This is a genomic window from Brevundimonas sp. UBA7506 (genome assembly GCF_002479495.1).
Classification (GTDB): Bacteria; Pseudomonadota; Alphaproteobacteria; order Caulobacterales; family Caulobacteraceae; genus Brevundimonas.
Genome location: NZ_DLNQ01000005.1, coordinates 584,887 through 639,212, shown reverse-complemented (window position 1 = coordinate 639,212; position 54,326 = coordinate 584,887). Strand labels below are relative to the sequence as shown.

56 protein-coding genes and 2 tRNA genes (2 of these 58 only partly in view) are annotated in these 54,326 nt (G+C 67.7%); 37 read left to right on the top strand and 21 right to left on the bottom strand.

The window, feature by feature from the left end; all coding sequences use genetic code 11:
* Window positions 1-346, top strand: the end of a protein-coding gene (locus tag B3K53_RS04950) for a Kelch repeat-containing protein (RefSeq protein ID WP_292082992.1). It extends 674 nt beyond the left edge of the window; the window shows 346 of its 1,020 coding nt (coding positions 675-1,020); its start codon lies beyond the left edge, outside the window; it ends in the stop codon at window positions 344-346.
* Here the strand turns inward: B3K53_RS04950 and B3K53_RS04945 are convergent.
* Entirely contained in the window at window positions 336-806 is a 471-nt protein-coding gene (locus B3K53_RS04945) for a low molecular weight protein-tyrosine-phosphatase (protein ID WP_292082990.1), read from the bottom strand. The genes B3K53_RS04950 and B3K53_RS04945 overlap by 11 nt on opposite strands.
* Window positions 807-959: 153 nt before the next feature.
* The gene (mutL, locus tag B3K53_RS04940) at window positions 960-2,873 is read right to left on the bottom strand and encodes a DNA mismatch repair endonuclease MutL (RefSeq protein WP_292082989.1); all 1,914 of its coding nucleotides are present in this window, start codon (window positions 2,871-2,873) and stop codon (window positions 960-962) included.
* 181 nt (window positions 2,874-3,054) lie between these two features.
* On the opposite strand from mutL, the gene B3K53_RS04935 reads away from it, so the two are divergent.
* The 11 genes from B3K53_RS04935 to B3K53_RS04885 all read left to right on the top strand — a co-directional run bounded on the left by B3K53_RS04935 (window position 3,055) and on the right by B3K53_RS04885 (window position 13,851).
* Window positions 3,055-3,759: a YceI family protein gene (locus B3K53_RS04935; protein ID WP_292082988.1), complete on the top strand. Its 705-nt coding sequence runs from the start codon at window positions 3,055-3,057 to the stop codon at window positions 3,757-3,759.
* Between the two features lie 160 nt (window positions 3,760-3,919).
* Window positions 3,920-5,209, top strand: a complete 1,290-nt coding sequence (locus B3K53_RS04930) for a YceI family protein (protein WP_292082987.1) — start codon at window positions 3,920-3,922, stop codon at window positions 5,207-5,209.
* A gap of 240 nt (window positions 5,210-5,449) precedes the next feature.
* On the top strand, window positions 5,450-6,745 hold the full coding sequence (gene serS / locus B3K53_RS04925) for a serine--tRNA ligase (protein WP_292082986.1): 1,296 nt from the start codon (window positions 5,450-5,452) through the stop codon (window positions 6,743-6,745).
* A complete protein-coding gene (gene surE, locus B3K53_RS04920) occupies window positions 6,745-7,536 on the top strand; it encodes a 5'/3'-nucleotidase SurE (RefSeq protein ID WP_292082985.1) in 792 nt (263 codons plus the stop codon). Before serS ends, surE begins: the two co-directional genes overlap by 1 nt.
* Window positions 7,533-8,177, top strand: a complete 645-nt coding sequence (locus B3K53_RS04915) for a protein-L-isoaspartate(D-aspartate) O-methyltransferase (protein WP_292082984.1) — start codon at window positions 7,533-7,535, stop codon at window positions 8,175-8,177. Before surE ends, B3K53_RS04915 begins: the two co-directional genes overlap by 4 nt.
* 126 nt (window positions 8,178-8,303) lie before the next feature.
* Entirely contained in the window at window positions 8,304-9,395 is a 1,092-nt protein-coding gene (locus B3K53_RS04910) for a peptidoglycan DD-metalloendopeptidase family protein (protein WP_292082983.1), read from the top strand.
* A gap of 148 nt (window positions 9,396-9,543) precedes the next feature.
* Window positions 9,544-9,858: a preprotein translocase subunit YajC gene (gene yajC, locus B3K53_RS04905; protein ID WP_292082982.1), complete on the top strand. Its 315-nt coding sequence runs from the start codon at window positions 9,544-9,546 to the stop codon at window positions 9,856-9,858.
* Between the two features lie 43 nt (window positions 9,859-9,901).
* Entirely contained in the window at window positions 9,902-11,500 is a 1,599-nt protein-coding gene (secD, locus tag B3K53_RS04900; protein ID WP_292082981.1) for a protein translocase subunit SecD, read from the top strand.
* Window positions 11,500-12,471: a protein translocase subunit SecF gene (gene secF / locus B3K53_RS04895; protein ID WP_292082980.1), complete on the top strand. Its 972-nt coding sequence runs from the start codon at window positions 11,500-11,502 to the stop codon at window positions 12,469-12,471. Before secD ends, secF begins: the two co-directional genes overlap by 1 nt.
* A 92-nt stretch (window positions 12,472-12,563) precedes the next feature.
* Complete coding sequence (locus B3K53_RS04890) at window positions 12,564-13,184, top strand: hypothetical protein (protein WP_292082979.1); 621 nt, start codon at window positions 12,564-12,566, stop codon at window positions 13,182-13,184.
* A 40-nt stretch (window positions 13,185-13,224) separates the two neighbouring features.
* Complete coding sequence (locus tag B3K53_RS04885; protein ID WP_292082977.1) at window positions 13,225-13,851, top strand: squalene/phytoene synthase family protein; 627 nt, start codon at window positions 13,225-13,227, stop codon at window positions 13,849-13,851.
* Here B3K53_RS04885 and B3K53_RS04880 read toward each other — a convergent pair.
* On the bottom strand, window positions 13,848-14,339 hold the full coding sequence (locus B3K53_RS04880) for a MarR family winged helix-turn-helix transcriptional regulator (protein ID WP_292082976.1): 492 nt from the start codon (window positions 14,337-14,339) through the stop codon (window positions 13,848-13,850). The genes B3K53_RS04885 and B3K53_RS04880 overlap by 4 nt on opposite strands.
* A gap of 68 nt (window positions 14,340-14,407) precedes the next feature.
* Between B3K53_RS04880 and B3K53_RS04875 the strand changes: the two genes are divergently transcribed.
* Window positions 14,408-15,613, top strand: coding sequence for an MFS transporter (locus B3K53_RS04875; protein WP_292082975.1), 1,206 nt, complete (start codon window positions 14,408-14,410; stop codon window positions 15,611-15,613).
* Window positions 15,614-15,627: 14 nt separating this feature from the next.
* On the opposite strand, the gene trmFO is transcribed toward B3K53_RS04875, so the two are convergent.
* Window positions 15,628-17,022 carry a methylenetetrahydrofolate--tRNA-(uracil(54)-C(5))-methyltransferase (FADH(2)-oxidizing) TrmFO gene (trmFO, locus tag B3K53_RS04870; protein WP_292082974.1) on the bottom strand — a complete coding sequence of 465 codons (1,395 nt, stop codon included), beginning with the start codon at window positions 17,020-17,022 and terminating at the stop codon, window positions 15,628-15,630.
* 104 nt (window positions 17,023-17,126) lie between these two features.
* Here trmFO and B3K53_RS04865 point away from each other — a divergent pair, with 104 nt between their 5' ends.
* Window positions 17,127-18,053 (top strand): hypothetical protein, encoded by a 927-nt coding sequence (locus B3K53_RS04865; RefSeq protein WP_292082973.1) that lies wholly within the window; start codon window positions 17,127-17,129, stop codon window positions 18,051-18,053.
* A gap of 21 nt (window positions 18,054-18,074) precedes the next feature.
* Entirely contained in the window at window positions 18,075-18,962 is an 888-nt protein-coding gene (locus tag B3K53_RS04860) for a hypothetical protein (RefSeq protein ID WP_292082972.1), read from the top strand.
* A gap of 30 nt (window positions 18,963-18,992) precedes the next feature.
* Here B3K53_RS04860 and uvrA read toward each other — a convergent pair whose 3' ends face one another.
* Window positions 18,993-21,932, bottom strand: coding sequence for an excinuclease ABC subunit UvrA (gene uvrA / locus B3K53_RS04855; RefSeq protein WP_292082971.1), 2,940 nt, complete (start codon window positions 21,930-21,932; stop codon window positions 18,993-18,995).
* Window positions 21,933-22,094: 162 nt separating this feature from the next.
* Here uvrA and B3K53_RS04850 point away from each other — a divergent pair, with 162 nt between their 5' ends.
* Window positions 22,095-22,991, top strand: coding sequence for a hypothetical protein (locus B3K53_RS04850; RefSeq protein WP_292082970.1), 897 nt, complete (start codon window positions 22,095-22,097; stop codon window positions 22,989-22,991).
* On the opposite strand, the gene B3K53_RS04845 is transcribed toward B3K53_RS04850, so the two are convergent.
* Complete coding sequence (locus B3K53_RS04845; protein WP_292082969.1) at window positions 22,952-23,476, bottom strand: group III truncated hemoglobin; 525 nt, start codon at window positions 23,474-23,476, stop codon at window positions 22,952-22,954. The two genes, B3K53_RS04850 and B3K53_RS04845, sit on opposite strands and share 40 nt — an antisense overlap.
* Before the next feature lie 125 nt (window positions 23,477-23,601).
* Between B3K53_RS04845 and B3K53_RS04840 the strand changes: the two genes are divergently transcribed.
* Window positions 23,602-23,739, top strand: coding sequence for a hypothetical protein (locus tag B3K53_RS04840; RefSeq protein ID WP_292082968.1), 138 nt, complete (start codon window positions 23,602-23,604; stop codon window positions 23,737-23,739).
* The gene (locus tag B3K53_RS04835; RefSeq protein WP_292082967.1) at window positions 23,705-25,288 is read left to right on the top strand and encodes an ABC-F family ATP-binding cassette domain-containing protein; all 1,584 of its coding nucleotides are present in this window, start codon (window positions 23,705-23,707) and stop codon (window positions 25,286-25,288) included. The genes B3K53_RS04840 and B3K53_RS04835 overlap by 35 nt, the downstream gene beginning before the upstream one ends.
* A 119-nt stretch (window positions 25,289-25,407) precedes the next feature.
* Here B3K53_RS04835 and B3K53_RS04830 read toward each other — a convergent pair whose 3' ends face one another.
* The 4 genes from B3K53_RS04830 to B3K53_RS04815 all read right to left on the bottom strand — a co-directional run bounded on the left by B3K53_RS04830 (window position 25,408) and on the right by B3K53_RS04815 (window position 28,915).
* Window positions 25,408-26,994 (bottom strand): EAL domain-containing protein, encoded by a 1,587-nt coding sequence (locus tag B3K53_RS04830; protein WP_292082965.1) that lies wholly within the window; start codon window positions 26,992-26,994, stop codon window positions 25,408-25,410.
* A gap of 63 nt (window positions 26,995-27,057) precedes the next feature.
* Window positions 27,058-27,498, bottom strand: coding sequence for a flagellar basal-body protein FlbY (locus B3K53_RS04825; RefSeq protein WP_292082964.1), 441 nt, complete (start codon window positions 27,496-27,498; stop codon window positions 27,058-27,060).
* Window positions 27,495-27,797, bottom strand: coding sequence for a rod-binding protein (locus B3K53_RS04820; RefSeq protein ID WP_292082963.1), 303 nt, complete (start codon window positions 27,795-27,797; stop codon window positions 27,495-27,497). Before B3K53_RS04820 ends, B3K53_RS04825 begins: the two co-directional genes overlap by 4 nt.
* Window positions 27,797-28,915 carry a flagellar basal body P-ring protein FlgI gene (locus B3K53_RS04815; protein WP_292082962.1) on the bottom strand — a complete coding sequence of 373 codons (1,119 nt, stop codon included), beginning with the start codon at window positions 28,913-28,915 and terminating at the stop codon, window positions 27,797-27,799. Before B3K53_RS04815 ends, B3K53_RS04820 begins: the two co-directional genes overlap by 1 nt.
* A 181-nt stretch (window positions 28,916-29,096) precedes the next feature.
* Between B3K53_RS04815 and B3K53_RS04810 the strand changes: the two genes are divergently transcribed.
* The 3 genes from B3K53_RS04810 to gltX all read left to right on the top strand — a co-directional run bounded on the left by B3K53_RS04810 (window position 29,097) and on the right by gltX (window position 31,571).
* The gene (locus B3K53_RS04810; RefSeq protein WP_292082961.1) at window positions 29,097-29,522 is read left to right on the top strand and encodes a flagellar assembly protein FliX; all 426 of its coding nucleotides are present in this window, start codon (window positions 29,097-29,099) and stop codon (window positions 29,520-29,522) included.
* 185 nt (window positions 29,523-29,707) lie between these two features.
* On the top strand, window positions 29,708-30,142 hold the full coding sequence (dksA, locus tag B3K53_RS04805; RefSeq protein ID WP_292082960.1) for an RNA polymerase-binding protein DksA: 435 nt from the start codon (window positions 29,708-29,710) through the stop codon (window positions 30,140-30,142).
* Between the two features lie 94 nt (window positions 30,143-30,236).
* Entirely contained in the window at window positions 30,237-31,571 is a 1,335-nt protein-coding gene (gene gltX / locus B3K53_RS04800) for a glutamate--tRNA ligase (protein ID WP_292082959.1), read from the top strand.
* Window positions 31,572-31,649: 78 nt separating this feature from the next.
* Here the strand turns inward: gltX and B3K53_RS04795 are convergent, their stop codons facing one another.
* Together B3K53_RS04795 and B3K53_RS04790 are read right to left on the bottom strand one after the other, a co-directional pair.
* Entirely contained in the window at window positions 31,650-31,946 is a 297-nt protein-coding gene (locus tag B3K53_RS04795; RefSeq protein WP_292082958.1) for a CC_3452 family protein, read from the bottom strand.
* A gap of 116 nt (window positions 31,947-32,062) precedes the next feature.
* Window positions 32,063-32,668 (bottom strand): TIGR00730 family Rossman fold protein, encoded by a 606-nt coding sequence (locus tag B3K53_RS04790; RefSeq protein WP_292082957.1) that lies wholly within the window; start codon window positions 32,666-32,668, stop codon window positions 32,063-32,065.
* Window positions 32,669-32,750: 82 nt separating this feature from the next.
* On the opposite strand from B3K53_RS04790, the gene B3K53_RS04785 reads away from it, so the two are divergent.
* Entirely contained in the window at window positions 32,751-33,503 is a 753-nt protein-coding gene (locus B3K53_RS04785; protein ID WP_292082956.1) for a hypothetical protein, read from the top strand.
* A 290-nt stretch (window positions 33,504-33,793) separates the two neighbouring features.
* On the opposite strand, the gene B3K53_RS04780 is transcribed toward B3K53_RS04785, so the two are convergent.
* On the bottom strand, window positions 33,794-34,483 hold the full coding sequence (locus B3K53_RS04780; protein ID WP_292082955.1) for a VIT1/CCC1 transporter family protein: 690 nt from the start codon (window positions 34,481-34,483) through the stop codon (window positions 33,794-33,796).
* Between the two features lie 387 nt (window positions 34,484-34,870).
* Here B3K53_RS04780 and B3K53_RS04775 point away from each other — a divergent pair, with 387 nt between their 5' ends.
* The 3 genes from B3K53_RS04775 to B3K53_RS04765 all read left to right on the top strand — a co-directional run bounded on the left by B3K53_RS04775 (window position 34,871) and on the right by B3K53_RS04765 (window position 37,628).
* Window positions 34,871-36,466, top strand: coding sequence for an MBL fold metallo-hydrolase RNA specificity domain-containing protein (locus tag B3K53_RS04775; RefSeq protein ID WP_292082954.1), 1,596 nt, complete (start codon window positions 34,871-34,873; stop codon window positions 36,464-36,466).
* Window positions 36,467-36,514: 48 nt separating this feature from the next.
* Complete coding sequence (locus B3K53_RS04770; RefSeq protein WP_292082953.1) at window positions 36,515-37,114, top strand: NAD(P)H-dependent oxidoreductase; 600 nt, start codon at window positions 36,515-36,517, stop codon at window positions 37,112-37,114.
* Window positions 37,115-37,382: 268 nt separating this feature from the next.
* Window positions 37,383-37,628: a hypothetical protein gene (locus tag B3K53_RS04765; protein WP_292082952.1), complete on the top strand. Its 246-nt coding sequence runs from the start codon at window positions 37,383-37,385 to the stop codon at window positions 37,626-37,628.
* Window positions 37,629-37,663: 35 nt separating this feature from the next.
* Here B3K53_RS04765 and B3K53_RS04760 read toward each other — a convergent pair whose 3' ends face one another.
* Window positions 37,664-38,299 carry a helix-turn-helix domain-containing protein gene (locus tag B3K53_RS04760; protein WP_292082951.1) on the bottom strand — a complete coding sequence of 212 codons (636 nt, stop codon included), beginning with the start codon at window positions 38,297-38,299 and terminating at the stop codon, window positions 37,664-37,666.
* 318 nt (window positions 38,300-38,617) lie between these two features.
* Window positions 38,618-38,692: transfer RNA gene (locus B3K53_RS04755), tRNA-Asn, on the bottom strand.
* Window positions 38,693-38,803: 111 nt separating this feature from the next.
* Here B3K53_RS04755 and B3K53_RS04750 point away from each other — a divergent pair.
* Together B3K53_RS04750 and B3K53_RS04745 are read left to right on the top strand one after the other, a co-directional pair.
* Complete coding sequence (locus B3K53_RS04750) at window positions 38,804-39,613, top strand: TrmH family RNA methyltransferase (protein ID WP_292082950.1); 810 nt, start codon at window positions 38,804-38,806, stop codon at window positions 39,611-39,613.
* A gap of 63 nt (window positions 39,614-39,676) precedes the next feature.
* The gene (locus B3K53_RS04745) at window positions 39,677-39,862 is read left to right on the top strand and encodes a hypothetical protein (protein WP_292082949.1); all 186 of its coding nucleotides are present in this window, start codon (window positions 39,677-39,679) and stop codon (window positions 39,860-39,862) included.
* A 50-nt stretch (window positions 39,863-39,912) separates the two neighbouring features.
* Here B3K53_RS04745 and B3K53_RS04740 read toward each other — a convergent pair.
* A tRNA-Cys gene (locus B3K53_RS04740) sits at window positions 39,913-39,986 on the bottom strand.
* A 133-nt stretch (window positions 39,987-40,119) separates the two neighbouring features.
* Between B3K53_RS04740 and B3K53_RS04735 the strand changes: the two genes are divergently transcribed.
* From B3K53_RS04735 to B3K53_RS04715, 5 genes are all read left to right on the top strand, one after another.
* The gene (locus B3K53_RS04735; protein WP_292082948.1) at window positions 40,120-40,749 is read left to right on the top strand and encodes a protein-L-isoaspartate O-methyltransferase family protein; all 630 of its coding nucleotides are present in this window, start codon (window positions 40,120-40,122) and stop codon (window positions 40,747-40,749) included.
* A 134-nt stretch (window positions 40,750-40,883) separates the two neighbouring features.
* Entirely contained in the window at window positions 40,884-42,365 is a 1,482-nt protein-coding gene (locus B3K53_RS04730) for a TolC family outer membrane protein (RefSeq protein ID WP_292082947.1), read from the top strand.
* A gap of 161 nt (window positions 42,366-42,526) precedes the next feature.
* Window positions 42,527-43,102 (top strand): DUF2497 domain-containing protein, encoded by a 576-nt coding sequence (locus tag B3K53_RS04725; RefSeq protein ID WP_292082946.1) that lies wholly within the window; start codon window positions 42,527-42,529, stop codon window positions 43,100-43,102.
* A 128-nt stretch (window positions 43,103-43,230) separates the two neighbouring features.
* Window positions 43,231-45,978: a valine--tRNA ligase gene (locus tag B3K53_RS04720; RefSeq protein ID WP_292082945.1), complete on the top strand. Its 2,748-nt coding sequence runs from the start codon at window positions 43,231-43,233 to the stop codon at window positions 45,976-45,978.
* Window positions 45,975-46,709: a TlyA family RNA methyltransferase gene (locus B3K53_RS04715; protein ID WP_292082944.1), complete on the top strand. Its 735-nt coding sequence runs from the start codon at window positions 45,975-45,977 to the stop codon at window positions 46,707-46,709. The genes B3K53_RS04720 and B3K53_RS04715 overlap by 4 nt, the downstream gene beginning before the upstream one ends.
* A 73-nt stretch (window positions 46,710-46,782) precedes the next feature.
* Here the strand turns inward: B3K53_RS04715 and B3K53_RS04710 are convergent, their stop codons facing one another.
* Window positions 46,783-47,415 (bottom strand): glycine zipper 2TM domain-containing protein, encoded by a 633-nt coding sequence (locus B3K53_RS04710; RefSeq protein WP_292082943.1) that lies wholly within the window; start codon window positions 47,413-47,415, stop codon window positions 46,783-46,785.
* Window positions 47,416-47,571: 156 nt separating this feature from the next.
* On the opposite strand from B3K53_RS04710, the gene B3K53_RS04705 reads away from it, so the two are divergent.
* Window positions 47,572-48,816: a class I SAM-dependent RNA methyltransferase gene (locus tag B3K53_RS04705; protein ID WP_292082942.1), complete on the top strand. Its 1,245-nt coding sequence runs from the start codon at window positions 47,572-47,574 to the stop codon at window positions 48,814-48,816.
* 3 nt (window positions 48,817-48,819) lie between these two features.
* On the opposite strand, the gene B3K53_RS04700 is transcribed toward B3K53_RS04705, so the two are convergent.
* Window positions 48,820-49,896, bottom strand: coding sequence for a PA0069 family radical SAM protein (locus B3K53_RS04700; protein WP_292082941.1), 1,077 nt, complete (start codon window positions 49,894-49,896; stop codon window positions 48,820-48,822).
* 52 nt (window positions 49,897-49,948) lie between these two features.
* Window positions 49,949-50,326: a hypothetical protein gene (locus B3K53_RS04695; RefSeq protein WP_292082940.1), complete on the bottom strand. Its 378-nt coding sequence runs from the start codon at window positions 50,324-50,326 to the stop codon at window positions 49,949-49,951.
* 317 nt (window positions 50,327-50,643) lie between these two features.
* Here B3K53_RS04695 and rplM point away from each other — a divergent pair, with 317 nt between their 5' ends.
* The 4 genes from rplM to msrB all read left to right on the top strand — a co-directional run bounded on the left by rplM (window position 50,644) and on the right by msrB (window position 53,162).
* Entirely contained in the window at window positions 50,644-51,120 is a 477-nt protein-coding gene (gene rplM / locus B3K53_RS04690) for a 50S ribosomal protein L13 (RefSeq protein ID WP_292082939.1), read from the top strand.
* Between the two features lie 2 nt (window positions 51,121-51,122).
* Window positions 51,123-51,611, top strand: coding sequence for a 30S ribosomal protein S9 (gene rpsI, locus B3K53_RS04685; RefSeq protein WP_292082938.1), 489 nt, complete (start codon window positions 51,123-51,125; stop codon window positions 51,609-51,611).
* Window positions 51,612-51,697: 86 nt separating this feature from the next.
* Window positions 51,698-52,633: an N-acetyl-gamma-glutamyl-phosphate reductase gene (gene argC / locus B3K53_RS04680; protein WP_292082937.1), complete on the top strand. Its 936-nt coding sequence runs from the start codon at window positions 51,698-51,700 to the stop codon at window positions 52,631-52,633.
* 31 nt (window positions 52,634-52,664) lie between these two features.
* Window positions 52,665-53,162, top strand: a complete 498-nt coding sequence (gene msrB, locus B3K53_RS04675; protein ID WP_292082936.1) for a peptide-methionine (R)-S-oxide reductase MsrB — start codon at window positions 52,665-52,667, stop codon at window positions 53,160-53,162.
* A 6-nt stretch (window positions 53,163-53,168) separates the two neighbouring features.
* Here the strand turns inward: msrB and B3K53_RS04670 are convergent, their stop codons facing one another.
* Both B3K53_RS04670 and B3K53_RS04665 read right to left on the bottom strand, forming a co-directional pair.
* The gene (locus B3K53_RS04670; RefSeq protein WP_292082935.1) at window positions 53,169-53,978 is read right to left on the bottom strand and encodes a rhamnogalacturonan acetylesterase; all 810 of its coding nucleotides are present in this window, start codon (window positions 53,976-53,978) and stop codon (window positions 53,169-53,171) included.
* On the bottom strand, window positions 53,975-54,326 hold the 3' portion of the coding sequence (locus B3K53_RS04665; RefSeq protein WP_292082934.1) for a hypothetical protein. The gene runs 26 nt beyond the window's last position; only the last 352 of its 378 coding nucleotides appear in the window; the start codon falls outside the window, past its right edge — the gene reads right to left on this strand; the stop codon is at window positions 53,975-53,977. Before B3K53_RS04665 ends, B3K53_RS04670 begins: the two co-directional genes overlap by 4 nt.

Genomic DNA, 54,326 nt, shown 5'->3' with positions numbered 1-54,326 from the left:
ACTGGACCGCTATGATCCGGCCGAGGACCGCTGGGACACGCTGGCCCCGATCCCGGTTTCGCCCGCGACCGGGAAGCAGGTCGGCGGCGGTCTGGCCATGGCCGAGGCCGGCGGCAGGCTGGTCGCCTTTGGCGGCGAATGGTTCGAGGGGCGCGGGGGCGGCGTCTTCGCTGAGACCTGGCTCTATGACCCGACGCGCGACGCCTGGTCGGCGGGGCCGGCGATGCGCACGCCGCGCCACGGTCTGGCGGCGGCTGGCGTGAACGGGACGGTTTACGCCATCGGCGGCGGCGAGGTGGCGTCCGGCGGCAAGGCCAGCGGGGTGGTCGAGGCGCTCAGTCTCTGAGGCGCCGAAGCGCGGCGGCCAGGCCGCGCGCCCCGGCCGTCACGTCCGCCCAGGTGACGTCGAAACCTTCGTCATCGCCGAAATAGGGATCGGCCACCGGCTGCCCCTCGCGGCCCTCGACGTGATCCAGCAGCAGGCTGAGGTCCGCCGTGGCGTCGGCAGGGGCGAGGCGGCGCAGGTTGGCGAGGTTGTCCTCGTCCAGGGCGACGATGTGGGTGAAGCGGCTGAAGTCGGCAGGCTTCACCTGGCGACCGCGCAGGCTTGAGATGTCGACGCCGTTCTTTTGCGCCACGGCCTGGGCGCGCGGATCGGGCGGATCGCCGACGTGCCAGCTGCCGGTGCCGGCGGAATCGATGATGATGTCCAGCTTCAGGCGGCGGGCCTCTTCGCGGAAGGCGGCCTCCGCCAGCGGCGAGCGACAGATGTTGCCAAGGCAGACGAAGAGGACGGAGGGGGTCATGGAGCCTCTTTTCGCTCATCCCGGCGAAGGCCGGGATCCAGATGCAAACGTCGCGGTTGGTGGAAAGGCCTGCTGCGGTAAGATCTATCAGACGTGAGTCTTACAATCTGGGTCCCGGCCTTCGCCGGGATGAGCGGGTTTGTGTGGGCCGGATCACCTACGCCCGAACAGCTTTTCGAGGTCGTTGAGTTTCAGCTCCACATAGGTCGGGCGGCCGTGGTTGCACTGGCCGGAGTGGGGCGTGGCCTCCATCTGGCGAAGCAGGGCGTTCATTTCGGGGGCGGACAGGACGCGGCCGGCGCGGACGCTGCCGTGGCAGGCCATGGTGCCGCAGACCTCGGCCATGCGCTCCTTCAGTGACAGGGCGGCGCCGTGCTCCGACAGGTCGTCGGCGATGTCGCGGATCAGGCCCTGAACATCGGTGTCGCCGAGCAGGGCGGGGGTTTCGCGCACCAGAACCGCGCCGACGCCGAAAGCCTCTACGATCAGACCCATCTCGGCCAGTTCCTCGGCCTTGGCGGCGACGCGGTCGGCCTCGGCGGGGTCCAGTTCGACCACTTCGGGCGTCAGCAGGGCCTGACGGGTGACGGCGCCGGTGGCCATCTGGGTCTTCATCCGCTCATAGACGAGGCGCTCGTGGGCGGCGTGCTGATCGACGACGACCAGGCCGTCGCGGGTCTGGGCGACGATATAGGTGCCGTGAAGCTGGGCGCGGGCGGCGCCGAGAGGGTAGTCGATCAGATCAGGCGGCGTCTGGGTGCCGGGCGCGATCTGGCCCGCGTGCTCGGCCTGGATCTCGCCCAGGGTGCGGAAGCTGGGGGCGGCGGCTTCTCCGCTCCAGGTGTGCTCGACGCGGGCGGAGCGCTCGTTGAGGCCGGGCAGATTCTGGGCGGCGGCGGCCGGTTGTGACCAGCCCTGCCAGCCGCTCCAGCCGGGGGCGGCGGCGCCGAACGACTGGGCCGTGGGCGAGGTCGGGCTGTAGAGGGCCTCTCCGGTGTGCGGACGAAAGCCCGACAGGGCGTCGGCGGCGACCGTGGTCGAGGCCCGGTGACCCGCCGCGTGCAGGGCGTGACGCAGGGCGCCGACGATCAGGCCGCGCACCAGAGCCGGATCGCGGAAGCGGACTTCTGCTTTCGCCGGGTGGACGTTCACATCGACATAGAGCGGGTCGATGTCGAGGAAGAGCGCCGCCGCCGGATGCCGGTCGCGGGCCAGGAAGTCGGCATAGGCGCCGCGCAGGGCGCCCTGCAGCAGGCGGTCGCGCACCGGGCGGCCGTTGACGAACAGGAACTGGTGCGCCGCATTGCCGCGCGAATAGGTGGGCAGGCCCGCATAGCCCGACAGGCGCACGCCGTCGCGCTCCTGGTCGATCAGCAGGGCGTTGGCCTCGAAGTCGCGGCCCAAGAGGGCGCCGAGGCGTTTCAGGCGGCCCTCGAAGCCCGGATGTTCGGCAGGCAGGCGCAGCGTCACCTTGCCGTCCAGCGACAGGGTGAAGGCGACGGCTTCGTGGGCCATGGCCTGACGCTTGATCTCTTCCGAGATGGCCATGGCCTCGGACCGCTCGGACTTCATGAACTTGAGCCGGGCGGGGGTGGCGTAGAAGAGGTCGCGGACCTCGACCCGGGCGCCGTGCGGGCCGGGGAATCCGGCGGGGGCCACAGGGCGCTGGTCGCCGCCGTCCACGGTGACAGCCCAAGCCTCGCCTTCATCGCGGGCGCGGGTGGTGATGGTCAAGCGGGCGACCGAGCCGATGGAGGGCAGGGCCTCGCCGCGGAAGCCGAGGGTGTGGATGCGCAAAAGGTCCACGTCGCCCGCGTCGTCGGGCTCCAGCTTGGATGTGGCGTGGCGCTCGACCGCCAGCGGCAGTTCGTCCTTCGGAATGCCCTTGCCGTCGTCGGCGATCAGGATGCGGGTCAGACCGCCACCGTCCGCCTGGATCTCGACGCGCGATGCGCCCGCGTCCAGCGCGTTCTCGACCAGCTCCTTGATGGCGCTGGCGGGGCGTTCGACCACCTCGCCGGCGGCGATGCGATTGACGGTTTCGGGGGGGAGGCGGCGAATGGGCATGTGAGTCGCAAGATAGGCGGGCGACGCGCGGGACGCACCTCAATCCGCATTTTTGAGCGAACGGGGCTTGAAGCTCCGTAATCGCAACTTATACTGTTGCAGTCCGAGCGGCGCGCCGACGGACAGAGCAACCGTTCTGGGCCTCGTGTCCAGTCCTGAACATCCAACGAGGTCCCTCCCCATGAAGATCAAAGCCGCCATCCTGGCTGTCTCGGCCGCCGCCCTGCTGGCCGCCTGCAGCCCCGCCGCCGACAAGTCGGGCGCGCCCGCCGCTGACGCCGCCTCGACCGCTCCGGTCGATCTGAAGGCCCCGGCCGGCGTCTATGTCATGGACCCGACCCACGCTTCACTGCAGTGGTCGCTGCCACACAATACGATCTCGAACTACACGGCCCGCTTCAACAAGTTCGACGCCAAGATCACGCTGGACCCGGCCAACCTGGCCAACAGCTCGGTCGAGGTCAGCATCGATCCGGCCTCGGTCGACGCCAACTATCCGGGCGACTACACCGGCACCCACGCGGGTTCGGGCTTCAAGACCTGGAGCGAGGACATTGCGAAGAACAAGAACTTCCTGAACGCTGGCGCCTTCCCGCAGATCACCTTCAAGTCGACCAAGGTCGAGCTGACCGGTCCGCGCACCGCCAAGGTGACGGGCGATCTGACCTTCCTGGGCGTGACCAAGCCGGTGACGCTGGACGCCACCTTCAACGGCGAGATCGAGAAGCACCCCTTCATGCAGGTCCCGACCATCGGCTTCGCGGCTGAAGGCAAGTTCAAGCGCACGGACTTTGGCATGGCGCTGGGCCCGGTGGGCGACGAGGTCACCATCCGCTTTGACGCCGAGTTCCTGCAGCAGGTCGCTCCGGCCGCACCGGCCGCCTGATCTCTGACCCCTCTGCCGTCATCCCGGACAGCCGACAGGCTGATCCGGGACCCAGGCGTCGGATAGGAGCTCAGGGCTACGGCGTCTGAGCTCTGCCGTCTGGGGCCCGGATCGCTCTTGCAGAGCGTCCGGGATGACGGATGTATTTTGTGAGTTTGTGATGCCCGCCAGCCGTTACACCCCCGTCGCCATCGCCCTGCATTGGGCCATCGCGATCGCCATCATCGCCATGATCCCGATGGGCTGGTGGATGAGCGATGCGATCAACGAGCCGGGCAGTCAGGCGCTGGCCTATCGGGTTTTCCAGATCCACAAGTCGGTCGGCTTTCTGATCCTGGCGCTGACGGCCTTGCGGCTGGTCTGGCGGCTGACGCACCGGACGCCGGGGATGCCGGCGGAGATGAAGACCTGGGAGACCTTCGCGGCGCGGGCGACCCATGCGGCCTTCTATGGGTTGATGCTGGCCCTGCCTTTGACAGGATGGGTGTATGTCTCGGCGGGCTGGGCCGTGGCGACGGATACGCCGCTGGCCGTGGCGACCAGCTGGTTCGGCCTGTTCACCGTGCCGCACCTGCCCTTGATCGGTGAGGCAGCGGCGGGTCTGCGTCGGGCCGTGGCCTATCAGGCTATGGGGGCGCACAGCCTGATGGCCTGGGGGGCGGTCGTGCTGATCGTCCTGCATGTCGGGGCGGCGCTGAAGCACCAGTTCATCAATCGCGACGGGGTTCTGGCTCACATGATCCCGGCGCTGAAGCACGGCGAGGGCCGCACGGCGCCCGAGCCCAAGCCCCTGCTGCGCCGGACCGAGCGTCTGGCCGGTCTGGGCTTCATCGTCGCACTGGCCGTGGCGGGCGGCATCGCGGCCAAGCCGGCGCCTCTGACGAACGGGGCAGGGGCCCAGGCCCAGGCCGCAGCGGCGCCCGCTCAGGCCGAGGCAGCGGTCACGCCGGGGACGGCGACGGCCTGGACCATCGACCCGGCGGCCTCGAGCATCGAATTCACCGGAACCCACGCGGGCAAGGCCTTCAAGGGGCGGTTCGAGCAGTGGGAGGGCCAGGTCTGGTTCGATCCGGCCGATCTGGCGGGGTCGAAGGCCGTGGTTCTGGTCAAGACCGGCACGGCCAGGACCGGCGACGCGACCCAGGAAGGCAGCCTGAACGGCGCCGAATGGTTCGACCCGAGCGCCTATCCGGCCGCGCGGTTCGAGGCGGCGACGTTCAAGGCTCTGGGCGGAAACCGCTATGAGGCGACGGGGACGCTGCGGATCAAGACGACGACCGTGCCGGTGGTCTTGCCCTTCACCTTTGAAGAGGCGAACGGTGTAGCGACCGTATCCGGCAAGCTGGAGCTGGACCGCACAGCGCTGGACCTCGGCATGATGTCCGACGCGGGCGGCGATTGGGTGTCCAAGGCGATTGGCGTGGAGATCAAGGTGACGGCGAAGCGCTGACCCCTAACCGTCATCCCGGACGCCTCGCAGAGGCGATCCGGGACCGCCCAAGGCGCGGGGGGCGGGGGCTTGGCGATCTGGACGGCGGGGTTTTTGGCGGTCCCGGACAGCGGCTTCGCCGCTTCCGGGATGACGCGGAGAGGCGGCGAAGTGGGCCGGTGCGGCGCTTAGGGGTTTGCCCGACTCCGCTCGGGGCGTTACAGCCTTCGGCTTCTTCTCGAACGTCCGAAGATTGACGCCATGCACGACATCAGAGCCATCCGCGACAACCCCGAAGCCTTCGTCGCCGGCTGGTCGTCCCGCGGGGTGGAGGACGCCGCCGACGTCGTTGCCCGCATCTTGGCGCTGGACGTGGATCTGCGCGCCGCCCAGACGACGGCTCAGGAAGCCCTGGCCAAGCGCAACGCCGCCTCCAAGGCCATCGGCGCCGCCATGGGCAAGAAGGACATGGCCGAGGCCGATCGGCTGAAGGCCGAGGTCGAAACCCTGAAGACCGACATCGCCGAGGCGGGCGAGGCCGAAGCCGCCAAGGGCGCCGAGCTGCGCGACCTGCTGGCGGGCCTCAAGAACCTGGCCGCCGCTGACGTGCCGGACGGCGCGGACGAGAACGACAATGTCGAGGTCCTGAAGTGGGGCGAGCCCCGCACGACGGGTCCGGCCAAGGATCACGCCGACCTGGGCGAGGCCCTGGGCCTGCTGGACTTTGAAGCCGCCGCGAAAATGTCCGGCTCGCGCTTCGCCGTGCTGAAAGGCCAGCTTGCGCGTCTGGAGCGCGCCATCGGCCAGTTCATGCTGGACCTGCAGACCGACACGCACGGTTATCTGGAAGTCGCGCCGCCTTACATGGTCAAGGACGACGCCATGTTCGGCACGGGCCAGCTGCCGAAGTTTGAGGAAGACCTGTTCCGCGCGGGCGAGCATCTTCTGATCCCCACCGCCGAAGTCTCCCTGACCAACCTCGTGCGCGAGCAGATCCTGGGCGAAGACGAGGTGGCGGAGCCCGTGCGTCTGACGGCCCTGACGCCCTGCTTCCGGGCCGAGGCCGGGTCGGCGGGGCGCGATACGCGCGGCCTGATCCGCCAGCACCAGTTCTCCAAGGTCGAGATGGTCTCCATCTGCCGTCCCGAGGACTCGGAGGCCGAGCATGAGCGCATGACTGCTTGCGCCGAGGCGGTGCTACAGGCGCTGGAGCTGCCCTATCGCAAGGTGCTGCTGTGCAAGGGCGACATGGGCTTCTCGGCGCAGAAGACCTATGACCTCGAGGTCTGGCTGCCGTCGCAGAACACCTATCGCGAGATCAGCTCCTGCTCGAACTGCGGCGACTTCCAGGCCCGGCGCATGGACGCCCGGTTCAAGCGCGCGGGCGAGAAGAAGACCGAGTTCCTGCACACCCTGAACGGCTCGGGCCTGGCGGTCGGCCGCACCCTGGTCGCGGTGATGGAGAACTATCAGCAGGAGGACGGCTCGATCGCCGTGCCGGCTGCGCTGCTGCCCTATATGGGCGGCCTGACCACGGTGGGTTCGGTTTCCAGGTAATGCGTATCCTTCTGACCAACGACGACGGCATCGAGGCGGAAGGCCTTGAATGTCTTGAAAAGATCGCGCGCACCCTGTCGGACGACGTCTGGGTCGTCGCGCCCCAGACCGAGCAGTCGGCCAAGGGGCGGGGGATCACCCTGACCGAGCCGCTGCGGGTCAACCAGTTGGGCGACAAGCGCTTCGCCGTGACCGGGACGCCGACCGACTGCGTCATCCTGGCGGTCAACGACCTGATGCCCGAGAAGCCCGATTTGGTGCTGTCGGGGGTCAATCGCGGCCATAACGTCGGCGAGGACGTCAGCTATTCCGGCACGGTGGCCGGCGCGCTTCAGGGCATGGCCTTCGGCATCCGCTCCATCGCCCTGTCGCAGTCGCTGGAACGTTTCCACGACGACGTGACAGCGCATTGGGAGACGGCCGAGGCCTTCGCCCCCGGCATCATCGCCAGGCTGCTGGAGCAGAAGTGGGAGGACGGCGTGGTCATGAACGTCAACTTCCCCAAGCTGCCGCCGGAACTGGTCAAGGCGGTCGAGGTGACGAAGCAGGGCTTCCGCGATATCGGCGAAATGCACGCCATCCGCCGCACTGATCTGCGCGGTCGCGACTACTACTGGATGGCCTTCCGCGGCGCGCCGCAGGAACACGCCGAGGGCACGGACCTGCGCGCCATGGACGAGGGGCGCATCTCTGTCACGCCGCTGCATATCGACCTGACGCACATGCGCAGCGTCAACGATCTCAAGAAGGTGCTGGGCGGCGCGCCCCCCAAGGGACCGCTGGAAAAATGAGCCTGTCGGACGACCGCGCGGGCCGGTTGATCCTGTCGCTGCGGCGACAGGGGGTGACCGACGCGCGGGTGCTGAAGGCGATGGAATCCATCGACCGGTCGCTTTTCGTCCACGAGAAGTTCCTCGACCAGGCCTGGGAAGACCAGGCCTTGCCGATCGACTGCGCCCAGACGATCAGCCAGCCCTATATCGTCGGCCTGATGACCCAGGCGCTGGACGTTCAGCCGCGTCACCGCGTGCTCGAGATCGGCACCGGCAGCGGCTATCAGTGCGCGGTGCTCAGCCGCCTGGCGCGCTTCGTCTATTCGGTGGAACGCTACAAGAGCCTGCTGACCGAGGCTGAGCACAAGCTGAAGCTGCTGGGCGTCGACAACGTCTTCACCCGCCACGGCGACGGCGGGCAAGGGTGGTTGGAACAGGCGCCCTTTGACCGGATCATGGTGACCGCGGCCTCGCCGCACGAGCCGACGGAACTGCTGAAGCAACTTAAGCCGGGCGGGATTCTGGTGGCGCCGGTGGGCCGCAGTTCGGTTCAGATGCTGAACCGATATACCGGTCAGGAAGACGGCAGCTTCCGCCGCGAAAGCCTGTGCGAAGTGCGCTTCGTGCCCTTGGTCGAAGGCACGGCCAAGGAGGGGTAGGGGCGCGCGTTTCGGCGCGCGGTTAACCTTTCCGCCCCACTTTGGCGCTGTTTGGCGGGTTGGCTTGGCCGCGCATCCGGGGCACACCGGGGTCGAAGGCAAATCAAGGTTAAGAAGGAGGGGCGCATGGGCGGCTTCACGGGCTGGATCAGGGCGGCGGTCGTCGTCGGCGGAGCGCTGACGGTCACGGCGTGTTCGACCTATCCGAACGAGCCGCGCTACTCGACGCGTCCCGTGCCGGTCGGCGGTCAGGGCGGCTATCCGGCCCAGCCGCAGCAGCCGGGGGCCTATCCGAACAACAATCCCTACTATGCCCAGCCGTCGCAGCCGCAGACCCCGCCGCCCGCGCGTCCCTATGAGGAGCAGGGCCCGCGCGCCCCGTCGGGCAGCATCGAAGGCGGCGGTCTGCCGCCTGCCGGCGGTCCGGCCTATCCCTCGACCGGAGCACCCATCACTGTGACGCCGCCGGCTGCAGGCGCGACCAGCATGCCGGGCGCGACCTATGTCATTCAGCCGGGCGACACCATTTCGGGCGTGGGGCGTCGCTTCCAGACCCCCGTCCAGACCCTGATCGACCTGAATGGCCTGGGGCCGCGCGGCGCCATCACCTCGGGCCAGCGCATCGTCCTGCCGGATAGCGCCGTGGATACCGGCTCCGACCCCTATGCGACAGGCGCTTCGCCCGTGGGCGTGCGGACCCCCAACAACGGCGTGGCGCCGCCGCCGCCCCCGCCGCCCAGCGGGAATGCGGCCCTGCCGCCGTCGCGCGCGCCTGCGGTTACGTCCTCGACTCCGGCATCGCCGGTGCAGGGCGCGGCCGTAGGGCAGGCCCTGGTGATGCAGTGGCCGGTGCGCGGCGACATCCTGCGTCGCTTCGGCCCGGTCGGCATGGGCGAGCGGAACAACGGCATCAATATCGGCGCCTCGGCCGGGACCGAGGTCAAGGCCGTCGCAGCGGGACGGGTGGCCTATGTGGGCGACGATCTGCCGGGGCAGGGGCTGACGATTTTGATCATTCACCGCGACGGGTGGCGCACGGTCTATGGCCATCTGGGCTCGGCGACGGTGCGTGACGGCGCCGAGGTTCGCGCGGGCCAGGCTATCGGCACGGTGGGCCTGACGGCGGGCGACGGACGGCCCTCGATCCACTTCGAGACGCGCCAGATGCGCGGCGATGATCCGGTCGCTGTCGATCCCTTGATCGTTCTGCCGCGCTGAACATGATCCGCCCGGCGTGTCCGGGCGGCATCGCCTGTGACGCCTCGGCATTAGGCCGCGTTGCAAATCGGCACGGCTCACCCTAGGTTCCGCGCCTCAATTTCTTATGGGGCCCCCGTTCAAGGTCGGCCCGGTTCGGGGAGTTTCCATGCCTACTGGTTCCGAAGGCGGCCTGATGGCCATCGTGGTGCAGATCGCGCCGATCGTCGCGATCTTCATCCTGTTCTACTTCTTGATGATCCGCCCGCAGCAAAAGCGGATGAAGGCTCACCAGGCCCTGATCGCCGGCGTCAAGCGCGGCGACGAGGTCGTCCTGTCGAACGGCATGGTCGGCAAGGTGACCCGCGTTGAAGACGCCGAGGCCATGGTCGAGATCTCGCAGGGCGTGAACGTCCGCGTGGTCAAGGCGATGATCGCCGAGGTGCGCAACCGCACCGCCATCGCCGCCAACGACAAGGGCTGAGCGGCTTCTCGCCGCTGACGCCCGCCCGAAATAGAGCCCTGACATGATTCAGCTAGCGCGCTGGAAAGTCACCCTGGTCGTGCTGTCGCTCGTTGTCGGGCTGCTGCTGGCCTTCCCGAGCGTGCTCAGCCAGGCGCAGCGCGACGCGCTGCCCGGCTGGCTGCCCAAGAACGGCCTGAACCTGGGCCTCGACCTCCAGGGGGGCTCCTACCTCCTGCTCGAGGTCGACGTTCCGGAGATGCGTAACAAGCGCGTCACCAATCTGATGGAAGACGTGCGGGTCGCCCTGCGCGAACAGCAGATCAACATCGGCGCCATGCAGCGCGAAGCTGGCGGCGTCGTGGTCACGATCACCGACCCCGGCCAGTTCGACACGGCCTTCACCGAATTGCGTAACCTGGCGCAGACGGGCGTGGCCGCGACCGGCCAGCCGGACCGCACGGCCACGCGTCTCAGCGGCAACCGTATTCGCTTCGCCTTCACCGACGCCACGCTGAACGGTATGGGCGCGTCGGCGGTGGATCAGTCCATCGAGGTCGTGCGCCGTCGTCTGGACAGCTCGGGCACCAAGGAAATCGCCATCACCCGTCAGGGCGCTGACCGCATAGTGGTCCAGGCGCCGGGCCAGAGCGACCCTGCCGAGCTGGAGCGTCTGGTCGGCCGGACGGCCCAACTGACGTTCCAGATGGTCGACACCTCGACCAATGGCCTGCAGGACGCCATGGCCGGCCGCGTGCCGCCGGACGCCGAACTGCTGACCGACGATCAGGGCACGCCCTATCTGGTCAAGAAACGCATTCTGGTGTCGGGTGAAAACCTGACCCGCGCCGGCGTCGGTTCGGATCAGAACGGCCGCCCGGCCATCGATTTCCGCTTTGACGGGCAGGGCGCGCGCCGCTTCGGCGAAGCCACCGCCCAGAACATCGGCAAACCCTTCGCCATCATCCTGGACGGCAAGGTGATTTCGGCCCCGACGATTCAGGGCGCCATCACCGGCGGCACGGGCCAGATCACCGGAAGCTTCTCGATCCAGTCGGCCGCCGAACTGGTGAACCTGCTGAACGGGGGCGCCCTGCCGGCGCCGCTGAAGGTCGAGGAACGTCGCGTCGTCACCGCCGAACTGGGCGCTGACGCCGTGCAGGCCGGCATGGTTTCGACCATCATCGGCTTCATCCTGATCTGCGTCTTCATGATCGGCGCCTACGGCTTCCTGTTCGGCGGCGTGTCGGTGCTGGGACTGATCCTCAACGGCATCCTGATCATCGCGGCCATGTCGCTGTTCGGCGCGACCCTGACCCTGCCGGGCATCGCCGGTCTGGTGCTGACCTTCGCCGTGGCCGTGGACGCCAACGTGCTGATCTACGAGCGGATGCGTGACGAAGCGCGGGCCGGTCGTTCGGTCATCGCCTCGATGGACGCCGGCTTCAACAAGGCCATGGGCACGATCGTCGACGCCAACCTGACCACCCTTGTGGCGGCGCTGATCATGTTCATGTTCGGCGCGGGGCCCGTGCGCGGCTTCGCCTGGACGCTGACCATCGGCGTCTTCACCTCCATGTTCTCCTCGGTGATGGTCGCCCAGGTGCTGCTCGGGTATTGGCTCAAGATCGCCAAGCCCAAGAAACTGCCGATCGCGGAGTGATGGCGATGCGTGGATGGCCCCTCATCAAACTGCTTCCGCAGAAGACGAACTTCCGGTTCGTCAAATATGCGCCCATCGCGGGCGTGATCTCGGTGATCCTTTGCGTGGCCGCGATCGTCGGCTGTTTCTATCCGGGTCTGAACCTGGGCATCGACTTCCGGGGCGGCGCCTCGATGGAAGTGTCCAAGCCCGCCGGTCAGACGCTTGAACTGGACAAGGTTCGCGGCGCCGTCAGCGAACTCGGTCTTGGCGACGTCCAGGTCCAGGGCATCGACAGCGCCGCCAGCGCCATCGTCCGCTTCCAGATCCCCGAGGACGAAGGCCAGAGCGCCGTCGTCGCTCGGGTCGAGAAGGCGATCGACGAAGCGGTCGGCGAGGTGAAGTACTCGGGCGTCAGCGTCGTCGGCTCCAAGGTCTCGGGCGAGCTGTTCACCAGCGGCCTTCTGGCCCTGGGCGCAGCCATCGTGCTGATGTTTATCTACATCTGGTTCCGGTTCGAGCCGCAGTTCGGCTTCGGCGCCGTGGCCGGCCTGGTGCACGACCTGATCCTGACCTTCGGCCTGATCGTCCTGTTCCGGTTCGAGTTCAGCCTGAACACCGTGGCGGCCATTCTGACCGTCATCGGCTATTCGATGAACGACACCGTCGTGGTGTTCGACCGTCTTCGCGAAAACCTGCGCAAGTACAAGACCATGCCTCTGCGCGAGGTGATCGACCTCTCGCTGAACGAGACCCTGTCCCGGACCATCATCACCGGCGTCACCGCCGTCGGCGTTCTGGCGGTCCTGGCTCTGTATGGCGGCGAGGCCCTGTTCGGCTTCTCCATCGTGCTGATGGTCGGCATCGTCATCGGCACCTATTCGTCGATCTATGTCGGCGCGCCGATCATCCTGCTGTGGGGCGTCAAGCGCGGCGGCTCCATCGACGAGGACGCCAAGCCGGTCAAGTTCGGCATGGCCAGCCGCCCCTAAGGTCGGCTTCTACCTGAAAAGGCTCCTCCTTCCCCCGGACGGGGAGGGAGGAGTAAGGTCACGCTTCCTGATTCCGACCCGGGGAGGGGCGCATGGCCAAACTGCTTTCCAATTTCAGAACGACTTTCCTGCTCAGCATCCTGCTGGCGGGGGTCATGATCTTCGCCTTCGGCCGCATCGCGCCGGGCGGTTTCGATCTCGGCTTCGCCCAGGCGGCCTTCCGCTGGGTGCACGTCGTGGCCGGCATCCTGTGGATCGGCCTGCTCTACTACTTCAACTTCGTGCAGATCCGGGTCATGCCCGCGATCCCGGCCGAGCTGAAGCCCGCCGTCAGCAAACACATCGCCCCCGAGGCCCTGTTCTGGTTCCGCTGGTCGGCGCTGGTGACGGTGCTGGCGGGGATCGCCGTCCTGTTCACGCGTGGCCACGTCTACGCCCATGAGGTGCTGACCTTCGGCTTGGCCGGCGGCCTGAACGCGGGCGACCAGCAGTTCACCCTGATGGGGATCGGCGTCTGGCTGGCCATCATCATGTTCCTGAACGTCTGGGGCGTGATCTGGCCGAACCAGAAGCGGGCCCTGGGCATCGTCGCCGTGGACGACGACAAGAAGGCCAAGGCCGCGCGCATCGCCATGCTGGGCAGCCGCACCAACCTGCTGCTGTCGCTGCCGATGCTGACCTCGATGGCGATGTATCAGACCCTGTTCGGCTGAGGCTTGCACCGTCCGCCGCAATGGCCGATGGCCTTGCGGAATGACTGTTGATCTCGACTCCCAGGTCCGCGCCGCCGACCCCGACCGCTGGCTGTCCAGCCGGTTCGTGGCGGATGTTCAGGCGCGCGCGGACCTGATCGCCCTCTACGCCCTTGAGGCGGAGCTGCTGGCCATTCCCACCCGCGTCACCCAGCCCATGCTGGCAGAGATGCGCTACACATGGTGGGCCGAGCAGATGGAGGGCGTCTTTTCCAATACCCCGCGCGTCGGCCATCCGGTGCTGGAGGCCCTGACCGCTGCGGTTGCTCGCCACGGGCTGGGCCGCGCGCCGTTCGACGCCCTGATCGAGGCCCACATCGGCCGGGTGCATGGCGAGCCGCACGACCTGGACGCCTTCTATGTCGGCCCCATGCAGGTGGCCGCGCATATGCTGGCGGGCGAGGGGCATGAGGCGGCCGTGGCTGAGGCCGGGCGTCTGTGGGCGTTCTCGCAGACGGGACGAGCCGACGAGGCGAGGGCGCTGCGCTCCGCCGCCAACAGGGCGCTGAGACATCTGCCCGCGGCCGCCTTTCCCGCGACCGCCCACGCCGCGCTGGCGGGATTCGATCACCCGGAACCGATGAAGCGGCTGCGCCTGTTGTGGGCGGTGCTGCGTGGCCGGGTCTAGTCGCAGAGTCCGCCGATCAGGCGCGCCAGCAAGCCGTTCAGGGTCTTCTGCTCGTCGAGCGACAGCGGCGCGAGGATATCTCGCGCCGCTTCTTCGTGTTCGGGCATGATGGTTTCGATCAGGTCGAAGCCCTTGTCGGTCAGGCGCACCAGGGTGGCGCGGCGGTCGGTGGGGTGGGGGCGGCGCTCGACCAGTCCGGCCTTCTCCAGTCGGTCGATGCGGGCCGTCATGCCGCCGGACGACATCATCGCCGCCTCGAACAGGGCGGTCGGCGTCAGGCCCTCAGGCGCGCCCGAGCGGCGCAGGGTCGCCAGGGCGTCGAACTCGCCCTGTTGCAGGCCGTAACGGGCGTAAAGCGGCGCCTGGCGCTCGCGTGCCACCAGGATGGAGGCCTCATGCAGGCGGCCCAGCGCCTCCATCGGCAGCATATCCATGTCGGGGCGCTGGACGGCCCATTGGGCGGCGGCGCGAGAGGCTCTGTCGGGCATGGGTTATCTTGACATCGAGATACTTGAGGTCGAGAGACTAGCGCGAAATTCCAGTGGAGTCCCCTCTCATGACCGCACGGTCCGAAGCCGAACCGGCGCGCGGCGCGTCCTTGCTGCTGCTGGCGGCCATCTTCTCCCTGGCGCTGAACCTGCGTCCGGCGATGGCGGCGGTCGGGCCTCTGCTGGACCTGATCGAGGGGGCGACGGGGATGGATTCCACCGCCGCCAGCTTGCTGACGACCCTGCCGGTGGCGATGATTGGTCTCGGGGCCCTGTCGATCCGGCCGCTGCGTCGGCGGCTGGGCGAGCGGCGCGGCATCCTGCTGGGCGCACTGCTGATCGGCGGGGCCTGTCTGGCGCGGGCGGCGCTGAGCGACTCGGCGGGCCTGATCGCCAGCGCGGCGGTCGTCGGCGTGGGCGTGGCCCTGATCCAGGCCCTGGCGCCGGTCGTGATCAAGCGGGCCTTTCCGACACGGTTCGGCACGGTGATGGCCGTCTACACGACCGGGATCATGGGCGGGGCGGCCATTGCGGCTGCCACGGCGGCGGGTTTGGCCGAGGCGGTCGGCTGGGCCTGGACCCTGGCGCTGTGGAGCGCGCCGGCCTTTGTCGCGGCGGTCGTCTGGCTGATGGCCGCGCGTGATCCGGCGGCCGAGGAACCGGACCGGTCAGCCGTGGTCGAGGTGACGCACCCCGAGATCCCCTTCTGGAAGCAGGGCCGGGCGTGGTGCCTGATCCTGATCATGGGGCTGGGGACATCGGCGTACACCCTGGTGTTGGCCTGGCTGCCGCCCTTCTATGTCGACCTGGGGCAGGCGAGAGCGACGGCGGGCTATCTGCTCAGCGGCATGACCGGGGCCGAGGTGGCGGCGGGCGTCATCGTCTCGCTGGTGATCGCTCGCTTCCCTGACCGGCGTGGGCCGATCCTGACGGCGCTGGTCCTGGCCCTGATCGGTCTGGCCGGGCTGGTCGTCGCGCCGGTGACCCTGGCGGTTCCGGTCGTGGTGGTCATGGGGCTGGGCATCGGGGCCATCTTCCCCCTGACCCTGATCCTGGCTATGGATCAGATCGACGACCCGGCCCGATCCGGCGACCTGCTCGCCTTCGTGCAGGGCGGCGGCTACATCATCGCCAGCCTGTCTCCGCTGGCCGCCGGCCTGCTGCGCGACCATATGGCCGACCTGACGGGAGCCTGGGTCCTGATGGGCGTCGGCGTGGTGGGGCTGGGTCTGATGACGTTGCAGTTCCGGCCGGGTCTGCCCAAGCTAAGCTGACCCGGCCGTTTGGTTTAGGCGTCGCGCCAGGCCTTCAGGGCCTCCATGGCGCGGATGCTCTGCAGACGCTTCTTGGCGCGGCCGCGTTCCTTGGGATGGATGCGCTTGCCGTCGTCGTCGACCTTGGGCGCTTCCAGCGGGGGCAGCAGGCCGTAGTTGATGTTCATCGGCTGGAACTTGGAGCCTTCCAGATGGCCGCCGGTGATGTGCTCGACCAGGGCGCCCATGGCGGTTTCCGGCGGCGGGGCCGACAGGTCGCGGCCGAGAGCTTGCGCGGCGGCCAGACGACCGGTCAGCAGGCCCATGGCGGCGCTTTCGACATAGCCCTCGACCCCCGTCACCTGACCGGCGAAGCGCAGGCGCGGCATGGCCTTCATGCGCAGTTGCTTGTCCAGAAGTTGCGGGCTGTTGAGGTAGGTGTTGCGGTGCAGGCCGCCGAGGCGCGCGAATTGGGCGTTCTGCAGCCCCGGGATCATGCGGAAGGTCTCGGCCTGCGCGCCGTGCTTCAGCTTGGTCTGGAAGCCGACCATGTTGAACAGGGTGCCCAGCGCATTGTCCTGACGCAGCTGGACGATGGCGTGGGCCTTGACCGTCGGGTTGCGCGGATTGGTCAGGCCGACCGGTTTCATCGGGCCGTGGCGCAGGGTCTCGCGGCCGCGCTCAGCCATGACCTCGATCGGCAGGCAGCCGTCGAAGTAGGGGACGTTTTCCCAGTCCTTGAACTCGGCCTTGGGACCGCCCAGCAGGGCGTCGATGAAGGCGTCGTACTGCTCCTTGTCCATCGGGCAGTTGACGTAGGCGGCGGCGTCGCCGCCCGGGCCTTCCTTGTCGTAGCGCGACTGACGCCAGGCGATGTCGAAGTCGATGCTGTCGGCGTGGATGATCGGGGCGATGGCGTCAAAGAAGCTGAGGCTTTCCTCGCCCGTCATCTTCAGGATGGCGTCGGCCAGTGCGGGCGAGGTCAGCGGGCCGGTGGCGACGATGACATTGTCCCAGTCCTCCGGCGGCAGGCCGGCGATTTCCTCGCGCACGATGGTCACCAGCGGGTGGGCTTCCAGTTTGGCCGTCACGGCCTGGGAGAACCCGTCGCGATCGACGGCCAGGGCGCCGCCCGCCGGGACCTGATGGGCGTCGCCGCATTCCATGATGATGGAGTCCAGCGCCCGCATCTCGGCGTGCAGCAGGCCGACGGCGTTGTACTCCCAGTCGTCCGAACGGAAGGAGTTGGAGCAGACCAGCTCGGCCAGACCGTCTGTCTGGTGGGCGTCGGTCTTGATGCCCGGCACGCCGCGCATTTCATGCAGGATGACGGGCACACCTGCCTGGGCGATCTGCCAGGCGGCTTCGGAGCCGGCGAGGCCGCCGCCGATGACGTGGACGAGTTTGGGAGTGGAAGCTGCGTTCGACATGGCGGCCTTCTAGCGGTCTGCGAGCCTTCCGTCAGCCTGTCATTGCGGCGGGGTGGCGAAGCGGGCGCTGTCTGGCGTATGACGAAGCTTAAGAGGAGCCCACAATGACCACGGCGTTTTCCATTGGCGAGGCCCTGGCCTCCGGTTTCAGGCTGACGCGACGGCGCCCCTTGCGGGTCTGGATGTGGGGCGTGGCGTCGGTGGCGCCGTCGCTGCTGATGGGCGCGCTGATGCTGCGCCTGTTCGGCGCCATGGCCCTGACGGACATGGCGTCGGAAGAGCCCTCCGCCGCTTTTGTAGAGCAGATGGTGCAGTTCCAGGCCCTGTCGGGGCTGGCGAATATTCTGCAAATGCTGATCTGGGTGGTGGTGACCGCCGCCATCTTCCGGACCGTGCTGTTCCCCGAGCGTGCAGATCGTTTCGCCGGCCTCAAGATCGGCATGGACGAGGTGCGGGTCGCCGTGGTCGGCCTGGCCATGATCATCGGCTTCTACGCCGCCGCCATCGTGATCGCCCTGATCGCCTTCGCCGTCGGGGCCGGGCTGTGGTTCGTGTCGGAGGCGGCGGCGGTCGCCGTGGGGCTGCTGGTTGCGGTTGCGGCCGGGCTGGCGGTCTGGGGCGTCATCCTGCGGGCCTGTCTGATCATGCCGGCCAGCGTGGCTCTGGGCGACTTTGCCTTTGTTCAGGGCTGGAAGCTGTCGAAGGGGCAGGTGCTGCGGTTGCTGGGGCTGAGCCTGGCTATCGTTGTCGTCGTGCTCGCCATCGAATTGGCCCTGCTTGTGATCGTCGCCGTGGTCCTGTTCCTGCTGGCCGGGATCAATGTCTTCAGCCTGGCCGCCATGCTGGAGCAGGGCGCGCCGCCGACGGTCGACTGGGGTGTGCTGATCCCCTGGGCCCTGGCGGCCTTCGTACCCCTGTCGTGGCTGCAGGGCTTCCTGAACACGGTGATCATGGCGCCCTATGCCGAGGCCTGCCGATCGCTGCTGGCGCAAGCGCCGCAGGACGAAGCGCGTCCGGTTGCGCTAGGCTGATCGGGAATCGAGGACGACCGCATGATCTTTTCCGCCACCGACTGCGCCTTTGAGGGCTTCCGCCTGACGCGGCGCGCGCCCGTCGCCGTCCTGCTGTGGGCCGTGGCCTACGCCGTGTTCTTCGGCCTGCTCTTCCTGCTGGTGGGGTCGCATTTCGTCACCATCATGTCTCTGATCTCCCAGTTGGAGGGACAGACCGAGCCGTCGATCGAGGACATGCAGCCGCTGATGCAGGCCTATGGCGTCATCGTCGCCTGGGCCGTGCCTCTGGGCCTGTTCTTCAGCGCCGTGATCAGCACGGCCATCGCCCGATCGGTCATCCGGCCCGAGGATCGCAAGTTCGGCTACATGCGCCTTGGCAAGGACGAGCTGCGGGTGCTGGGCGCCAGCCTGATCGTCACCCTGATCATGTTCGGCGCGACCTTCGTCGGCTTCATGATCATCAGCCTGGTCGCCGCCCTGGCGGTGGCCGCGCCGGCGCTGTGGCTGGCTGTGGTCCTGTTGTCGCTGGCTGTGCTGGCGGTCGTGATCTGGCTGTCGGTGCGGCTCAGCCTGGTCGTACCGGCGACCTTCGCCGAGGGGCGGATTGCTGTGAAGTCGGCCTTCGCCATGACGGACAAGAAAATTTTCTGGCCCCTGCTGGGCATGGCGGTCATCGCCTGGGTCATGGCCATGCTGGTCGGCCTGCTGGGATCGGCCGTGGCCGCGCCGCTCAGCCTGATGGTCGGCGGGGCCGAGCGCATGGTCGGCATGGAGGGCGCCAGCGTCCCCAGCCTGCTCAGCGCCTTGGGGCCCATGCTGGCCGTGTCGCTGGTCGTCAACGCCGTCATGACGGCGGCTCAGATCGTCATCATGTACGCACCCTTCTCGGCCGCCTATCTGCAGCTCAAGGGCGCGCCGCGCCCCTGACCTGACGGCGAGGACGCCTGACCGGGCCGGTCAGGCGCTCTTGCGGGCGCGAGGCTTCTTCTCGGCCTTCTGAACCTCCGGCAGGGCGGCCACGCGCGCCTTGCGGCGCTCCTCGTGGCGGTCCAACACCTCCTTGAGGTACTTGCCGGTCCAGCTGGCGGGGTTGGCCGCAACCTGTTCGGGCGTGCCGAAGGCCACGATCTCGCCCCCGCCGTCGCCGCCCTCGGGACCGAAGTCCAGCAGGTAGTCGGCGACCTTGATGACATCCAGGTTGTGCTCGATGACGACGATGGTGTTGCCGTTGTCGACCAGTTCCTGAAGCACCTCCAGCAGCTTGCGCGTGTCCTCGAAATGCAGGCCGGTCGTGGGCTCGTCGAGTATATAGAGGGTCTTGCCGGTGGCGCGGCGGGCCAGTTCCTTGGACAGCTTGACCCGCTGAGCCTCGCCGCCCGACAGGGTGGTGGCCGGCTGGCCGACCTTGACGTAGCCCAGACCCACGCGCTCCAGCGTCAGCATCTTGTCGCGGATCGAGGGCACGGCGTTGAAGAAGCGCGCGGCTTCTTCAACCGTCATGTCCAGAACATCGGATATGCTCTTGCCCTTGAAGACAATTTCCAGGGTTTCGCGGTTGTAGCGCTTGCCCTTGCAGACGTCGCAGGTGACGTAGACGTCGGGCAGGAAGTGCATCTCGATCTTGATGACGCCGTCGCCCTGGCAGGCCTCGCAGCGGCCGCCCTTGACGTTGAAGCTGAAGCGGCCGGGGCCGTAACCGCGCGCCTTGGACTCGGGCAGGCCCGCATACCAGTCGCGGATAGGGTTGAAGGCGCCGGTATAGGTGGCCGGGTTCGAGCGCGGGGTGCGGCCGATGGGCGACTGGTCGATGTCGATGACCTTGTCGAACTGCTCCAGCCCCTCGATCCGGTCGAAGTTGGCCGGGGCGTCCGAGGCGTTGTGCAGGCGGCGCGCGGCGGCCTTGTACAGGGTCTCGATGGTGAAGGTGGACTTGCCGCCGCCTGACACGCCGGTGACGCAGGTGAACAGACCGACCGGGATTTCGCCGGTGACGTTCTTCAGGTTGTTGCCGGTGGCGCCGCTGATCTTCAGCATCCGCTTGCGGTCGACCGGACGGCGGCCCTCGGGCGGCAGTTCGATCTCGCGCGCGCCGGTCAGGTACTGGCCGGTCAGCGACTTCGGATTGGCCATGACCTCGGCGGGCGTGCCCTGGGCGCAGATCTCGCCGCCGTGGACGCCGGCGGCCGGGCCCATGTCGATGACGTAGTCGGCGGTCAGGATGGCCTCCTCGTCATGCTCGACCACCAGGACCGAGTTGCCGAGGTCGCGCAGGCCCATCAGGCTTTCCAGCAGGCGGGTGTTGTCGCGCTGGTGCAGGCCGATGGAGGGTTCGTCCAGCACATAGAGGACGCCGGTCAGGCCCGAGCCGATCTGTGACGCCAGGCGGATGCGCTGGCTCTCGCCGCCCGACAGGGTGCCGGAACTGCGCGACAGGCTGAGGTAGTCCAGGCCGACGTTGTTCAGGAAGCGCAGCCGGTCGGTGATCTCCTTGAGGATGCGGCGGCCGATCTCGCGCTGCTTGTCCGTCAGGTGATCGTCCAGGGTGGTGAACCACAGATAGGCCTTGGAGATCGACAGCCAGCTGATCTCGGCGATGTCGGCGCCGCCGACCTTGACCGCCAGGGCCTCGGGCTTCAGGCGCTTGCCGCCGCAGACCTCGCAGGGGGTCTCGGACTGATAGCGGCCCAGTTCCTCGCGGACCCAGGCGCTGTCGGTCTCGCGCCAGCGGCGTTCCAGATTGGGCAGGACGCCTTCAAAGGCCTTGGCGACCTCGTATTTGCGCGCGTTGTCGTCATAGACGAACTTGATCTTCTCACCGCCGGAGCCGTGCAGGATGACCTTCTGGGCCTGTTCCGGCAGGTCGCGCCAGGCCTTGTCCATCGAGAAGTCGTAGTGCTGGGCCAGCGACTGCAGGGTCTGGGTGTAGAGCGGCGAGGGGCCGCGCGCCCACGGCGCCACGGCGCCCTTGTGCAGGGTCTTGTCGCGGTCGGGGATGATCAGATCGGCGTCAAAGGCCAGCTTGACCCCCAGGCCGTCGCAGGTCGGACAGGCGCCGAAGGGGTTGTTGAACGAGAAGAGCCGCGGTTCGATCTCGCTGATGGTGAAGCCCGAGACGGGGCAGGCGAACTTCTCGGAAAAGACGATGCGGCGCGGCTCTTCGTCCTCGGCAGCATTGGCCCATTCGGCGGTGGCGATGCCGTCGGCAAGCCCCAGCGCCGTCTGGATGCTGTCGGCGTAGCGCGGCTCAAGACCTGCTTTGGTTACAATGCGATCCACGACGATATCGATGTCGTGCTTGAACTTTTTGTCGAGCGTCGGGGCGTCCTCGATGGCGTAGAATTCACCGTCGATCTTCAGCCGCTGGAAGCCCTGACGCTGCCACTCGGCCATTTCCTTCTTGTACTCGCCCTTGCGGCCGCGAACGACCGGGGCCAGCAGCAGGATGCGCTCGCCGTCGGGCAGGGCCGTCAGCTTGTCGACCATCTGGCTGACGGTCTGGCTCTCGATCGGCAGGCCGGTGGCGGGCGAATAGGGGACGCCGACGCGCGCCCAGAGCAGGCGCATGTAGTCGTGGATTTCAGTGACCGTGCCGACGGTCGAGCGCGGGTTCTTGGACGTCGTCTTCTGTTCGATGGAGATGGCAGGCGACAGGCCCTCGATCAGGTCCACGTCCGGCTTGCCCATCAGTTCCAGGAACTGGCGCGCATAGGCCGACAGGCTCTCGACATAGCGGCGCTGGCCCTCGGCGTAGATGGTGTCGAAGGCCAGCGAGGACTTGCCCGACCCCGACAGCCCGGTCATCACGACCAGCTTCTCACGCGGGATATCGACGTCCACGCCCTTGAGGTTGTGCTCGCGGGCGCCGCGAACGCGGATGAAGTTGTGCTTTTCGGTCATGGAATCCGGGAACGCGGAAGACCCCGGAACGGTCCGGGGCGACGACGCTATATGGGGATCAATTTGCCCGAAACAGCAAGAACAATATGCGAACATCATCATGAAGAAGTCTGACCTGTCACGGGACGCCGAGCTGCGGCTAGGCTAGGCACCGGAGGCTCCATGTTTTACGTCATTCTGATGCTGGCTGGTCTTGCCGGGGGCGATCCTGGGTTGGGTTCGTCAGAGGCCACGTATGAAGAACTCAAGGTTGGCGGCGCGGCGCGGCGGCTTGAAAGGTTGGACGCCGAGGCTGCTCTCTGGCTCGACGCGGCGCTGGACCGTAGAGGGCATAGCGGCGACCGGACCGTTCTGATGGGGTGTGATCTGACCGATCCAAAGGCCGATCAGGAGCGGCGGGCCTTGAAGCGCCTCATGCGATCCAGCGATGACACGGATTTCGAGCAGGCCGAGGCGCAGGTAGAGCGGCTTCGGAGGGCTGTGTCGCCCTCGGGTGCGGATCCGGAACCGCAGGGCGATGAAGACTGGCTAGTATGGGCGGCGGCGCGCGATCAGCAAGCCCGTCGGGCTCTTGGCGATGCGGCGCCGGAAGGCTTCGAGGCGCTGGCGGACGAAGCGACGACGCTTAGGCTGGAGGCGATGTGCGCGGAGGATTTCGCGCGAAGCCCTCGCCTGGGTAGGATACTTGATCGCTGGGCCGAACTGACGCCTGTCGCGCGTCGAGCAGCGTTTGTTCTGCTGATGCATCAGGACCACGATCCGGGGCTTCAGGCCAAGGGAGCCGCCGCGTTTCGCAGCCTGGGCCTGGACACGGATGTCAACCGCCAAGCATTCTCGCGACTGGCGGATCGAGCCGCGCTGAATCGTGGCGAGCCGCAGCTGTATGGCCGGCTCTATCAGTGCGCCACCGAGCCACCAGCTCCGGACGGCGCCGTCTTGTCCCTCGAACAACTGGAGCGAAACCGCAAGATAATCGGACTGGAGCCTTTTGAACTTGAGTTCAGTCGAGTGTGCGGTCGTCAGCCCTCGGGCGTCCAGGCGGGTTCGGGGCGGCGGTAGCGTTCGCCGGGGCCGACCAGGACGCCGTTGGCGTTGGCGACGCCGAGTTCCAGGCTTTCGGCGATGCGGCGGGCGCGGACGATGAAGTGGTCGGCGGCGGCCGGCGGGCAGAGGTCGCGGGCGGTGGCCTCGAAGATCTGCAGCCAGCGGTCGAAGTGGCGGGCGTCGATGGGCAGGGGCAGGTGCTTGGGCATGGGTCGACCCTGATAGACGCCGGTGGACAGGGCGACCGAGGACCAGAAGAGCTTCATCTGCGCCAGGTGCGGGCCCCAGTCCTCGATCCGTTCGGCGAAGATCGGGCCGATGAAGTCGTCGTCGCGGACGCGGGCGTAGAAGCCTTCGACCAGGGCATCGATGAGGGCCTCGTCGACGCCGGTCTCGTCTCGGATCCGCTGGACCGCTTCGGCGCGGCGGGCGGCGGCCTCGGCCCGGTCGGGCAGGGGCTTGTCGATGCGGAAGGCGACGGTTCGGTCGGGCGCGGTCATGGCCTGAAGATAGGTGCTCGGCGCCGCATCGCAAAAGCGTCGCAGGAGAATTGGGGTTGCGCTGCGAAAGATCAGCACCCATCCTTCTATTCAGCCAACGTATTTGACGAGGAGGCACGACGATCATGATCAGCGCTCTGGAAATCGGTTTCGCCCTTTCCGCTCCGCTCTTCGTGCTCGCCTATGTCCTCGCTCAACCCAAGCCCAAGTCCGTCCGCATCCGCACTCGTGACGCTCAACAGCGTCGCGGCCCGCACGCCTGACGGTCACACCCTATTCGATAATCTGAGCCTCGCCTTCGGGCGCGAGCGCACGGCCGTCGTGGGCCGCAACGGCGTGGGCAAGACCACGCTGCTGCGCCTTGTCGCCGGTCTGGCCGAACCCGCTGAGGGAACGGTAACGCGCGCCGGGACGGTGGGCTGGCTGGCGCAGACCTATGAGCCAGCGTCCGGCGAGACCGTGGCCGATACCCTGGGCGCGGCGGAGCCTCTGGCCCTGCTGACGCGGGTGCTGGCGGGCGAGGGCTCGGTCGAGGACATGGCCGAGGCGGACTGGACGCTGGAGGCGCGGCTGGAAGAGGCCCTGGCGCAGGTCGGGCTGAGCGGGTTGGCGCTGGATCGTCAGACCGCGAGCTTGAGCGGGGGCGAGCAGACGCGGCTGCGGCTGGCGGGGCTGATGCTAGCGGCGCCGGACCTTATCGTTCTGGATGAGCCGACCAACCATCTGGACGCCGAAGCGAGGGCCCTGGTGGCCGAGGTCGTCGGGCGATGGCCGGGCGGGGTGCTGACGGTCAGTCACGACCGGGGGCTGCTGCGGCGGATGGATCGGATCGTGGAGCTGTCGAGCCTGGGGGCGCGGACCTATGGCGGCGGCTGGGACCTCTATGTCGAGCGGCGCGACGCCGAGCGGGCGGCGGCCGAGCGCGATCTGGAGAGCGCCGAACGCGAGGTCGGCCGTGCGGCGCGCGAGGCGCAGACGGCGCTGGAGAAGAAGGCGAAGCGCGACAAGGTGGGGCGGGCGCATCGGGCAGGGACGTCCGATCCCAAGATCCTGCTGGACGCCCGGGCGCAGCGGGCCGAAGAATCCGGGGCGCGGGAAGGGCGGCTGGCGGAGCGTCGGCGCGCGGAGGTCGAGGCGCGCTTGACGGAGGCCCGTGAGCGGGTTGAGCGGGCGCGGCTGCTGTCCGTGCCCATGCCTTCGACGGGGCTGGCGGCGGGGAAGACCGTGCTGGCGCTGGACGGGGCGGAGTGGCGCGGTCCCGAGGGGCGGCGGATCGTCGGGCCTGTGACGCTGCGCCTGACCGGGTCGGAGCGGGTGGCGATCACCGGGCCGAACGGGGCGGGCAAGACGACGCTGCTGAAGCTGATCGCGGGCGAACTGGAGCCGACGGCGGGGCGGATCGAACGGCCTGTGACGGCGGCGCTGCTGGATCAGACGGCGGCGATCCTGAAGCCAGAGGAGACCCTGATCGAGGCGTGGCGGCGGCTGAACCCGGAAGGGACGCCGAACGACGCCCATGCGGCGCTGGCGCGATTCCTGTTCCGCAATACGACGGCGCACCGGACAGTCGGGACCCTGTCAGGCGGTGAGCGGCTGAGGGCGGCGCTGGCCTGTGTCATGACGGGGGCGAAGCCGCCGCAGCTGCTGATTCTGGATGAACCGACCAACCATCTGGACCTGGATTCGATCGCGGCGATCGAGGCGGCGCTGACAGCTTATGACGGGGCGCTGGTGATCGTCACCCATGATCGAGACTTTATGGACAATGTGGGCGTCGATCGGGAGGTGCGGCTGGAGCGGGCGAAGGGCTGAGGTTTCAAAGACCGTCCCGCATTCTGGTCCGGTTCGCCGGCGGTGCGAGCAAGATCGCTTCAAGAGCTCTCAAGCCCTGAAAATTTCAGGGATTGCGGCTGCGACCTGTGATCTCCGGGTCAGCCCCAGGCTTCGATCACGCCCTGACGGCGGACGCGGGGGGAGACGGGGCCGGTTGTGACTGGCTCGGCCTCGGCGCGGCCGAAAAGCCAGCCCTGGCCGTAGTTGACCCCGAGGTCCTGAAGCGCCTGGGCGACGTCCTCGGTCTCGATCATTTCGGCGATGGTCGTCATGCCCAGCGAGCCGCACAGTTCGACCAGGTGGCCGATCAGGGTGCGGGTGCGGGCGTCGCCGTCGATGTCGCGCACGAAGGCGCCGTCGATCTTGACCGCATCGACCGACAGGCCGCGCAGATAGTCGAAGGCGGCGGAGCCGGCGCCGAAGTCGTCGATGCAGACCTTGACCCCGGCGTCGCGCAGGGCGCCGAGGCGGCGGTTGGCGGCGGCGATGTCGGCCAGGGCGGCGGTTTCCGTCACCTCGACGATCAGGCGCTTGCGGTTTTCAGGTTCGGAGGCCGTCATCTTCAGCACGGCCGCGACATAGGCGTCGTTGGCCAGCGAGGCGCCCGAGACGTTGATGGCGATTTTCAGCAGGCCCGAGCCCGGCTGGCGCAGGCGGTGGACGATCTTTTCGGCGACGGCCAGGTCGAAGCTTTCGATCAGGGCCAGTTCCTCGGCCATGCGGATGGCGGGGGCAGGGCCGCCCGCCTGGCCGAAGCGGGCCAAGGCTTCGAAGTGATGCACGGCCCGCGTCTTCAGGTCGACGATGGGCTGATAGAAGAGGGCGAATTCCCGGTCGCGGACGATGCTGCGGAAGCGATCGGCGTCCTTCAGGGTGCGGGACAGGGAGTCGGCGAAGCTGAGCTCGGGCTGGGCGGCATTGTCCTTGAGGCAGCCCTCGATGGCGAAACGCATGGCGCGCAGGGCGCACAGGGCGTCGGAGCCGACGGGGGTCTCGCTGGCGCGCGAGCTCAGGGTCAGACCCTCGGCGAGGCCGGCCTCGCGGACCTCGGCCTCCAGATCGCGGCCGTCGTCGAGCTCCTTGATCAGGGCGTACCGGTTGGGCGTGAGCCGGCCGGCGCTGGCCCCGTCGTGCGAGGCCGCTTGCAGCCGGGCGCCGATGCGAGCGGCGACGCGTTCGTGGGCGGCGTCATTGTCGGCGCTGAGTCCCTGAACCTCGATGAAGGCCATGGCCAGACGCTGCAGGGCGGCCCCGGACTTGCCGTTCAGTCCCTCGCGGGCGAGCGCCATGAAGCCTTCGGCGTCCGTCAGGGGGCGAGCTTCGAGGTCTTCGAGCACGAATGGCTCGCCCTGCCAGGTCAAGGCGCAGGATACCGCCGGCGCCAGATCGGGCAGGATGAAGGCGCGGAACAGCGCGCGACGCACGCGCCCGTCGCCGCAGTCGGCAAGAATTTCCAGCGGCTGGCTGCGCGCCCCGCTTGTCATGCCGCCGAGAGTCTCCTGAACCGCCTCGCGGCTGGAAAACGACAGCAGGTCGGCGAAGGGGCGGCCGATCCAGGCGGCCGTCGATTGTCCCGCCGTCGGCCCGGCCCCGAGGGCGAAGCTGACCACGCCCTTGTCGTTCACCTCGACGAGGGCGTCGGCGGCGGCGAAGGCGAGACCAAGCAGGCGGGATTTCAGGTTCATGAACCGACCTTGCGGTTCAGCCCGTTAAGAAAACGCGGATCGACACCGGTTTCTTTGGTTGAATCAGGCCTTGCGGTTGAGGGCCACGGCGCGGCCGTCGCCCTCGGTGGCGCGACCCGAAGCGCCGTAGCCGGCGCCCTGGGCGCGAGCGCCGGCGACCTCGGCCGCGATGGTGCGGACCAGGCCTTCGGAAACCTGACGGGCGGCGTCGACGGTCGAGGCGTGCTCCGCCAGAACGGCCTCAAAGTCCTGGGTGGCGACGATCAGGGCGTCGCGAAGCTCAGACGGGATGACGGTCAGGAAGGCGGGGGCGAGCTTGGCCTGGGCCGACTCGCGACGATAGAGGTTGGCCAGTTCCTGGGTCTCGGCCATGCCAGCGGCCACGTCCTGGGCGCGATGGGCGCGGAAGGCGTCGCGCTCGACGGCGAGGCGCTCGGTCAGGGCCTGGGTCAGGTTGATCAACTGCCGGGCGCGCAGGGTGGAGGTTTCGACGTCGGCGGTCACGCGGCCTGTTCCTGCATCTTGAGCATTTCGGACATGACGGTGTCGGCCAGGCCGACGCCGCCCGCCTTGACCGTCTGCCTGGCCATGGCGTCCAGAAGGAAGCTGCGCCAGGTCTCCTCGGCGCTGCCGCCGCCGAAGGGGCCGTCGGTCTCCAGGCCCTCGAACATCGGCTTGAACATCTGCGACAGGAAGCTGGCCTCGAAGTCCTGGGCGGTCTTGCGCATCTGGTCGGCGGACTGGTCGCGGCGACCGAGGGCGTCGGCGGGGGCCAGGGAGGAGGCGGGGGCGGCGAAGATCATCACATCACCTCGATGTCGGCTTGCAGGGCGCCGGCGGCCTTGATGGCCTGCAGGATGCTGATCATGTCGCGCGGGCTGACGCCGAGGGCGTTCAGGCCGTTGACCAGGGTCGAGAGCGAGGCGCCGCCGTTGACGATCCGCATCTGGCGGCCGGTTTCTTCCTCGATCGAGACGTTGGACTGCGGCACGACGACCGTCTGGCCGCCGCGGCTGAAGGGCTCGGGCTGGCTGACCATGGGGTTTTCCTGAACCGAGACGGTCAGGTTGCCCTGGGCGATGGCGACGGTGGAGATACGCACCGCGTCGCCCATGACGATGACGCCGTTCACCTCGTCGATGATGACCTTGGCCGGGGCGTCGACACGGACCGGCAGGTTCTCGACCTGGCTGATGAAGCCCGCCATGCCCATGGTCTGGGGCGAGCGGACGGCGACGACCGTGCCGTTTTCGGCGAAGGCGCTGTTGGGATAGGTCTGGTTGATCACGGCGGCGACGCGCTGGGCCGTGGTGAAGTCGGGGTTGCGCAAGGTCAGACGCACGATGGGCATGGCCGACAGGTCAAAGCCGGTCTCCCGTTCGACCACCCCGCCCGAGGCGATGCGGCCGGCGGTCGGGACGCCGCGCGTCACCGAGGAGCCCGAGCCGCCCGAGGCCGAGACGGCGCCGGTCTGAACCGAGCCTTGGGCCACGGCGTAGATCTCGCCGTCCGCGCCTTGCAGGGCCGTGACCAGAAGCGTGCCGCCCAGCAGGCTCTTGGCGTCGCCCATGGCCGAGACGGCGACGTCCAGGCGCGAGCCCGGGGTGGCGAAGGGCGGCAGGTCGGCGGTGATCATGACCGCGGCGACGTTCTTGGTGTTCAAGTTGGCGCCGCGAATGTTGACGCCCTGACGTTCCATCATCCCTTCCAGCGACTGGCGGGTGAAGGGCGAGTTGCGCAGGCTGTCGCCGGTGCCGTTCAGGCCGACCACCAGGCCGTAGCCGACCAGCTGGTTGGTGCGGACGCCCTCGACCGAGACAATGTCCTTGATCCGCGACTGGGCCTCGGCCGCGTTCGGCGTCGCAGCCAGAATCAGGGCGGCGGAAGCGGAGGCGATGAGGGCGGTGAGCAACTTCTGCATACGACAGACGTCCTGTTGAGGCGTTCGCGGTTAACCATGCGAAGTTTGTGCCGAGCGAAAAGTTCAGTGAAATCAGTAGTTGTCGTGCGAAGTGCCGGCGCCTCGCGGCAGAATCTGCCGAGGCGTTAACCAAGCGGTGACCCTCGTGGCCGAAGGTGCAGGCTGATCGGGAGCATGGATCATGAAGGTCACCGGCCCCTCGGGCGCGACATCGACGCAAGGTTCACGGCCCGCCCGCGCGCCGGGCGGCTTCAGCCTGCCGGCCAGCGGGGCGGCGTCCGGCCCGGCCTCGGCCGCCGCGACTTCATCGGCGTCCAGCGTGGCGGGCGTTTCGGCCCTGATGGCCCTGCAAGGCGTCGAGGACGCCACCGAGCGGCGGCGGCGGGCGATCCGTCGCGGCGGCGGGCTTCTGGACAGGCTGGATGAGTTGAAGCTGGCGATGCTGAACGGTCAGGACGGGGCGCCGGCCCTGGAGCGGCTGGCGCGCACTCTGCGCGAGGAGCGGCCTGAGGACGCCGACCCGGGTCTGAACAGCGTGCTGGACCAGATCGATTTGCGCGCCGCCGTGGAAATGGCGAAGGCGGAAGCCGTGCGGGCGCGGGCCTAGAAGTCCCCGAAAACACGGCGGAAACCTCATGTCAGAGGCTGGGGTGAGGATATTTTGCCACAGTCTCGCCCTATTAATGAACCTGCGCCATATCACGGACACGCGAACGCCATTGCCGCGACTCTCTGCCTTGCCTATACGGCCAGTGCGCCGCAGGGGGGCGCAGATAAATGAGCGTGAGTGCGATGAACGCATTAGCGTCTGTGATCGAGGGGGACCCGGTCGTGTACCGTCCCACCGACGACGAGCCGTTTATGAACGAGCGGCAGCTGGCCTATTTCAAGGCCAAGCTTCTGGCGTGGAAGGATGACATCCTCCGCGAATCCAAGGGCACTGTCGTTAATCTGAAAGCCGAAACCGAGAATCACCCGGATCTGGTGGACCGGGCCTCGTCGGAATCCGACCGGGCGCTGGAGCTTCGGACCCGCGACCGCCAGCGCAAGCTGATCTCCAAGATCGAGGATGCGCTGCGCCGGATCGAGGACGGTTCCTACGGCTATTGCGAGGATACCGGCGAACCGATCGGCCTGGGCCGACTGGAAGCCCGCCCGACGGCGACCCTGTCGGTCGAGGCCCAGGAGCGGCACGAACGCCGCGAACGTGTCCATCGCGACGACTGATCGCCAAGTTTGGCGACTGATTGGGCGGATCGACTTGACTTGACGGGGCGGCGGCGCGACCAAGCCGCCTTCCTATCGAGGTCGTTGATCCCCCATGTCCGTCAAGGTTCGTTTCGCCCCGTCGCCTACGGGTAAGCTGCACGTCGGCAATGTCCGCACCGCTCTGGTGAACTGGCTGTTCGCCAAGGGGCAGGGCGGCTCGTTCGTTCTGCGCATCGACGACACCGACCTGGCGCGCTCGACGCAGGAGTTCGAGGACGGCATCGAGACCGACCTGACCTGGCTGGGTCTGGTCTGGGACGAGCGTTACAACCAGTCCAAGCGGTTCGACCGCTATGAGGAGGCCGCGGCGCGGCTGAAGGCCTCGGGCCGTCTCTACGCCTGCTACGAAACCTCGGAAGAACTGGATCGCCGCCGCAAGGTGCAGCTGTCGCGCGGCCTGCCGCCCATCTATGACCGCGCCGCTCTGGAGCTGACCGAGGCCGAGAAGGCCGCCTATGAGGCCGAGGGCCGTCGTCCGCACTGGCGCTTCAAGCTGGAAGGCAAGCGCGTCGCCTGGGAAGATCTGGCGCGCGGTCACGCCGAGGTGGACACCGCCTCGATGTCGGACCCGGTGCTGATCCGCGAGGACGGCCTGTTCCTCTATACCCTGCCGTCGGTGGTCGACGACATCGACATGGACATCACCCACATCATCCGGGGCGAGGACCACGTCACCAACACAGGGGCGCAGATCGAGATCTTCGAGGCCCTGGACGCCAAGGTGCCGGGCTTTGCGCACATGCCGCTGCTGGTCGGCGCCGACGGCACGGCCCTGTCGAAGCGTCTGGGTTCGCTGTCGATCAGCGACATGCGCGATCAGGGGTATGAGCCCATCGCCATCACCAGCCATCTGGGCAAGATCGGCACCTCGGACAATCTGGAGATCGCCGCCTCGGTCGAGGCCCTGGGCCAGTCCTTCGCCTTCTCCAAGATGGGCCGTTCGCCGGCGCGCTACGACACCGCGGATCTGGACCGGCTGAACGCCCAGGCCCTGCACGGCCTGACCTATGCCGAGGCGCAGCCGCGTCTGGCCGCTCTGGGCGTTGATCTGGGGGAGGGCTTCTGGGAGGCCGTGAAGCCGAATCTGAACAAGTTCGCCGACGCGGCCGAGATGGCGAAGATCGTCACCGGTCCGGTCACGCCGGTGATCGAGGACGCTGGCTTCGCCGCCGCTGCCCTGGAGGTCCTGCCGGACGTGATCGACGCGGGCGCCTGGTCGGCGTGGACGACGGCGGTGAAGGAGAAGACCGGCGCCAAGGGCAAGGGCCTGTTCATGCCCCTGCGTCTGGCCCTGACCGGACAGGCGCACGGCCCGGACATGGCGGCCATGGCGCCGCTGATCGGTCGAGAAGCCATCGTGCGTCGCCTGAAAGGCGAGGCGGGCTGAGCCTTCAGCCCCTGCTGGATACAAGAAAGGCCGCCTTCACGCGAAGGCGGCCTTTTTCGTTTGGTCGATACGGCTGGATCAGCCGGCGTTGCAAGCCGCCAGGGCCTGTGCGTCGAGGGCTTCGCCCTTGTAGCTGAAGGCCGTGACCGGGCCGAGCTTGGCGACCACGCGGCGGCAGGCGCGCGCGGCGGGCTGGCTGGCGCCGCCCGAAGCGGTGCAGGACGCGCCTTCGCAGCGCCAGGCGGCGCCGTCAACGATAACGCGGCCGGCCGGGGCCTTGGCGGCGTCGGCGAGCGTCAGGCTGGTGGCCGGAGCGTCGGCGGCGAAGGCAGGGGCAGCCGCGAACAGTGCGACGGCGGCGAGAAGAGCACGCATAGGCAAGTCTCCGAGATGGGCAGGGCGCACGCCCTTATGACGCCATAGTCCGTTTTCTTTCGAAACTGTCAATGAGTCTCGATGCGACGGATCGACGCTTTGTGACCCACGTTTACTTACCGGCGATCATGTTTCAAGTGGGGCGTCTCCTCGGCCTTTTTCATGGCGACGACGGCCTCTTCGACCGTATCGACGCTGATGTAGGCGTCCAGGAAGCTGGCGGGCGTCATGCCTTCGCGCACGCTGTGGCGGATCAAGGCGAAGTAGTTTTCCCAGAAACCGTTCAGGTTCAGGAAGATGACCGGCTTGGCGTGCAGGTCGAGGCGCTTCCACGACAGCAACTCGATAGCTTCTTCCAGGGTGCCGATGCCGCCCGGCGCCACGACGAAGACGTCGGATTGATCGTACATGAGCTGTTTGCGCTCATGCATCGAGGTGACGACCACGGTTTCCACGTCGTCGAACAGGCGTTCGCGGCTGCGCAGGAAGGCCGGCATGATGCCGACGACGCGACCGCCGGCCTCGTGCGCCGCGCGGGCCGAGGCCCCCATCAGGCCCACGCCGCCGCCGCCATAGACCAGGCGCCATCCGGCCTCGGCCGTCGCCTTGCCGAACTCGGTCGCGGCCTGGACGTACCGCGGATCCGCCCCGTCGGACGAGCCGCAGAACAGGCAGACCGAACGGCCTTCGAAGGGGGCGATGTTGGCGGGCGGCAAAGACATGGGGCCTCGATACAGGAAGGGAGACAGGGCGGCGTCGGCCGCGCTATCTGAGCAGCATAGGCATATCGCTACGCGGGTCAGGATGAAACGTCGGATTGTCGTCGCAGGGCTCTGCACCGCATTGGCGCTGGCGGGCTGTACCGCTCCAGTGGAGCGTTCGCAGCACGAGGAAGAGCGTGAGGAGGGCGGGTGGACGGCCTCGCCGCGCATCAGCGCGGTCGAGCGACAGGGGGCCGGTCTGGTGGTCCGCGGCGAAGCGTCGCCGGGCGCGCGCGTGGTGCTGCGCGGGGATCAGGACGTCGCCTTTGCGGCTGGGGCGGATCAGGCCGGGCGGTTCGAGCTTCATGTCGGCGCCCTGCCGAAGGCGGTCGTGCTGACGCCCGAGGTTCGGATCGGGCAGTTTCTGACGCCGGGGCCGGAGCGGCTGCTTCTGGCGGGTGACGGCGCGCCCGGCGGTGCGTTCCTTGCGGCCCTGCTGATCGAAGGGGGAGCCAGTCGGCGCCTGTCCCCCGGTCCGACCCTTGATTCGGTTGACGGCGACGGGCAGGGGCTGGTCGTTTCCGGAAGGGCCGGTGCGGGAGCGCGCGTGACGGTTTCGGCCGATGGCGAGGCGCCGCTCGAGGTCGTCGCTGACGATGGGGGGCGCTGGACGGCCGCCTTGCCCAGCGTCGGCGACCGCGTTGTGAAAATCGTCGTGAACGGCGCCGCGTTCGCCTATCCCGGTCCGGCTGGGGGAGCGGGCGTCGGCAGCATCGAGCGAGCCGGAGACGGTTGGCGCCTGACTCGAGTGCTGTCGCCTTCGGCGCGGCAGACAAGCTGGTTCCCGGACGCGTGATGTGTCGGCCGGGCCAGATTTACGTTTGATTAACCAAACCGGTCGATCAACGAGATGTCTTCTTTTCGAGGACACCCACCATCACCGAACGACTTTTCAGCCCGGCGCGGAATGCGTCGGGCTTTCTTTTGTGAACGCGAGCCCAGCGACGCAGGAGGCCGTCGCGTTCGCGCCATTCGTCGAGGCCGCAGCGCTTCGCCCTGGTCATCCCGCGGCGGCGGCCATGAAGCACCCGTGGCGTTGATGCGCTTCCAGTCGCGCGCGGGCGTTCTCGTGGGGAGGCGATTTGATCAGGCGGCGACGCCGAACAGGCGACCGACGCCCGCAGTTATGGCCATGGCCAGCGCGCCCCAGAAGACCACGCGCCCCGCGGATCGGCCGATCGGCGCGCCTCCGGCCCTGGCCCCCAGGGCGCCCAGGAGAGCCAGCCCGAGCAAGGCCGATCCGGCGACCCAAAGGGCCAGACTGGAGACAGGCGCGAAAGCCGCGACGATCAATGGGAGCGCGGCCCCGGCTGAAAAGGTTGCGGCGGAGGTGATCGCAGCCTGGATCGGCCGGGCGGTGGTGGTTTCGGAAATGCCGAGTTCGTCGCGGGCGTGGGCTCCGAGAGCGTCGTGCGCCATCATCTGCTTCGCCACTTCTGTCGCCAGATCGGGAGCGACCCCGCGAGCGGCGTAGATCCCCGCCAATTCTCGCACCTCGGCCTCGTGGTCCCCGGCTAGCTCCGAGATCTCGCGCGCGAGATCGGCTTTTTCGGTGTCGGATTGAGAACTGACGGAGACATATTCGCCGGCGGCCATGGACATGGCGCCGGCGGCGAGGCCCGCGATCCCGGCGACCAGCACCGCGCCCTGGTCGGATGCGGCGGCGGCGACGCCTACCATGAGGCTGGCGGTCGAGACGAGGCCGTCATTGGCGCCGAGCACCGCCGCTCTGAGCCAGCCGATGCGCTCCACCCGATGGGATTCCCTATGAGGCATGGTCTCGTCTCCCGATGGCCGTTTGGAGCAGACGCTGTATGCGGCCTTGAGGCAAGACCGCGAGCCACAGAACGGGGGCCGCGGAGAACGATCGCTCCGCTGGGCGCTGGGGCGGGCCGCAAGTCCGCTCCTGCGGAGGCGCAGACAGCGTGTTCGACGCCGGCCGGAATTGACGATGGTCAAGGTCCGGCCGGAGGAAGCCGTTCAACATCAGGCCGCGCCCGGTTTTAGGGCGCGTGTTTTCAGCTGCGAGGTCGGTAGCAAGGCCATGCCCATGCCGCGTCGAGCCTTCCCGCTTCATGTTCTGGCTGACGGGCCGGACGCCCGATTGGTGCGCCGCGTTCAGGGCCCCCATGAGGCGCAGGCGTCTTCCTTCCGGAACCCTCGATGAGTCTGTCCCTTGCTTTCCACGGCGCGGCGGAATGCGTCACAGGATCCTGTGCGCTGGTCGAGACGGACGGCGCGCGGTTCCTGGTGGATTGCGGGCTGTTTCAGGGCTCGAAGTCGCTCAAGGGGCTGAACCATGGCGCCTTTCCGTTTGACGTCTCATCTATCGACGCCGTCTTTCTGACCCACGCTCATATCGATCACTCCGGCCTTCTGCCCAAGCTGGTGCGCACCGGCTATCGTGGTCCGATCTATGCCACGCGAGCCACGCGCGATCTTTGCGAGGTCATGCTTACGGACGCCGCCGAGATCCAGGAGGGTGATGTCGCTCACCTGAACCGGCGCAACCAGAGGCGCGGGATCGACGTGGTGGAGCCCATCTATACGGTGGCGGACGTGGAGCCGACCCTACGGCGCTTCCAGACGGTGAAGTTCGGCGAAATGATCGAACCCTTGCCAGGGGTCCAGACCCGCTGGTGGCCGGCCGGGCATCTGCTGGGTGCCGCCTCGATCGAGGTGGTCGTCACGGAGGGCGGTGCGCCGGTGCGGCTCCTGTTCTCGGGCGATCTGGGGTCCGGCCGCCAGCCGCTGCTGCCGACGCCGGACGGACCGGTCGGGGTCGATCACGTCATCCTGGAATCCACCTATGGCGACCGGATCCGCCAGGACCTGACGCCGGAAGCCCGTCGAGAGGTGCTGGCGGAGGAGATGCGGCAGGCCATGGCGGCCGGCGGTCCCTTGCTGATGCCGACCTTCGCCGTGGGACGCGCCCAGGAACTGATCCTCGACCTGCTGGCGGTGATGCGCGAGGCGCCGGAACTGGCGACCGAGATCTTCCTGGACTCGCCCCTCGCGATCGAAGCGACCGACGTCTTCCTGAGGCGAGGATGGAACGCCGAGGCGGAAGAAAACCCTTACCTCGAACTCCGCCACGCGCCGCGCCTTCACTATCTGATGCGGCCGCAGGAGAGCGACGGGCTGGAGCGGCTGCGCGACTGGCATGTCATTCTGGCGGGCAGCGGCATGTGCGACGCCGGCCGCATCCGGCGGCATCTGAAGCGGCTGCTCTGGCGGCGAGAAACCACCGTCCTGATCACCGGCTTTCAGGCGGCGGGGACGCTGGGCCGGGTGTTGCTGGAGGGGAGGCGGTCGGTGCGCATCCAGGGCGACGACTTGCGGGTCAACGCGCGCATCCGCGAGATCGACGCCTATTCCGCCCACGCCGACGCGGTCGGTCTGGTCGCCTGGCTGAAGGCGCGGCAGCCGGTAGGCGGCAAAGTCTTTCTCGTCCACGGGGAGCCCGACGCACGCACCGGCCTGGCGGCCCGGCTGGTCTCTGCAGGGATCGATCACGCAACGATCCTGGCGCCGCTTCTGGATGAGACCTTCGTCCTCACGGCGACGGACGCGCTGACGTCCGAATCCCCTCAACGGCTCATGCCCGGGGCGGCCGCCAGACCCGACTGGCGCAATGGCCGCGCGGAATTCCTGGGCGATCTCAACGAGACCCTGCTGGCCGCTCCGGACGACGCGACGCGCGAGGCGCTGATCGCGCGGTTGCTCGCGGCGCTCAAACCGTCAGGTCCCGGCGGGTGAGGGCCATGTCCGTTCTTCAGGAAGGTTGATCTGACCGAGGAGGTTCGAATGAAACAGGCTCTGATCGTGGCTCACCCGAGAGTTCGAAGCTTCACCATGACCATGGCCGAGGCCTATGCCGAGGCGGCGCGCCACGAGGGCGTCGAGGTGGTCCTGCGCGATCTCTATCGTCTGGGCTTCGATCCTCTGCTGCACATGGAGGAATTGCCCGATCACGAGGGCTTCCAGCCGCGCGCGGATGTGCTGAGCGAGCGGTCCGCCATCGGCGACGCCGACGTCTTCGGCTTCTTCTATCCCCTCTGGTTCAACGCTCCACCGGCCATGCTGAAGGGCTATGTCGACAGGGTCTTCGGCATGGGGTTCGGCTACTCTCGGTACGGACTGGAGGGCAATCAGCCGCTATTGGCGGGTCGAAAGCTGGTCAGCTTCACCAGTTCGGGCGCGCCCCAGGCCTGGGTGGAGAGCAGCGGCGCCTGGGACGCCATGCGCCGGCATTTCGACGACCATCTGGCGAAAGTGACAGGCTTGGAGTTGATCGGCCACCACAACATCGGGGACGTGGTTCCCGGCCTGCGGGAGGATGTGGTGCAAGGGCACGCCCGCGACATCGGTGGGATCGCGAAGCGCATAGCCCATGGCGGACGCTGAACTCAGCGCACCGGCGCCCGGTTCGGCCAGAAGGCCGCTCGGCCGTTTTTCGGCTCATGGATGGGCGAGCGCGTCTGACAGGGGTTCAGGTCGGAGCTCCCCTCCGATCAGCTCCGGGAGAACATGAGAGCGAAGCGGCGTCCATAGGGGCAGTCGAGGCGGGCCCGATGGTGCGCCGCCGACATTCTGATCAGCGCCCAGGTCATTGCCGGACACAATGGCCCCGAGAGAGATGACAAGAAGGCGAGAAGGGGAGCCATGCGGCGGCTTGGCCGTTCACTTCGGCGGTTTCATCCGCGAGGCGCCCATGACCCTGAACTTGAGACAGGTCGGCCTGACCCTGGACCCGGTGCGGTGGCGCGTCCAGGCGGTCATGACGGACGAGGACGTCGTCGTGACGGTCGAGTTCCCCTTCCATCCGGAGTACGACATGACCTTCGACCGGGTCAGGACGCTTGCGGAGCAACGTGCCTGGCAACTTCTGAGCGAGGCGCGGCCGCCGTCATCCGGCTAGACCCCCAAGGCTAGGAAGCGGAGCCCCGACTGGCCTCAGGTCGAGGCGAGACACCTCAGCCGAGAGCGCTGGATGATCCGAAAATCCCGACAAGAGGAGAAGACGACGAGGTTTTCATCCTGGAAACGGCTCAGGACGCGCGAAACGGTTTCGAGCGCCAGACCGAGATAGTCGGCCATGTCCTGACGGCTCATCTGCAGGGCGGCGTGATCGCGGGGACCTTGATGCGCCAGTTCGAGCAGGAAGCTGGCGACCTTCTCCTCAGCGGAACGTCGCCCGAGCATGGCCAGATGGTCGTGGGCGCGCGCCAGTTCGCGCCGGGCGGCCTGGGCGATCGCGCGATCCTCTGCCGAGCCCAGGCGCACAGATCTGACCTGGGCGGGACACATGGCTTCGGCCGTGAAGGCGTGTTGCTCATCGACCTCCAGGCCGAAGAGATCACCGGGGTAGTAGAAGGCGCCGACCTGGCGCCGGCCGTCGTTGGAGTGTCGCACGGTCCGAACGGCTCCCGCGACGACGGCATAGAGGAAATGCGCCCGATCTCCCTCGGCATAGATCTGTTCGCTCTGGGCGTAGGACAGGACGACGCCCGGCAGGCTGCAGCAGTCTCCGACCGGGAGGAGGGGCGAATGGCCGACATTCTGAACGGGCGCGTGGCGCAAAGGCGTCATGTCGAAGCTCGCGGGGACGGCTCGACTATAGTTAACGTCTGATCGTGATGTTTACACGTTTCAGCGAGCCATGAGCCGGCAGGCAGGTCTATCGCCAAGGGACGGACCGGGTGACCCGCACAGCACCCATGCAAGGTCCGCTGCGGCGTCGCGGAGGCCCCGTGTTCTGGTGATTGAACGCGCGTCAATCTGCTACCCGATCATGCCTGCAACGGCTTGAAACCGGAAAATGAGCCATGCCACCCTGGCGGGGCATTCGGCGAGCAGCAAAGTGAGGGACTAAAAAAGCGCCCGAAAGCGGCGCTTTAATCCCCCGAGTGGCTCCGCGGGTAGGATTCGAACCTACGACCAGCCGATTAACAGTCGGCTGCTCTACCACTGAGCTACCGCGGAACGTCCCCTCGGGGGAGGCCGCTGTATAGCAAGGCCTTTTTGATTCACGCAACGGGCAAAGTGCAGAAAAACGCCGAAATATTTCAGGAGGGGTGCGATAGAAGCTGCAGCATGAATTTGATCCCTGTTTTCGATGTCGATGATCCTCGCATTTCCGCCTTTCGCGACGTCAAGGAGCGCGACCTGACGGGGCGTCAGGGTCTGTTCGTGGCCGAGGGGGAGGTGGTGCTGCGTGTGCTGACGTCGCCTTCGTCACATTGCGCGCCGGTGGCGGTGCTGATCGCCGAGAAGCGGCTGGAGGCGCTGCGCGAGATTCTGGAGCGGCTGCCCGGCGACGTGCCGGTCCATACGGCGCCGCAGGAAGTGCTGGACGGTATCGCCGGCTTTCATCTGCATCGCGGAATCCTGGCGCTGGGGCGCAAGCCTGAGCCGTTTGCTCTGGAGGCCTTTCTGAACAGCTTGCCTGAGTGCGCCGTGGTGGTGGGCGCCTGCGGCATCGGCAATCACGACAACATGGGCGGCCTGTTCCGCAATGCGGCGGCGTTCGGCGCGGCGGGGCTGCTTCTGGACAAGACCTGCTGCGACCCCTTCTACAGGAAGGCGATCCGGGTCTCGGTCGGGGCAGTGCTGCGGACGCCCTTCGTCGAGAGCGCGACGGCGGCGGCCATGGTCGAGGCGCTGGAGGCGCGGGGATTCGAGGTGCTGGCCCTGACGCCGTCGGCGGCTGAAACCCTGTCGGAGCTCAAGCCCGCGCGTCGGACGGCGATTCTGCTGGGCTCGGAAGGGCCGGGCCTGCCTGCGGAGGTCATAGCGCGGTGCCGGCCCCTGGGCATTCGCATGTCGGGCGGATTTGATTCCCTGAACGTGGCGGCGACCAGCGCGGTGGCTCTGCATCATCTGACGACCGCCGGCGCGGTCTGAGGTCGTCGGCGCGGAGCGGAAGTCAGTCGAAGGCGTTGGATCCAAGAAGCCAAGGAGGGCGACATGGACCAGTTGTCGACTTTGATTCTGATCGGCGCGCTGGCCTTCGTGGTCGCGGGCGCGGGTTTCGCCTTCGTGCAGCCTCGTCGATTTACGGATCGGGACGCGGACGGCGAGCCGGACGCCACCTCCGTTGAGCGCGATAGGGCGAACAAGGACGACGGCTGGAATCGCAGGGCAGGAAAGTAGGCCCAGAAACAAGAAAGCCGCCCCAAAGGGCGGCTGACTGTTTGTCGCGATGGAGGCCTGACCGGGAATCGAACCCGGGTGCAAGGATTTGCAGTCCTCTGCGTCACCACTCCGCCATCAGGCCATTTGGGTCTCGAAACCGAGCCCCGAACCATCGCGAGGGGCGTCAGCTATCAGATCGGATTGTCGGCTGCAACGCGCGGACCTATAAGCGCCGCAGATTTTTCGCTTACGCCGACCTGAAGGACCTCGGAACCATGGATTTCGCCGCTGCACGCAAGGTCATGCTGGACTCGCAGGTCCGTGTGAACGACGTCACGGACCGCGACCTGCAGGCCGCCCTCGGCGCCGTTGAGCGTGAGCGCTTCTGCGCCGCCGACCGCGCCTTCTCCGCCTATGCCGACATCGAGCCGGAAATCGCGGGCGATCGGCGCCTGATGCTGCCGCGCGATCTGGGCAAGCTGATGCAGGCCCTGGACGCCCGCGCCGGTGAAAAGGCTCTGGTTCTGGCCGGCCCCTACGCCGCCGCCGTTCTGGCGCGCATGGGCCTGACGGTTACGGCCCAGGAATCGGACGCCGCCGTGTTCGAGGTGACCGGCCCCGCCTTGGCTGATGAAGGCGTCTCGACCGTGGTCGCGCCTCTGAGCCAGCCGCAAGGCGAAGGCTATGACCTGATCGTCAGCGAGGCCGCCGTGCCGGCTCGCCCCGAATCGTGGATCGCTGCCCTGCGTCCCGGCGGCCGTCTGGCCGTGGTTGAGCGCGCCGGTCCGATCGGCAAGGCCGTCCTCTATGTCCGCGGTCGCGAAGGCGTGTCGCGTCGTGAACTGTTCGACTGTGCGCCGCCGGTTCTGTCGGAACTGATTCCGACGCCGGCCTTCGCGCTCTAGGCCAAAGGGCGCGACGGAGACGAGCGTCGGCTGCGTGAAAAAAACTTAACTGGCGCAGGGCGGGCATAATCTCCAACTACGCCATTCAGGCATTACGGGGCGCGCCGTCGGGGGCGTCAGGCAGGAACAGGTTCATGTTGAAACGCTCGCGCGCGCTCGCTTCGGTCGCTCTCATCACTCTGGCCATGGGAGCCGGTGCGGCTCCGGCCGGGGCCGAGACGCTGAAGGACGCGATTGGTCTGGCCTATCGCACCAATCCGACGCTCCTGGCGCAACGCGCCAACCAGCGGGCGCTGGACGAGACCATCGTCCAGGCGCGTTCGGGCCTGCGTCCGACCATCAGCGCCTCGGCCGGCGTCGATTACAGCCGCGTGGACACCGACGGCGTCGGCGTGGTCGAGAGCGACGGCGCAACCGCCAGCGTCAGCCTGGCGCAGAACATCTGGACCGCCGGTCGCACCGCGCGCGGCATTGACGCCGCCGAGGCCAATGTCCGCGCTGGCCGTGAAAATCTGCGCGAAGTCGAGCAGCAGGTGATGACCTCGGTCATTCAGGCCTATGCCGATGTCGTTCGCGACATGGAAATCCTGCGTATCCGTCAGGAAAACCTCACGGTCCTGCGCCGTCAGCTGGACGAATCCAACGCCCGCTTCGAAGTCGGCGAAATCACCCGCACCGACGTGGCGCAGTCGGAAGCCCGCCTGGCCCAGTCGGACGCCGATCTGGCCAACGCCCAGGCTCAGCTGTCGGTGTCGCGCGCCGCCTACGCCGCCGTGGTCGGCCAAGCGCCGACCAATATGGAAACCCTGCCGGTTCTGCCGGGCCTGCCCGCCGACTTCGACGCCGCCTTGGACGTGGCCTTGATCGAGAACCCCGGCGTTCGCGCTGCGACCTATGCCCTGCAAGCCGCCGAGGCCAATGTGGCGGCCGCTCGCGCCGAGTATCGGCCGTCGGCGCGCCTGACCGCCTCGTACGGCGGCACGGCGAATGACCTGTCAGGCTTCGACCTGACGGACCGCACGGCCTTCAACGCCGGCGCCACGGTGTCGGTGCCGCTGTTCACCGGCGGGCTGAACCGTTCGCGCGTCGCCCAGGCGCTGGAGCGCGCCAACGCGGCCCAGATCGGCGTCGAGGGCGAGCGTCGCGGCGTGCTGCAGAGCGTCAGCTCGGCCTACGCCCAGACCGTCGCCGCCAAGTCGACCCTGCAGGCAGGCGAGCAAGCCGTTCGCGCCGCTTCGGTCGCCGCCGAGGGCGTGCGTCAGGAGGCCCAGGTCGGCCTGCGCACCACGCTTGACGTGCTGAACCAGGAGCTGGAGCTGCGCTCGGCTCAGGTCACCCTGGCCAGCGCCCACCGCAATCAGTACGTGGCCCAGGCCCAACTGCTGGCCGCCATGGGCCGTCTGGGCGGACCGAACCTCGACCCGGCGATCGAGGTCTATGACGCCGAGGCCAATTACGATGCTGTGCGCAACCGTGGCGGTCTGCCGTGGGACGGCGCGGTCGAGGCCCTGGATCGCGTCGCTTCGCCGGTGATCACGCCGGCGGCCGACGCCGAGGACGCTCCGATCGACACCCAGCTGAAGAGCGAAATCGTCCGCACCGCGCCCGGCAATTGACGCGGGGATTAGCCTGACAGGCGAAAACGTCCGTTGATTCCGGCGGGCGTTGGTGCGACGACAGAGGCAAGGGGAGGGCGAGTCTGTTTGTCCGGCCCTGATCGTCGCGCCGCTTTGCGCCCGTCGGCGGTCCCTTCAGGTTCAGCCTTCAAGGTTCTGACATGACCGACCAGACCGCCCAGGAACCGACGATGGAAGAGATTCTGGCGTCGATTCGCCGGATCATCTCTGAAGACGACGCTCCGGCTGAAACCGCTGCTGCGGCGTCGGAACCGGTCGTGGAAGTCGCGCCCGAGCCCGTGCTGGAGGCTGCGCCTCTGGCCGAAGAACCTGCGGTCGTTGAAGACGAGGTTCTGGAGCTGACCGAGCGCTATGAAGCGCCGGCGTCCCAGTCGATCGGCGATCTGGACGTGGCCGACGTGGCGCCGTTCCCCGCCGTCGAGCCTGAGCCCGCCCCTGCGCCGGTTGCGGCGCCTGATTATGATTCCTTGGTCGGCGAAAGCGCCGCCGCCAGCGCCGCCTCGGCCTTCGCCGGTCTGGCCGCCACCTTCCAGAAGCCCGAACCCGTCGCCGCCGCGCCGCAGGACCTGCCCTTCGTCAGCGGCAATACGGTCGAGGCCATGGTCCAGAACATGCTGCGTCCGATGCTGAAGGACTGGCTGGACGCCAACCTGCCGGGCATCGTCGAGGCCCAGGTACGCAAGGAAGTAGAACGCATCGCCCGCAACGCCGGCTAGCCCTTCGCTTCACCAGACACTAAGTCACTGAGGGCGGCTCCGGCGGGGCCGCCCTTTCGCTTTTTCAGAAACCCACCCTCATGCAGCGACGCACCGCGTGCGGAGCGGTAGGGACCAAAGAGAAGACAATGCTCGAGAAGACTTTCGAACCTCAGGCCGCCGAACCGCGCCTCTACGCCCAGTGGGAAGAGAGCGGCCTGTTCGCGCCGCGCGCCGCCAAGCCGACGGATGGGGCCGCCGACGCCTATTCGATCGTCATTCCGCCGCCGAACGTGACGGGCTCGCTGCACATCGGCCACGCGCTGAACAATACGCTGCAGGACATTCTGACCCGCTATCACCGGATGAAGGGCAAGGCTGTGCTGTGGCTGCCCGGCACCGACCACGCGGGCATCGCCACCCAGATGGTGGTCGAGCGTCAGATGGCCGCCGCCGGCAACATCGGGCGCCGCGAGATGGGCCGCGACGCCTTCATCGAGAAGGTCTGGGAGTGGAAAGCCGAGTCGGGCGGCACCATCGTTCGCCAGCTGCGCCGCCTGGGCGCGTCGTGCGACTGGTCGCGCGAGCGCTTTACCCTGGACGAGGGCCTGAACGCCGCCGTCCGCAAGGTCTTCGTCAAGCTGCATCAGGACGGCCTGATCTATCGCGACAAGCGTCTGGTGAACTGGGATCCGCATTTCCAGACCGCCATTTCCGATCTGGAAGTCGAACAGCGCGAGCAGGACGGCCACTATTGGCATTTCGCCTATCCGCTGGCCGACGGCGTCACCTATGAGCACCCGATCGCCTTCGACGAGGACGGCAAGGCCACTGAATTCGAAACGCGCGGCTTCATCGTCGTGGCCACGACGCGCCCTGAGACCATGCTGGGCGACACCGGCGTCGCGGTTCACCCCGAGGACGAGCGTTACAAGGGTCTGGTCGGCAAGGAAGTGACCCTGCCGATCACCGGCCGTCGCATCCCCGTCGTCGCAGACGACTACGCCGATCCGACCAAGGGTTCGGGCGCGGTCAAGATCACCCCCGCGCACGACTTCAACGACTTCGGCGTCGGCAAGCGCGCCGGTCTGGCCGCGCTGAACGTGATGGACGCCTTCGCGCGCATCACCAACGAGGACGTGCCGGAAATCCCCGCCGATCTGGTCGGTCTGGATCGCTTCGCCGCGCGCAAGGCCATCGTCGCCCGCGCCGAGGAAGAAAACTGGCTGCGCGAGATCGAAAAGACCAAGCACGTCGTCCCGCACGGCGACCGCTCGGGCGTGGTCATCGAGCCGTGGCTGACGGACCAGTGGTACGTTGACGCCCACACCCTGGCCCAGCCGGCGCTGAAGGCGGTCGAGGACGGCGCGACCGTCTTCGAGCCCAAGTCGTACGAGAAGATCTACTTCGAGTGGCTGCGCAACATCGAGCCGTGGTGCATTTCGCGCCAGCTCTGGTGGGGTCACCGCATCCCGGCCTGGTACGGCCCGAACGGCGAAATCTATGTCGCCGAAACGGAAGAGGACGCCCGCGAACAGGCGCTGGCCGACTATGATTCCGAGGTCGTGCTGACGCAGGACGAGGACGTCCTTGATACCTGGTTCTCGTCCGCCCTGTGGCCCTTCTCGACCATGGGCTGGCCCGAGAAGACCGAGGATCTGGAGCGCTTCTATCCGACCAGCGATCTGGTGACGGCGGCGGACATCATCTTCTTCTGGGTCGCCCGGATGATGATGATGGGCCAGCACTTCATGGGCGAGGTCCCGTTCAAGCGCGTCATCATCAATGGTCTGGTCCGCGACGAGAAGGGCCAGAAGATGTCGAAGTCCAAGGGCAACGTCATCGACCCCCTGGGCATCATCGACGAATTGGGCGCCGACCCGCTGCGCTTCACCATGGCCATCCTGTCGGGCACGCGCGACATCAAGTTGTCGAAGCAGCGCATTGAAGGTTATCGCAATTTCGGCACCAAGCTGTGGAACGCCGCACGCTTCAGCCAGATGAACGAGGCCAAGCGCGTCGAGGGCTTCGATTCCGCGACGGTCGAGCAGACCATCAACCGCTGGATCCGCGGCGAGCTGACCAAGGCCGAGCGCGCCGTGTCGGACGCCATCGAAGGCGGCCGTTTCGACGACGCGGCGGGCGCTCTGTACCGCTTCGTCTGGAACGTCTTCTGCGACTGGTATCTGGAACTGGCCAAGCCGGTGTTCAACGGCGCCGATGAAGCCGCCAAGGCCGAGACGCGGGCCATGACCGCCTGGACCATCGACCAGACGCTGAAGCTGCTGCATCCGGTCATGCCCTACATCACCGAGGAACTGTGGGCCGAGCTGGGCAAGGAAGGCCCGGCCCGCGAGAGCCTGCTGATCGGCGCCGAATGGCCGGTGCTGCCCGACGCCTTCGTCGACGCCTCGGCCGAGGCCGAGATCGGCTGGCTGGTCGACATCGTCGGTGAAATCCGCGCCCTGCGGGCCGAGATGAACGTGCCGCCGTCGGCCAAGCCCCCGCTGGCCTTCGTCGCGCCGGACGCCGTGACCGCCGAGCGCATCGCGCGTCACCGCGACCTGCTGCTCACCCTGGGTCGCGTGTCGGAAATCGCTGTGGCCGAGACCGCGCCCGCCGGGGCCGTGACCTTTGTCTCAAGTGGAACCACGGCGGCGCTGTCGCTGGCCGGGATCATCGACCTGACCGCAGAACGCGCGCGTCTGGAAAAGGAGATCGCCGTCTTCGAGAGCGATATCGGCCACGTGAACAAGAAGCTGGGCAATCCCAACTTCGTGTCGCGCGCCGCGCCCGAAGTCGTTGACGAGCAGCGCGCCAAGCTGGCCGAGGCCGAAGAGGGCAAGGCCAAGATGCAGGCCGCGCTGGCGCGGCTGGATGCGATGGCCGGGGCGTGAGGACGGTCCGTCTGGACCAGCTTCTGGTCACGCGCGGCCTGGCCGAAAGCCGGGCCAAGGCCAAGGCGGCCATCGAGGCGGGCGGCGTCACCGTGAACGGCGCTCCCGCCAAGGCGGCCTCGCAGTCGGTCAATGAGGACGCCGAAATCGGCTACGCCGCCGCCCACCGATGGGTCGGGCGCGGGGCGCTGAAGCTGGAACGGGCGCTGGACCTTTGGCCGGTGGCGGTCGAGGGGCGTGTCGTGCTGGACGTCGGCGCCTCGACCGGCGGCTTCACCGAGGTCTGTCTGGATCGCGGCGCGGCCAAGGTCTTCGCCGTGGATGTCGGCTTCGGTCAGATGCACCCCAAAGTCGCGGCTGATCCGCGCGTGGTCAATCTGGAGCGGACGGATGCGCGCGAGCTGACGCCTGAGATCATCCCGGAGGCGCCGTCGCTGGTCGTCTGCGACGCCAGCTTCATCGGTCTGTCGAAGGTGTTGCCGGCTGCGCTGGGATTGGCGGCGCCGGACGCCGACCTGATCACCCTGGTCAAACCGCAGTTCGAGGGGGCAGGACCCAAGGACGCCGGCAAGAAGGGCGTGGTCAAGGACCCCGAGGCCCACGCGGCGGCGGTCGAGGGCGTGCGGGCCTGGCTGGAAAGCGTCGGCTGGGCCGTGCGTGAAGTCGCGGAAAGCCCGATCACGGGCGGCGACGGCAACGTCGAGTTCCTGATGTGGGCGCGCCGAGCCTGACCCTGAAATTATAGAGGGCCGCCGGATAACCGGCGGCCCTCTTCACGTCGTCGATCGACAGGGGGGCTGAAACTTAATCGACGACGCGATAGCGGCCGTTCTGGTCGGGGCAGGTGCGCACGTAGCGCGTCTCGCTGCGACCATCGGGCAGACGGATGACGCTCTCGGCGAGGCGGCATTCGTCGGTGTTCTGATAGCGATAATCCGGCGCGGGCTGGGTGTAGCCGCGGTCGTAGCCGTCGCTGTACTCGCGATAGTCCCGGCCATAGCCGTCGTCGTAACGACGATCATAGCCGCGATTGTCGTAGCCATAGGCGGGCGGGACATAGGTTCCGCCATAGGACGAGTTGTAGCCGGACGAGCGATAGCGGCTGTCGCAGTTGGCCGAGCTGTTGCCCACGCCGGCGCCGATGGCGGCGCCGAGCACGCCGCCCAGGACGCTGCCTTCGGTGCGACGACCGCGCGCCGCCAGCTGCGAGCCGGCCACGGCGCCGATGGTGGCGCCGAGCACGCCGCCGGTCGTGGCGCGGTTCCGCTGATCGCCGACGCAGGGATCATAGTAGCGGCCCTGCGCGCCGTAGCTGTTGTAGGCCGGGGGATAGCCGTAGCCATAGGTCTGGGCGCTGACGACGCCCGGGACCATCAACGAGCCGGCGACCGCGAGGGCGGCGACAGCGGAAACCTTCTTGGAAAGATGATCAAACATCGTTCTTGTCCCTGTGACAGATGCCCGAGCTGAACGGCCCCGGTCCCCTGTCTGTTGCATCCAGAGATAGGCGGGCGAAGCTGAACGGCTTTTGATCGGCACGTTCATCTTCGTTCAGGTTTCAGATTCGGCGCGGGAGCGGGTAGAAGCCGCGCCATGACGCAAACGCTGACCATCGCCCGCATGGGCCACCAGGGCGACGGGATCGCCGAAACGCCGAACGGCTTCGTCTTCGTGCCGGGCGCCCTGCCGGGCGAAGTGATTTCCGGCGATGTGAAGGACGGGCGGGTCGAAGCCTTCGACCTGATCGAAGCCAGTCCCGACCGCCGTCCGATCCACTCCGAGACCTATGCCGAATGCGGCGTGGCGCCCCTGCAGCACTGGGCGGACGAGCCCTATCTGGCGTGGAAGCGCGAGGTGGTGATCCAGACCCTGGCGCGCGAGGGCATCGAGACCGAGGTCGAGGCGACCGTCGCCGTGCCGCAGGCCAGCCGCCGTCGTCTGGCGCTGCACGCGCGCAGCGGGCCCGGCGGGCGCGTTCTGCTGGGCTTCAAGGCGCGGCGCTCGTGGCGACTGGTCGAACTGACCGACTGTCCGGTGTCCGATCCGGCCCTGATCGCGGCCCTGCCGGGGCTGGCCAAGGTGGCGGCGCCCTTCCTGGGGCACCCCAAGTCGGCGCCGACCCTGCACGTCACCCTGACCGACACCGGGCTGGATGTGGACGTGACCGGCGTCGAGAAGAAGTCGGGCGGGCTGACGGCGGACGTGACGGCGCGGGCTATCGCGGCGGCGGCCGAGGCCGGTCTGGCGCGCCTCAGTCTGGACGGCGACACCCTGGTGATGGCGCGTCAGCCGCGCATCACCTTTGGCCGGGCGACCGTGCCGCTGCCGCCCGCCGCCTTCCTGCAGGCGGCCCCCGCGGCCGAGGCCGCCATGGTCAGCCGCGCGGTGGAAGCGGTGAGGGGGGCCAAGAAGGTCGCCGACCTGTTCTGCGGCGCCGGCACCTTCACCTTCCCCCTGGCCGAGTTCGCCAGCGTCATCGCGGCGGATTCGTCGGCGGCGTCGATTGCGGCGCTGAAGGCGGGCGTGTCCACGGCCCAGGGCCTGAAGACCATCGAGGCCCAGGCGCGCGACCTGTTCCGCCGCCCGCTGTCGCCCTACGACCTCAAGGGGTGCGAGGCGATCGTCATCGACCCGCCGCGCGCCGGAGCGCTGGAACAGACCCAGCAACTGCCGGGCACCAAGGCCGGTCTGGTGGTCGGCGTATCGTGCAACCCGCAGACCTTCGCGCGCGACGCCCGCGTTCTGATCGACGGCGGTTTCCGGCTGGAGAAGGTCACGCCCATCGACCAGTTCCTGTGGTCGACCCATGTCGAACTGGTCGGGATCTTCCGGCGCTAGGCGTCAGGACGCCAGGTCGAACAGGTCCATCTGGGGTCGCATGTCGGCCGGAACGCGGAACTGGCTCACGTCCAGCGGCGTGCGAGGGGCGTCCAGTCCGTAGCGCTTGATCGCCGTCTTGAAGCGGGCGGCGATCAGGTCGGCGACGGGGCCGGTTCCCTTCATGCGCTGGGTCCAGTCGGGGTCGTAATCCTTGCCTCCGCGCGTCTGGCGGATCAGGGACATGACGCGAGCCGCGCGTTCGGGCCGGGCGTCGGCCAGCCATTCGCGAAACAGGTCCTTGATCTCCAGCGGCAGGCGCAGGGTCACATACATGGCCGAGGTGGCGCCCGCCTTCTGCGCCGCCTCGAGGATGGCTTCCATTTCGTGGTCGTTCAGGCCGGGGATGACAGGAGCGAAGCCGACGCCGACCGGGCAGCCGGCGTCGGCCAGGCGGCTGATGGCCTCCAGCCGCTTGGCGGGGGTCGAGGCGCGCGGCTCCATCGCCCGCGCCAGACCGCGATCCAGGGTGGTGATGGAGACGAAGGCCGAAGCCAGGCCGTCGCGCCCCATGGGGCCCAGGATGTCGGCGTCGCGGGCGATCAGCACCGACTTGGTGATGATGCTGAACGGCTGGCGGAAGCGCTGCATGACCTGCAGGATCGAGCGCGTGGATTGGGTCTCGCGCTCGACCGGCTGATAGGGGTCGGTGTTGCCGCCTATGTGGATGCGCTTGCAGACGTATCGGGGCCTGGCGAGTTCCTGTTCCAGCAGACTCGCCGCTTGGGGCTTGAAGAAGATCCGGCTCTCGAAATCCAGGCCCGGGGATAGGCCCATCCAGGCATGGGACGGACGGGCGTAGCAGTAGATGCAGCCATGTTCGCAGCCCTTGTAAGGGTTGATGGAGCGATCGAAGCCGACGTCGGGACTCGTATTCTTGGCGATGATGGTGCGGGCGTGTTCCGGCGAGAGGGTGGTGCGCAGCGGCGCGGCCGCTTCGTCCTGATCCGTCCAGCCGTCGTCGAATTCCTCGCGCCGGTCGGCTTCATACCGGCCCGAGGTATTGGAGCGTGCGCCGCGTCCTTTCATCGCCGTCTTCATAGCGGGAGCATGGCACAGGGTTGGAACAAATCAAGAACAAAAATGCGAACGACTAATGGTCGGGGCGGGCAACGACTTCGAGGACCGGACGCGCCTGGTCTGCGGGCTCGCCCAGTTCGAAGGCCGGCTGCGGAATACCGAATGCGCGCAGGGCCAGAGCAACGGACTCAGCGCGGCGGCCTTGTAGATTGGCGGCGGAAGGCTCAGGCAGGCCGACCACCTTGAAGGCGGCGCCGGGACATTCTTCCATCGCGCGCGCCGGCCACTCCATCGAAACCGGGGGCCGCAAGGCAGCTTCTTCTTTGAAGTAAAGGGCGAGAATGCCGTTCGTGCAGGGGTTTCTTTGCGCAGTTGCGGTCGCCGCGACGGGCGGTTTCGTCGCGCACCCGAAGAGAGTCAGGGTCGACAGGAGTAGGGCGAGGTGGCGCATTTCGTGATCCTTGCGCGGCGGCGGGAAGGCGGCGAGCTTGGCATGGTTTGGGACCCAGGGGGAACCGCGTTCGGTGACATCATCATCCGCCCCGTTGGCGGGCCGCCTTCTCACGCGAGGGAAGAAGGAGAGGGGTTGCGGTGTCGAGGGTCGGGTATTTTAATACCGTTTATAATAAATCCTTTTAATCCAATGCATTAGACTAATGTCGTGTCGCGATCCGGTGTTGACCTGCTGTGGATGACCCTCTATCAGCACGCCTTCCGCTCATCCCTGCCTTGGGGTGGGCCGCACCGTTCGTCTTTAGGACCCTCAATATGCTGAAGAGCACTACGGCTTCGATGAAGCCGGCAGAGGTCGAAAAGAAGTGGATCCACATCGACGCCGAAGGCGTCGTGGTGGGCCGCCTCGCGACCTTCATCGCCAACCGTCTGCGCGGCAAGCACCTGCCGACCTACACCCCGCACGTTGACATGGGCGACTACGTCGTCGTCACCAACGTCGACAAGGTGGTGTTCACCGGCAAGAAGTCGACCGACAAGGTCTACTATCGCCACACCGGTCACCCGGGCGGCATCAAGCAGACGACCCCGGAGAAGGTTCTGGGCGGTCGCTTCCCCGAGCGCGTGCTCGAGAAGGCCGTCGAGCGCATGCTGCCGAAGGAAAGCCCGCTGGCCCGCAAGCAGATGACGCACCTGCGTCTGTTCGCCGGCGCCGCGCACGACCATGAAGCCCAACAGCCGCAGACCATCGACTTCAAGTCGGCCTCGGCCAAGAACACCCGGAGCGTCTGAGCATGACCGACGTGACTGCTGAAGCCACCGGCTTCGACGCCCTGAAGGGTCTGACCGCCTCGGCCGAGTCCGAAGCCCCGGTCTACACGCAAAAGCTGGACGCCCAAGGCCGCGCCTACTCGACCGGCAAGCGCAAGAACGCGATCGCTCGCGTCTGGGTCAAGCCGGGCACCGGCAAGATCACCATCAACGGCAAGGACCAGGAAGTTTACTTCGCCCGTCCCGTGCTGCGCATGATGATCGCTCAGCCGCTGACCGTTTCGGACCGCGCCACGCAATACGACGTCGTCTGCACCGTCGAAGGTTCGGGCCTGTCGGGCCAGGCCGGCGCCATCCGCCACGGCCTGTCGCACGCCCTGACGCACTACGAGCCGGAACTGCGCAAGGTCCTGAAGCCGCACGGCTTCCTGACCCGCGACAGCCGCGTCGTCGAGCGTAAGAAGTACGGCCGCGCCAAGGCACGCCGCAGCTTCCAGTTCTCGAAGCGCTAATCGCCTTCAGGCGATTTGGATTTGGGGCGCTTCGGGGAAACCCGGAGCGCCCTTTTTCTGTCCGAAAACAGGACCAGACCGACAACATGACCCACACCATCTTCATCGACGGCGAGGCCGGGACCACGGGGCTGGAGATCCGCGAGCGTCTGGAGGCGCGTAACGATCTGGAGTTGATCCTGTTGGGCGAGCGTCGGCGCGACGTCGAGGCGCGGCGCGAGGCGCTGAACAGCGCCGATGCGGTCATCCTGTGCCTGCCCGACGATGCGGCCAAGGAAGCCGTGTCGATGATCGAGAACCCGAGCGTGCGGGTCATCGACGCTTCGACGGCGTTCCGGGTTGATCCGACCTGGATCTATGGTTTCGCCGAGATGGATGCGGGTCAGCGCGCGGCCATCGCCGCCTCGACGCGGGTGTCCAACCCCGGCTGCTATCCGACCGGCTTCATCGGCCTGATGCGGCCACTGGTGCGGGCAGGTCTGGTGCCGGTGGGGCATCCGGTCACGGTCAATGCGGTGTCGGGCTATTCCGGCGGCGGCAAGGCCATGATCGCCGAGTTCGAGGCCGAGGGCGCTTCGACCGCCTATCGCGCCTATGGCCTGACGCTGAAGCACAAGCATGTGCCGGAAATGACCCTGCACACGGGGCTGACGCGCAACGTCCTGTTCGCGCCCGCCGTGGGGAATTATCGCCAGGGGATGCTGGTCGAGGTGCCGCTGCACCTGTCGGCGCTGCCGGAGACGCCCTCGGTCGAGCGGCTGCATGGCGCTTTGGTCGAGGCCTATGACGGCCAGAGGTTTGTCGAGGTCGCCGATCTGGACGAGACCGAGGCCATGGGCGGCATCGAGCCGGAGGCCCTGAACGGCACCAACCGGATGCGTCTGCACGTCTTTGGCGATCGGGGAGGGGAGCAGGCGCGTCTGGTCGCCATGCTCGACAACCTGGGCAAGGGCGCCTCGGGTGCGGCGGTGCAGAACCTCAACATCATGCTGGGTCTGGACGAGGCGACGGGTCTGGTCTGAACCAAACCGGCCCTGTCGCCGTATAGGGGGCATGGACGCCGTATTCGATCGAAGGTCCGTGCTGCTGGGCGGCGTCGCCGCCGCCCTGTCGGGCTGTGCGCCCGAGGCGGCGGACGCGTCGGAAGAGCAGTGGGCGAACTCGCCCTTTCGGCGGATCAGCGATGCGGAATGGAAGCGGCGGCTGGGCGAGGCCTCGTGGCGCGTGCTGCGGCATGAGGGGACCGAGCGGCCGTTCACGAGCCCCCTGAACGACGAGCATCGGCGCGGCGTCTTTGTCTGCAAGGGTTGCGCCCTGCCGCTGTTCCAGTCGGCGTGGAAGTATGACAGCGGCACTGGTTGGCCCAGCTTCTTCCGCGTGATCGAGGCCAATATCGGGACCAGGACCGACCGTCTGATCGGTATCGCCCGCACCGAATACCACTGCGCCCGCTGTCTGGGGCATCAAGGGCATCTGTTCATGGACGGGCCGCCGCCGACCGGGCGGCGCTACTGCAACAATGGCGCGGCGCTGAGGTTTCAGCCCGCCTGAGGCGGCTCAGGGGACGAGGCGCGGGGCCAGGTCCGGCGCGACGGCGATCAGATCGCGCGCGACCAGGGCGGCGATGACGGCGGCGCCTTCGGGGCCCAGGTGGGTGTAGTCGAAATCATCGACATGACGGCCGTGCGCGGTCTCGGGCGGCGTCGCGGCGGGCGGCGTCGGCGGGGTGCTTCCCGCCCGCAGATCCGCTTCGAAGGACGGCGGCGGTGCGCCGGGCGAAAGGCGCGCGGCCTCCAGCGCACCGAGACGCTGGACCAGTTCGGCGCTGCTGGCGTTCAGGTCGATCAGGGGCGTGCCTGTTTCCGCCGCGACGGCGCGGACAGCGTCGGCCCAGGGGACCAGGGTGTTCTGAAGCTGGCCGTCCTTGAAATGGCGACGGGTCAGGGGCGTCAGCAGGATCGGGCGGGCTCCGCGCGCGCGGGCTTCAGCCACATAGGCGCGCAGATTGGCGGGAAACTGGGTCGCCAGATCGGTGGAGCTGCGCTTGCCGGGCTGGTCGTTGTGACCGAACTGGATCAGCACCCAGACCGACTGATAGCCGGGCGTCGCCATCTCGCTCAGCGCCAGATCCCAGGAGCCCTCGGCGCGATAGGTCGAGGTGCTGCGCCCCTGACGGCCCAGGTTGACGCAGGCCAGGGCCGACAGGACGTGGCGGTCGCAGAAGGCGCCGCCCCAGCCGCTGCCGACCGCCGTGGTGGAATCGCCGACGAGGATGATCTTGTCGGCCTGAAGCGGCTGGTCTTGAGCTGAGGCCGCGCCGGCGGCCAGCAGGACGCTCGCCAGCGCGCTGGCAGCCAGACGCCTCATCCGGCCTGACGGGCCTTGATGGCGGATTGCACGGTCACGCCGAACCAGACAGCGCCGATGATGACCAGCAGGCCGTAGTCGTGGCCGGGGAAAAAGACAGGCACGGCGGCGCCGAAGATCAGAGCCAGAGGGAACAGGCTGGCCCAGACGGCGGTCGAGGCGGCCTCGGGGTGGATCATCGGGGGGCGCTGCAGACCCATACGCCTGGACATCATGCCGTTGAAGACGACGAAGCCGGCCGAGCAGGCCGCAGCCAGAAGGACGTACTTCAGCGTGTGGCCGGGCTCGCCGAACAGGCTGGCGGTGGCGATCAGAAGGGCGAGCGGGACCGCGGTGGCCAGGGCCAGC

Coding starts and splice junctions, on each gene's coding strand:
- B3K53_RS04945 (WP_292082990.1), bottom strand. CDS start 806: ATGACCCCCTCCGTCCTCTTCGTCTGCCTTGGCAACATCTGTCGCTCG.
- mutL (WP_292082989.1), bottom strand. CDS start 2,873: ATGCCCATTCGCCGCCTCCCCCCCGAAACCGTCAATCGCATCGCCGCC.
- B3K53_RS04935 (WP_292082988.1), top strand. CDS start 3,055: ATGAAGATCAAAGCCGCCATCCTGGCTGTCTCGGCCGCCGCCCTGCTG.
- B3K53_RS04930 (WP_292082987.1), top strand. CDS start 3,920: ATGCCCGCCAGCCGTTACACCCCCGTCGCCATCGCCCTGCATTGGGCC.
- serS (WP_292082986.1), top strand. CDS start 5,450: ATGCACGACATCAGAGCCATCCGCGACAACCCCGAAGCCTTCGTCGCC.
- surE (WP_292082985.1), top strand. CDS start 6,745: ATGCGTATCCTTCTGACCAACGACGACGGCATCGAGGCGGAAGGCCTT.
- B3K53_RS04915 (WP_292082984.1), top strand. CDS start 7,533: ATGAGCCTGTCGGACGACCGCGCGGGCCGGTTGATCCTGTCGCTGCGG.
- B3K53_RS04910 (WP_292082983.1), top strand. CDS start 8,304: ATGGGCGGCTTCACGGGCTGGATCAGGGCGGCGGTCGTCGTCGGCGGA.
- yajC (WP_292082982.1), top strand. CDS start 9,544: ATGCCTACTGGTTCCGAAGGCGGCCTGATGGCCATCGTGGTGCAGATC.
- secD (WP_292082981.1), top strand. CDS start 9,902: ATGATTCAGCTAGCGCGCTGGAAAGTCACCCTGGTCGTGCTGTCGCTC.
- secF (WP_292082980.1), top strand. CDS start 11,500: ATGGCGATGCGTGGATGGCCCCTCATCAAACTGCTTCCGCAGAAGACG.
- B3K53_RS04890 (WP_292082979.1), top strand. CDS start 12,564: ATGGCCAAACTGCTTTCCAATTTCAGAACGACTTTCCTGCTCAGCATC.
- B3K53_RS04885 (WP_292082977.1), top strand. CDS start 13,225: ATGACTGTTGATCTCGACTCCCAGGTCCGCGCCGCCGACCCCGACCGC.
- B3K53_RS04880 (WP_292082976.1), bottom strand. CDS start 14,339: ATGCCCGACAGAGCCTCTCGCGCCGCCGCCCAATGGGCCGTCCAGCGC.
- B3K53_RS04875 (WP_292082975.1), top strand. CDS start 14,408: ATGACCGCACGGTCCGAAGCCGAACCGGCGCGCGGCGCGTCCTTGCTG.
- trmFO (WP_292082974.1), bottom strand. CDS start 17,022: ATGTCGAACGCAGCTTCCACTCCCAAACTCGTCCACGTCATCGGCGGC.
- B3K53_RS04865 (WP_292082973.1), top strand. CDS start 17,127: ATGACCACGGCGTTTTCCATTGGCGAGGCCCTGGCCTCCGGTTTCAGG.
- B3K53_RS04860 (WP_292082972.1), top strand. CDS start 18,075: ATGATCTTTTCCGCCACCGACTGCGCCTTTGAGGGCTTCCGCCTGACG.
- uvrA (WP_292082971.1), bottom strand. CDS start 21,932: ATGACCGAAAAGCACAACTTCATCCGCGTTCGCGGCGCCCGCGAGCAC.
- B3K53_RS04850 (WP_292082970.1), top strand. CDS start 22,095: ATGTTTTACGTCATTCTGATGCTGGCTGGTCTTGCCGGGGGCGATCCT.
- B3K53_RS04845 (WP_292082969.1), bottom strand. CDS start 23,476: ATGACCGCGCCCGACCGAACCGTCGCCTTCCGCATCGACAAGCCCCTG.
- B3K53_RS04840 (WP_292082968.1), top strand. CDS start 23,602: ATGATCAGCGCTCTGGAAATCGGTTTCGCCCTTTCCGCTCCGCTCTTC.
- B3K53_RS04830 (WP_292082965.1), bottom strand. CDS start 26,994: ATGAACCTGAAATCCCGCCTGCTTGGTCTCGCCTTCGCCGCCGCCGAC.
- B3K53_RS04820 (WP_292082963.1), bottom strand. CDS start 27,797: ATGATCTTCGCCGCCCCCGCCTCCTCCCTGGCCCCCGCCGACGCCCTC.
- B3K53_RS04815 (WP_292082962.1), bottom strand. CDS start 28,915: ATGCAGAAGTTGCTCACCGCCCTCATCGCCTCCGCTTCCGCCGCCCTG.
- B3K53_RS04810 (WP_292082961.1), top strand. CDS start 29,097: ATGAAGGTCACCGGCCCCTCGGGCGCGACATCGACGCAAGGTTCACGG.
- dksA (WP_292082960.1), top strand. CDS start 29,708: ATGAACGCATTAGCGTCTGTGATCGAGGGGGACCCGGTCGTGTACCGT.
- gltX (WP_292082959.1), top strand. CDS start 30,237: ATGTCCGTCAAGGTTCGTTTCGCCCCGTCGCCTACGGGTAAGCTGCAC.
- B3K53_RS04795 (WP_292082958.1), bottom strand. CDS start 31,946: ATGCGTGCTCTTCTCGCCGCCGTCGCACTGTTCGCGGCTGCCCCTGCC.
- B3K53_RS04790 (WP_292082957.1), bottom strand. CDS start 32,668: ATGTCTTTGCCGCCCGCCAACATCGCCCCCTTCGAAGGCCGTTCGGTC.
- B3K53_RS04785 (WP_292082956.1), top strand. CDS start 32,751: ATGAAACGTCGGATTGTCGTCGCAGGGCTCTGCACCGCATTGGCGCTG.
- B3K53_RS04780 (WP_292082955.1), bottom strand. CDS start 34,483: ATGCCTCATAGGGAATCCCATCGGGTGGAGCGCATCGGCTGGCTCAGA.
- B3K53_RS04775 (WP_292082954.1), top strand. CDS start 34,871: ATGAGTCTGTCCCTTGCTTTCCACGGCGCGGCGGAATGCGTCACAGGA.
- B3K53_RS04770 (WP_292082953.1), top strand. CDS start 36,515: ATGAAACAGGCTCTGATCGTGGCTCACCCGAGAGTTCGAAGCTTCACC.
- B3K53_RS04760 (WP_292082951.1), bottom strand. CDS start 38,299: ATGACGCCTTTGCGCCACGCGCCCGTTCAGAATGTCGGCCATTCGCCC.
- B3K53_RS04750 (WP_292082950.1), top strand. CDS start 38,804: ATGAATTTGATCCCTGTTTTCGATGTCGATGATCCTCGCATTTCCGCC.
- B3K53_RS04745 (WP_292082949.1), top strand. CDS start 39,677: ATGGACCAGTTGTCGACTTTGATTCTGATCGGCGCGCTGGCCTTCGTG.
- B3K53_RS04735 (WP_292082948.1), top strand. CDS start 40,120: ATGGATTTCGCCGCTGCACGCAAGGTCATGCTGGACTCGCAGGTCCGT.
- B3K53_RS04730 (WP_292082947.1), top strand. CDS start 40,884: ATGTTGAAACGCTCGCGCGCGCTCGCTTCGGTCGCTCTCATCACTCTG.
- B3K53_RS04725 (WP_292082946.1), top strand. CDS start 42,527: ATGACCGACCAGACCGCCCAGGAACCGACGATGGAAGAGATTCTGGCG.
- B3K53_RS04720 (WP_292082945.1), top strand. CDS start 43,231: ATGCTCGAGAAGACTTTCGAACCTCAGGCCGCCGAACCGCGCCTCTAC.
- B3K53_RS04710 (WP_292082943.1), bottom strand. CDS start 47,415: ATGTTTGATCATCTTTCCAAGAAGGTTTCCGCTGTCGCCGCCCTCGCG.
- B3K53_RS04705 (WP_292082942.1), top strand. CDS start 47,572: ATGACGCAAACGCTGACCATCGCCCGCATGGGCCACCAGGGCGACGGG.
- B3K53_RS04700 (WP_292082941.1), bottom strand. CDS start 49,896: ATGAAGACGGCGATGAAAGGACGCGGCGCACGCTCCAATACCTCGGGC.
- B3K53_RS04695 (WP_292082940.1), bottom strand. CDS start 50,326: ATGCGCCACCTCGCCCTACTCCTGTCGACCCTGACTCTCTTCGGGTGC.
- rplM (WP_292082939.1), top strand. CDS start 50,644: ATGCTGAAGAGCACTACGGCTTCGATGAAGCCGGCAGAGGTCGAAAAG.
- rpsI (WP_292082938.1), top strand. CDS start 51,123: ATGACCGACGTGACTGCTGAAGCCACCGGCTTCGACGCCCTGAAGGGT.
- argC (WP_292082937.1), top strand. CDS start 51,698: ATGACCCACACCATCTTCATCGACGGCGAGGCCGGGACCACGGGGCTG.
- msrB (WP_292082936.1), top strand. CDS start 52,665: ATGGACGCCGTATTCGATCGAAGGTCCGTGCTGCTGGGCGGCGTCGCC.
- B3K53_RS04670 (WP_292082935.1), bottom strand. CDS start 53,978: ATGAGGCGTCTGGCTGCCAGCGCGCTGGCGAGCGTCCTGCTGGCCGCC.